A 55694-nucleotide genomic window follows, 5' to 3' on the forward strand; every position below is an offset into this window, starting at 1 on the left:
ACAAAATTGGCCGAATTCCTGCCATGGTCACCGACACTTCCCGAGAATTGCCGGGTTCTTGTTAAATCTAAATAAAGCATAAATCAAATCCCCATCTGAAAACAGGTGGGGATTATTTGACGCTTACTAATTTTGAGTGTCCAACAAGCATTGTCCTTTAAATTTATTTTGTCATTAGTGGTTTTACTTTACTATAAGAGGTATTATAAATCCCTATATAAAAGGAAAATGGCATACGTCGATTCGTATGCCATTTCTAATGTCAATTTTCCGTTATGTACCTCAAAACGGAACGGTTTAATGTTAAAACCTCTGCGTTTTGAGTTGTCAAAAAAATTGTGTGAATTGCCTGGTTATTTAACTTGTTAAATTGAGTTTTCTACTTCATAACCGAACTACTTAGGGATTCCTACTCTCCTATTGTTAGATAAATATTAGTGTGTTTCAACTTAGTTTTGCCCACTTAACTAAGGGGGGCAAGCGCATTTCTTAAAAGATAAGATGGTAAAAAAGTTTGTACCTAGTTTTAGAGTCTAGCTCCGGGTGCCATCGACTCTATGGTATAAGCCAATCCGTCCGGAAGGTTAAAGAACAACCTTCCAGCCGGCTTGTCTTATGCTTGTCGCCGATAGGCGGTCGCGCCTTTCGCTTTTCTTACTTTCTACCAAGTCCCATTGCATTTTCCATTTTCTTAACCATTTTACTAGCTACCTTTCTCGCTTTATCAGCACCTTCATCCAATATGGTGTCTAACTCTTCTGATTCAATAATGGAATAATATTTTTCTTGGATAGGAGTTAATGTAGTAATGACAACTTCGGCAAGGTCAGTTTTGAATTCTCCATAACCTTTTCCTTCATATAGTGATACGAGTTCATCAATTGATTTATTTCCTAGGACAGAGTATATCGAAAGTAGATTAGCTATTCCAGGTTTATTTTCCTTGTCATATTCAACGATTCCATCTGAATCAGTAACAGCACTTTTTATTTTCTTTTCGATTTGTTTAGGATCATCAAGAAGTGTGATATATGACTTTTTATTTGGGTCTGATTTACTCATTTTTTTAGTTGGTTCACTTAGAGACATAACTCTAGCACCATCTTGAGGTATACGAGGTTCTGGGATTGTAAAGATATCGTTATACTTCTTATTAAAGCGTTCTGCGATATCCCTTGTAAGCTCAATATGCTGCTTTTGATCTTCACCCACTGGAACAAGGTTTGTATTATATAGCAGAATATCGCCAGCCATTAATGGTGGATATGTTAGTAATCCAGCAACAACTGCATCTTTTCCTTGTGATTTGTCTTTAAATTGAGTCATTCTTTCTAACTCACCTATATAGGCAACACATTGTAACATCCATCCTGCTTGAGCATGTGCTGGTACTTCAGATTGGATAAATAATGTTGATTTTGTTGGGTCAATTCCTACTGCAAGATAGAGGGCTGCTAAACTGCGAATATTTTTTCTAAGCTCTAGTCGATCTTGAGGAACTGTTATTGAATGTTGATCAACAATACAAAAATAACAATTATAATCATGCTGTAAGTCTACAAATTGTTTCATTGCTCCGATATAATTTCCTAAAGTAACTGAACCACTCGGTTGAATTCCCGAAAAGATTGTCTTCATTTCATTTCATCTCCTTGACTTTTTTTTAAAACACAAAAAAACCATCAGTACCTAACATAGTAGTTAGGGACGAATGGTTACCGCGTTGCCACCCTAGTTATTTCGTTTCATAACGAAATCTCTTTGATCCATAAAACATGGAGCCTATATAACGTTAGGCTTACGTCCAAACCTACTGCATTTTTCAGTTTGGGTGCTCGAAAGTCCATTCCACATAAATTCTATATCTGTTTTCACCAGCCACAGACTCTCTTTGATAGAACAGGTATGTGTACTACTCTTTGTCAGTGCATTTTTATTTCAATTAATTTACAGATATTATATATAAAAACGTATTATAAATCAATCATTATCACTTCATTTGGCCCACTGCTTACAAAGACCTGTTGCGTACAGTTGCGTTAATAATAGAACACTAAACTTAACAACATGATTAATAGTAAACATAACCCTGAAAATAAAATAGGAGTAGTATTTTTTTGCGTAAAAATATCAGAAGGAAGTTTCATTTCTTCTAAGTCATCTACAGTAAAATTTTCTGTTTTGGAGTGATGCTTTGTGAATTTTCTAAAACTATATGTTATGGCATCGAAAAATCCAGCCTTAGTAACAAAGAGTAATAAATAAAAAAATATAAAGATACTTGCAAGCACGAATGAAATGTTTATAAAAGCAAGTAAAGAAAACTCTCGATATAAAATAAATGAAAGTAAAAATATTGAGAATGTTGATACAACAGTCAATATTAAAGTCTTTTTTATTAATTGGAGCATTTTATCACCAGTCCGTATGAGGATTTTATGTTTAGAGCAATATAATCATAAAATAACGATGCCTTTATTATAGTAAAGCTAAGATGGGCTGTAAAACGTTAAAATTTTCTTACAATAATTATATGTGAGAGGTGAATATTTTACTGATATAATTAAATGTGGGTAAGTTTACAATTAATATCCATTTCAGGTAATTGAATGTGTATTAATGTAAATGATTGTTAAAATAAAAAACTGATTTTATAGGACTTTAGAACTGTTTTTGGTCATTACGAACGTAATTTTAGGTATTTGGTGAGTGTGGAGTGAAAAAATCGATGCGTAATAGTTTGAAAACTTGTATAATATTTTTTGTGGGCAAAATTCCATGAAATTATTTTAATAAAATAGGGAGGAAACTTTACATGAAAAAAGCAAAAATTTTGCTATTATTAGCATTAACTTTAGTAGTAAGTAGCTTTTTAGCTGCATGTGGCACTGGCAATGACGATGCGGCACAAGGCGGATCTGATGATGCTGCTAAAGACGTACCACAAGTACTTAATATTTTAGAAACTGCTGAAATCCCAACAATGGATACAGTTATGGGTACAGATGCGGTTGCATTTAACGTAGCTAACCAAGTTTTTGAAGGTCTTTATAGACTTGATGAAAACAATAATGCAGTTGAAGGTATGGCTATTGACCATGAAGTAAGTGAAGATGGAACAGTTTATACATTTAACCTACGTGAAGATGCAAAATGGTCTAATGGTGATCCTGTAACTGCAGATGATTTCGTATTTGCATGGAGACGCGCAGTAACTCCAGCAACTGGATCAGAATATGGTCCATACATGATGAGTGGCGTAATCGCTAATGCAGCTCAGGTTGCTGCTGGCGAAGTTGCTCCTGAAGAATTAGGAGTTAAAGCAATTGATGCTACTACATTAGAAGTAACTTTAGAGCGCCCAGTTCCTTATTTCGATTCATTAATGACTTTCCCAACTTTTTATCCACAAAATGAAAAGTTTGTTACAGAGCAAGGTGAAAACTATGCTTTAGAAACTGAAAATCTGTTATACAATGGTCCTTTTGTTCTTTCAAACTGGGAGCATGAAGTAGGCTGGAAAATGGAAAAGAATGCAGACTACTGGGATGCAGATGTGGTTACACTTGAAGAAATTAACGTGAAAGTTGTTAAAGACCCTGCAACTTCTGTAAGCTTATATGATACTGGTAAAATTGATATATCTGGAGCACTATCTTCAGAATTCGTAGACAAATATAAAACTCATGAAGACTTCATGAGCTATGGTGAACCAACAATTTTCTGGTTCAAATATAATCAAACAAAGAACAAAGCATTAGCTAATGAAGATGTTCGTAGAGCATTATCAATGGCAATTGACAAGCAAGGTATGTCTGATGTTATCCTAAACAATGGTTCAATCCCTGCTAACTACGCAGTACCAAAAGACTTTGTGAAACACCCAGAAACAAAAGAAGATTTCCGAGCAGCTAATGGAGACTTCAACACATATAATGTGGAAGAAGCTCAAAAGTTCTGGAAACAAGGATTAGAAACACTTGGTTTAACTGAGGTAACAATTGAAATACTTGGTGGAGACACTGAAACAGCAGTTAAAATGCAGGAGTTCATCAAAAATCAACTTGAAACAAATCTTGAAGGGCTAACAATCGACCTTAAAAATGTACCATTTAAACAACGTTTAGATCTTGATACTGCAATGGACTATGACATTCAATTAGCTGGATGGGCTCCTGACTATTTAGATCCGATGACATTCGCTGATCTTTGGGTAACTGACGGCGGAAACAATAAAACGGGTTATTCAAACCCTGAGTACGACAGATTAATCAATGAAGCTAAAACGACTCTATCTGGAGATCCAGTTGCACGTTTTGAAGCAATGCAAGAAGCAGAACGTATTCTTCTTGAAGAAGATGCTGCTGTGGGACCATTATACCAACGCGGTACTTCACAACTAATGCAAGAGTACGTTAAGAATGTATACATTCACTCTTTTGGTCCAGATTATAGCTATAAATGGACTAAAATTGAAAAATAGCAAATTTTAAGCATTTAAAAAAGAGAATAAAGAGAGAGTATATTTGTGAATATACTCTCTTTTTACAATTGTGAAAAATGTCGAATTTTGATGAATTTTCACACTTTGCAATTAACTTTTTATACCCATATAGGAGGTGTAAGTATGACTAAATATCTTTTTCAACGTATCATCTACATGATAATAACACTATTACTAATCGCATCATTTACATTCTTCTTAATGAAGCTCATGCCTGGAACGCCATTTACAGCACAAGAAAAAATGTCTGAACAACAATTATTGATTGTTAAGGAAAAATATGGCTTAAATGATCCTGTACCAGTTCAATATGCGAAATATATGTTTAACCTTATCCAAGGTGATATGGGTGTATCCTTCCAATTTGATGGGCGTGGTGTAACAGAACTAATTTTAGATCGTATTGGTCCATCTGCTTATTTAGGATTACAAGCAATGGTGGTCGGAACAATAGTTGGTGTCTTATTTGGTATTGTGGCAGCACTCAAACAAAATACAATCTATGATTATGGTTCAACTGTTCTTGCGGTAGTTGGAAAATCAATCCCTTCATTTGTATTTGCAGGGTTATTACAATATTTTGTTGGTGTTAAATTAGGATGGTTCCCAGTTGCATTCTGGGAAGGATTTGAATACACAGTTTTACCGACAATTGCACTGGCCATGTTCCCATTAGCAATTACTGCTCGATTTATGAGAACAGAAATGATTGAAGTATTAAATTCAGACTATATATTATTAGCTAGAGCAAAAGGTGTTACTCCTTTTACAATTGCTTTTAAACATGCACTACGAAATGCCTTAATACCAATTATTACTGTCCTTGGTCCGTTAACTGTAAGTTTAATGACAGGATCACTTGTTGTCGAACGAATTTTTTCTATCCCTGGTTTAGGCGAACAGTTTGTCCGTTCGATTCAAACAAATGATTATCCAGTAATAATGGGAACTACGCTCTTCTTCGCTGCATTATTTATTTTTATCATTTTAATAGTGGATATTTTATATGGAATAATCGATCCGCGTATACGGCTTGCGGGAGGTAAAAAATAATGAGACAACATGAAGAAGCATTACCAAAAGAATTATTTAAGCCTGCAGATATTGATCTAAATAAAAGTGAGGAAATTTCAAAGCCAAGTTTAAATTACTGGCAGGATGCTTGGCGCCGCCTTCGTAAAAATAAAGCCGCCATTTTTGGCCTAGTGCTTTTATTTGTCATTACATTCTTGGCATTATTTGGGCCGATGATGAATAACTACGGTTTTGATGATCAACAATTATCTCGTGCCAAGTTACCTCCTAAGGTACCTGTCTTAGAAAATGTTAGTTGGTTAGGTCTCGATGGTACTGTAGCTGGGGCTAACGGAGCTCGAGTTGATATGTATGAACAAAAAGGAATTGATGACTATTTTTGGTTCGGTACAGACGGGCTTGGTAGAGACATATGGACACGTGCTTGGTCTGGAACTCGTATTTCCTTATATATTGCTTTATTAGCTGCATTCATTGATATGGTCATTGGTGTTGCATATGGAGGAATTTCTGCCTACTATGGTGGAAGAGTAGATAATATTATGCAACGTATAATTGAAGTTCTTGTAGGTATACCAAACTTGGTCATTGTTATTTTGATGATTCTTGTCTTAGAGCCAGGGATTATATCTATTACCGTGGCCTTAACCATTACTGGCTGGGTCGGAATGGCAAGGATTGTACGTGGCCAAATGTTAAAACTTAAAAATCAAGAGTTTGTGCTTGCTTCAAAAACGTTAGGGGCAAAAGATTCCAACATTATTTTAAAGCACTTAATTCCTAACGTAACTGGGGTAATCATTATTAATACGATGTTTACAATCCCAAGTGCTATTTTCTTTGAGGCGTTTTTAAGCTTTATTGGGTTAGGGTTACAAGCACCTACAGCTTCTCTTGGTACTTTAATAGAAGATGGTTATAAATCACTACAAATATTCCCGCATATCATGATTTTCCCGGCTATCATTATTAGTTTACTTATGATTGCGTTTAACTTAATGGCAGATGGACTGCGTGATGCATTAGATCCAAAAATGCGTGACTAAAAAAGGTAGGTGAATGTAATGGAAAAAGTTCTTGAAGTCAAAAACTTACATGTATCATTTGATACATTTGCTGGTGAAGTACAAGCTATTAGAGGTGTTGATTTTTCCTTAAATAAAGGAGAAACACTTGCGATTGTTGGCGAATCGGGCTCTGGAAAATCTGTTACTACGAAAACGATCATGAGATTACTTCCTGATACTATCGGTAGGATTAAAGAGGGAGAAATTCTTTTTGGAGGCCAGGATTTATCCAAGCTTTCTGAAAAACAAATGCAAAAAATCCGTGGTAAAGATATTTCGATGATTTTTCAAGATCCAATGACGTCTTTGAATCCAACGATGAAAATCGGAGTTCAGATTGCTGAAGGCTTAATTAAACATCAAAATTTAAGTAAAGGTGCAGCAAAAGAAAAAGTACTTGATTTGCTACGTCTTGTTGGTATTCCAAACCCAGAAATTCGCTATGACCAGTATCCACACCAGTTTTCAGGTGGTATGCGACAACGTGTTGTTATTGCGATTGCCTTAGCTTGTAATCCGAAGGTTTTAATAGCTGATGAGCCAACGACAGCACTTGATGTAACAATCCAGGCTCAAATTTTAGAATTAATGAAAGATATACAACAGAAAGTGGATACATCAATCATATTTATTACCCATGATCTAGGCGTAGTAGCTAATGTTGCAGACCGTGTTGCAGTAATGTATGGTGGAAAAATATGTGAAATCGGTACTGTTGATGAGGTATTCTATAATCCGCAGCACCCTTATACCTGGGGATTGATTAGTTCAATGCCTAGCCTAGATTCAAAAGGTGAGTTATACGCTATTCCAGGAACACCACCAAACCTGTTGTATCCACCCAAGGGTGACGCGTTTGCTCCTAGAAATGAATATGCTTTACAAATTGATATAGAGAAGCAGCCTCCAATGTTTAAGGTGTCTGAAACTCATTATGCAGCAACTTGGTTATTACACCCTGATGCACCTAAAGTAGAGCCGCCACTTGCTATTTCAGAGCGTCAAAAACGTTATTTATCTTCTTATGGTAAACCATCTCTTAAAAAGGGGGATAAATAAGATGGCAAATAAAGAAAAGTTACTAGAAATTAAAAACTTAAAACAGCATTTTAATATTGGTAAGCCTAATATGGTCAAAGCGGTAGACGGAATTAGCTTTGATATCTACAAAGGTGAGACATTAGGTCTAGTAGGTGAATCCGGGTGCGGTAAATCCACTACAGGTAGATCGATCATCAGATTATATGATGCAACAGATGGTGAAGTTCTATATGAAGGTGAAAATGTCCACGGAAAAAAGTCAAAGATAGAACTAAAGAAGTTTAACCGTAAAATGCAGATGATTTTTCAAGATCCTTATGCATCGTTAAACCCGCGAATGACTGTAGCTGATATTATTGCAGAAGGTATTGATATTCACGGGCTAGCTGAAAATAGTAAGGCACGTATGGCAAGGGTACATGAGCTACTTGAAACAGTAGGACTAAATAAAGATCATGCTACCCGATATCCACATGAATTTAGTGGTGGACAACGTCAACGAATTGGTATTGCCCGCGCATTAGCAGTAGAACCGGATTTCATTATCGCAGATGAACCTATATCCGCCCTTGATGTATCTATTCAGGCTCAGGTAGTCAATTTAATGAAAAAGCTTCAAAAAGAAAAAGGTTTAACTTATTTATTCATTGCGCATGATCTTTCGATGGTTAAGTATATAAGTGATCGCATTGGAGTCATGTATTTCGGAAAGATTGTTGAACTAGCAACAAGTGAGGAATTGTATAATAATCCTATCCATCCTTACACACAATCACTTTTATCAGCAATTCCACTTCCAGATCCTGAATCTGAACGTACACGTAAACGTACAACATATGAGCCAAGTCAGCATAATTACACAGGTGATGAAGTAGAACTAAGAGAAGTAAAACCAGGTCACTTCGTTTCATGTTCTGAAGCAGAATTTAAACAATATCAGGCATTGTATAGTAATTAACAAGAACGATTCCGATCATTTCGGGATCGTTTTTTTACCTAGTTTTGGTGTCTAGCTCCGGGGCGCCCAGAGCATTTCTTATACTATCAGACTTTATATGTTGATTCATTTAGACAGCACAATAGATCAAAAATCCTGGCATAAGATACAATGGAATCAGAGATTTCTAAATGAAGTCGGGTATCAAAAAAAATAACTCCGAAAAAAATAGAAAACCGTAATCAAAAGGTGAATCTGATGCCCGAAACTCCGAAAAAAATAAAAAAAGTAACCAAAAGAGCAATCTGATGCCCGAAATCGCGAAAAAAGCAAAAAACGGTAACCAAAAGAGCAATCTGATGCCCGAAATCCCGAAAAAAGCAAAAAACGGTAACCAAAAGAGCAATCTGATGCCCGAAATCGCGAAAAAAGCAAAAAACGGTAACCAAAAGAACCATCTGATGCCCGAAATCCCGAAAAAAGCAAAAAACGGTAACCAAAAGAACCATCTGATGCCCGAAATCGCGAAAATAATAAAAAACGGTAACCAAAAGAACAATCTGATGCCCGAAATCGCGAAAAAAGCAAAAAACGGTAACCAAAAGAGCAATCTGATGCCCGAAATCGCGAAAATAATAAAAAACGGTAACCAAAAGAGCAATCTGATGCCCGAAATCGCGAAAAAAGCAAAAAACGGTAACCAAAACAGCAATCTGATGCCCGAAATCCTGAAAAAAGCAAAAAACGGTAACCAAAACAGCAATCTGATGCCCGAAATCCTGAAAAAAGCAAAAAACGGTAACCAAAAGAGCAATCTGATGCCCGAAATCCTGAAAAAGCAAAAAACGGTAACCAAAAGAACTATCTGATGCCCGAAATCGCGAAAAAAGCAAAAAACGGTAACCAAAAGAACCATCTGATGCCCGAAATCCTGAAAAAAGCAAAAAACGGTAACCAAAAGAGCAATCTGATGCCCGAAATCGCGAAAATAATAAAAAACGGTAACCAAAAGAACAATCTGATGCCCGAAATCGCGAAAAAAGCAAAAAACGGTAACCAAAAGAGCAATCTGGTGCCCGAAATCGCGAAAAAAGCAAAAAACGGTAACCAAAAGAACCATCTGATGCCCGAAATCGCGAAAAAAATAAAAAACGGTAACCAAAAGAGCAATCTGATGCCCGAAATCCCAAAAAAAGTAAAAAACGGTAACCAAAAGAACCATCTGATGCCCGAAATCGCGAAAAAAATAAAAAACGGTAACCAAAAGCCGTTTTAATCGTCGTTCCTCAATACGGTCGCAATGCGCTTTTCTTATTATTTAGTGATTTATAAAATTGTAAGGTTGTGTATAACTTCGTGTCTCTGTCTATCTACGTCTAGCTCCTGGCGCCATCGGCTCTATGGTATAAGCCAATCCGTCCGGAAGGTTAAAGAACAACCTACCAGCCGGCTTGTCTTATGCATGTCGCCAAAAAGGCGGGCGCCCTGCGCTTTTGTTCTTTTTAGGAACTATTAACCTAAATACAACAAATTGGTTTCATTGTCAGTAAATTAATGGGTTGTTTTGTCATGTAAGCAACGTTTACAGAGAACAATACTAATATTAAGGAACTGTCTACAAATCTTTTTCAATGAAAGGATAATTGCAACAACTTGGTCATACTTTTGTATAAAGAAGGTTTAGGGGGGATTTTTTGATAGAGGTAAGTAAAATATGTAGAAACGTGTACGTCTTTGTCGGAAAATGACTTATAATTGAACACATATAAGTGTGGGGGGACGTGTTTTATGGGGAAAAAAACTGTTACCACAATCATGATGATAATCATCTTCATAATGTGTTTCGGATCAATTGGATTAGCCGAAGAAGCTGAAAGAACTGTTTATACTCACTCAGCTAAACAATCAACATTTGTTAAAAAGGAATTACCACGGGAGTTAATCCGCTTTACATTTGATTCTGGATTAACTTTTAAATATCCAGATGCAGTTAGAGGCGTATATGTTACAGGTCACACAGCAGGTGGAAGTAGGTTTGAAACACTCCTTAATCTCATGGATAATACTGATCTTAATGCTATGGTCATTGATATCAAAGATGATTACGGTTACTTAACATATAAACCTGATGCAGGGTCCCAATATGATGACATCGGCCAAAATTACATTAAGGACCCAGTGAAAATGCTTAAAGTATTAGAAGAAAAGCAAGTCTACCCAATTGCAAGAATTGTGGTTTTTAAAGATACAGTCCTGGCTAACAAAAAACCTGAACTTACATTCAAAGATGGAAATTCTATTTGGAAGAACGGTCGAGGAGAATCCTTTGTTAATCCTTTCTTAAAAGATGTGTGGGATTACAATGTGGGAATTGCAATTGAAGCTGCAAAACTAGGCTTCCAAGAAATTCAATTTGACTATGTGCGATTTCCAGAAGGATTTGAAAAACGAGACACAACTCTGGGGTATGGTATGGGTGAATACCAGGGTGAACAGGATAATGTACAAAAACGTGTTCAAGCTGTGACTGATTTTGTTGCATATGCAAAAGAGAAGCTTGAGCCTTATGGTGTAAAAGTATCTGTAGATATTTTTGGATATACTGCAACATTACCAGAGGCTCCCGGTATTGGACAAAATTTTACTAAAATCTCTGAGCATGTTGATGTAATATCGTCCATGATTTATCCAAGTCATTGGACATCATATTTTGGCATTGCAAAACCTGACGTAGAACCTTATCGATTGGCTACTGAATACGCAAAGGTTGAAAATAACAAGCTCAGTAAATTAGACAATCCTCCAATCTCAAGACCGTGGATTCAAGACTTTACAGCGTCTTGGTTAGGAAAAGGCAATTATAAAGTATATGGTAAGGCTGAAGTTGAAGCTCAAATCAAAGGCCTCAACGAACAAGGTATTAAGGAATTCCTACTTTGGAATGCTGGTAATTCATATACCGAGGGTGTCGACTACACACCGCTGAACTGAATAAAAAAGTCCCAACGTTTATCGTGGGACTTTTTTAAAAGATAAGAAAGTATAAAAGTTTGTACCTAGTTTTAGTGTCTAGCTCCGGGCGCCATCGGCTCTATGGTATAAGCCAATCCCTTCCCGAAGGCAAAAAACGCCTTCAGTCAGGGCTCGTCTTATGCTTGATATGCACAACTGTATGTAATGATGGCGATGTTCGCTACAATACGTGGCAATTTAATCGACGTTCCTCAAATCAATCGCCATGCGCTTATTCATTTTGATGTTTTTCCACCAACATTTTTCCAGCCAACTTGTGTTTTGGCAGAGTGATCAAAGCTAACTGTTTTCGTTTTCCCAGCTAATAATTTTTCACCGATTCCGTTTGTAAGTACACCCATTACTGCTGTTATTCCAATAACAAAAAGTGCAACAAGTGTAAAATCAATAATATAGCCAATCATATGAGGAGTCCTCCTAAACGGTAAGTTGATATTGTTAGATAGTCTTCTACTTCTATTCTATTCTATGTTTAGTTTGATTAAAAGAGGGAATATCTAATTTTAAAGGATGTTCATAAAAGACACAAAAAGTTCACAGGAATTATTTGTCTAAATAATATATAGTATTAAACTTGCAAAGGGGACTATTAATGGATTGGTATGAAAAGTTACATCAATATTTTCCTCCAGAGGAAATGAAATCGCAAGTTCATATGGAAACACTTCTTAAAGAAAAAGGGGATATTTATCATAAGGATGAAGGACCACATCATGTATTAATGTATGTAGAACTTGAAGACTTTATCTTTATCGATTATTTGTTTGTTTCAAAAGATGCAAGAGGACAAGGTTTAGGTCACAAACTCTTAGATAGATTAAAGAAAAAGAATAAATCGATTATTTTAGAAGTTGAACCAATTAATTATGAAGATACAGATACGGAGAAGAGGCTTAAATTTTATAAACGCGAAGGCTTTGAGCATGCCCAGTCAATTGGTTATCGACGTCGTTCACTTGCAACAAATGAAATTACTGAGATGGAAATATTATACTGGTCACCAACAAACGAACCAGAAGAAAGCATCTATGACGCCATGAAAAAGACTTATGAATTAATCCATACTTATAAGGATAAACAACTGTATGGGAAGTCCTATCAAAATGTAAAAGAAGTGCTAACCTTTGATGATGAAAAAGGGAATGAAAATATCTTATCAGACATCTGATATCTAATGAAAGTGAATTGTTTAGACAAATGAGATGTATTCATTCCTCCATTTTCACCTGCAGTTTGCGCCTTTTTAAGGAATAAATTTTGTATTATTCATTCTCAATTAGAGCATGAATTTGTCGGATCGCTTTTGTATAAATTTACTGCAAATTTATGAAAAAATATATCATTTATAGTTAATTTGTTGTATAATTAAAAAAGAGAAATTACTTATTTAAATTCATTTTAATTAAGAGTTCTAGCACCTTAAGATAAATAGGATTGTCACCGCATACCATTGCAATTAGACTCATCTTTTATTAAAGGGAGTGAAAAAGACTTATGGTTACATTATATACTTCACCAAGCTGTACATCTTGTCGAAAAGCAAAATCATGGTTAGAAGAGCATAGCATTTCATATAAAGAAAGAAATATTTTCTCTGAGCCTTTATCTATTGTGGAAATCAAAGAGATCTTACGCATGACAGAAGATGGGACAGATGAGATTATATCAACCAGATCAAAGATATTCCAAAAGCTTAATATTAATGTTGAATCTATGCCATTACAAGATTTATATGAATTAATTCAGAAGCATCCTGGTCTATTAAGACGACCTATTATCATTGACGAAAAGCGTTTACAAGTTGGCTATAATGAAGACGAAATTCGACGTTTTTTACCTAGAAAGGTTCGCACATTCCAGCTTAGAGAAGCTCAAAAATTAGTGAACTAATTTTTTAAAACATGCTTTCCAATTAGTACAGTGATGGTTCATTTGATTATAAAAAACTTCTACATGTATTTAACATGTAGAAGTTTTTATTTTATGCTTTTAATTTTTTATACTTCTGTAAAATTTGATATGATTTGTTAGGAAGCCACATAGTAGAACAATGAATATACTTATGAAGGGAGCTACATCAAATAATTGGCGATAGCTCTCATATAAGTAATGTAATCTTTCTTCAGAAATCATCATTTTACCGGCCGTGTAAGCTAGAATACCCGCACCAATATAGATGAAGACTGGGAATCTTTCCATCACAATGAGGATTAATTTACTTCCCCAGATTATGATTGGAATTGATATTATTAAACCTAAAATAACTAAGCGGAAATTCCCATGTGCGGCACCTGCAACTGCAATAACATTATCTATGCCCATTACTAAGTCGGCGATAACAATCGTTCTTACTGCAGATAGTAAAGAAATTCCTGCTTTAACGTTTGAGCTATCTCCGTCATGGTCAATGAGTAATTTATAAGCAAGTAATAATAGGAAAACTCCTCCTGCAAATTGTAGGAAGGGGATTTGTAATAAATAGACAGCGCCAATGGTTAGTAATACTCTTATAAGAACCGCTAGTAATGTACCTAAAATGATAGCCTTATTTCGTTTGTTTTCTGGGAGGTTTCTACATGCAAGTGCAATCACTATTGCGTTATCCCCGCCTAAAACGATATCAATTCCAATTATTAATAAGATCGACGTAATTAACTCTAGGTCCAACCTAAATCCTCCCTTATACAAAAACGTCATATTATCATGTATAGGTGTGGTTGGACAAAGTTATGACTAATACTATGTTTTAGTGCTTTATTTTAATGGTAAAGCACAATTTTACTGCAGATCATTTTTGGGCTTGAGGGCAAATAACTGTTTTTAAAAAAATCGGCTTTTTTATTTCCATTCTGAGGTCTTTTATCATAAAATAAGAGTACAAGATATAGATAGTTATGCTGCAAAGATTAGCTAATCTTATTTTTGGGTAAAGTGAAGGATAAAGAGTTACATCTACTCGGGGGTATAATTGTCCCTTCAAAAACAGGATCGAGAAGGGAGAGGTTTTAGGTTATGGAAATAGAACGAATTAATGAATATACAGTAAAATTTTATATTTCATATGTTGATATAGAAGAACGAGGCTTTGACCGAGAAGAAATCTGGTACAATCGGGAAAGAAGTGAAGAACTCTTTTGGGAGATGATGGATGAAGTACACCAAGAAGAAGAGTTCACAGTGGAGGGACCACTTTGGATACAGGTGCAGGCTCTTGAAAAAGGGCTAGAAATTCTTGTAACAAGGGCACAGGTATCAAAAGACGGCCATAAATATGAACTTCCAATTTCTGATGATAAGTTAAAGGATCTTCCAGTAGATGAAAAAATCGAATCACTTCTTGATGAGCATTTTAACTCAAAGCGTTCAATAAAGGATGATTCTGAGGAAACAGATGAAGATAGCCTACACTTTTTAATGCGATTCCAGGATTTTGAAGATGTTATTTCTCTTGCACATCGCACGAAACTAGAAGGCCTATCGAATCAACTATATTCCTTTGAAGGTCATTACTACCTATATGTTGAGTTCTTAGAAGGTGAATACACTGAAGAAGAGCTTGAAAATATGCTAAGCCTTGTGCTAGAGTACGGCCAGGAATCGCGTATTACAATTCATCGGGTTGAAGAATATGGCACAAACATACTAAAAGAAAGTGCGCTAACTGAAATTGCAAAGCATTTTCCCTTACACTAAAACGAGCCGATTTCAATTTTGAAATCGGTCTTTTTAATAAATAAGAAAGTATAAAAGTTTGTACATAGTTTTAGTGTCTAGCTCCGGGCGCCATCGGCTCTATGTTATAAGCCAATCCGTCCGGAAGGTTAAAGAACAACCTTCCAGCCGGCTCGTCTTATGCTTGACTTGCAAAGGATGTGCTGATGTCGATGTTCGCCACAGGACGTGGCGGGTTTTAATCGACGCGCCGATAGGCGAGGCGCCCTGCGCTTTTCTTAAAGATAAGAAACAACCATGGCTAAGCTTCCCATAGCCACCATCTACAATGAAAAAGGTATTTCATTTATTGAATATTGTAGTTCTATTTTGGATGTAGGAAGGTGATATCATTTGAAAAATACCTTTAGAGTTATCCTATTTATAGTGGCAATTTCATTCCTACTTTACATTACGAAAGGGCATTGGGAAGGGTGGCTACTAGGGGCTTTAAGTCTTTTATTTACACTTTCAGCTATTTTTATAGGCTTTGTTATTTTCTTAGAAAATAGACATCCCACTCAAACATTGACATGGATTGTTGTATTAGGAAGTTTCCCTTTACTTGGGTTTATTTTTTATCTAATGTTTGGGAGAAACTTTCGAAAAAAACGCATGTTCCAAAAAAAGGCCTCACTAGATGAGCAAACGTTTTTACAGGTAGAAGGTAGTTTTGATTATAATGAAGAAAAAATTGAGGAAATGGGAGAAAACCAAAAACAATTATTTCGTTTAGCTCATCGCATTGGAAAAACGCCTGTTTCCTTTGCATCTGAAACGAAGATTTTAACAAATGGTGATGAAACGTATTCAGCTATTTTTGATGCCTTAAAAAAGGCTCAACATCATATACATTTAGAATATTACATTGTCAGACATGATGCTGTTGGACAACAATTAAAAGATATTCTTATTGAAAGAGCAAAACATGGGGTGAGCGTTCGTTTTTTGTATGATGCTGTTGGAAGCTGGAAGTTATCGAAGCAATATAGGAATGAGTTAAAAAATGCTGGTGTTTTGATTGAACCCTTTTTCCCTGTAAAATTTCCGGTTTTTAATAACAAGGTTAACTTTCGTAACCATCGTAAGATAGCCGTAATTGATGGTTCTGTCGGATTTGTTGGTGGTTTAAATATTGGTGATGAATATCTTGGTAAGAATAAATATTTCGGTTTTTGGCGTGATACTCACTTGTTTATAAAAGGTGAAGCAGTAAGAGCGCTGCAGTTAATTTTTCTACAAGACTGGTACCATATGACAGGTCAAGCATTATTAACCCAAAGCTACCTTTCACCTCAGTTAGTCGAGGGTGAAAACTTTGGTGGAGTTCACTTAATAGCCGGAGGACCAGATAACGAATGGGAAGTTATAAAAAACTTATTCTTTTCAATGATTATCTCTGCAAAAAAATCAATATGGATTGCCTCGCCATATTTTATTCCTGATGAGGACATCCTCTCTGCATTAAAAATTGCAGCTTTAAGTGGTATTGATGTTAGCATTATAGTCCCTAAACGTCCTGATAAAAAAATTGTTTTTTATGCCTCGAGGTCATATTTTCCAGTTCTACTTGAGGCAGGAGCAAAAATTTTTGAATATGAAAAGGGTTTTATGCACAGCAAAATCATGATCATAGATGGTGAGTTAGCATCAATCGGTACTTCAAACATGGATATGAGAAGCTTTCACTTAAATTTTGAAATAAATGCTTTTCTCTATCGAACTAATAGTACAGAAACACTTGTTGCGGACTTTATAAATGATATAGGTCATTCCAAAAAAATCCAAAAGGATACATTTAATAAACGACCACTCTTGCAACGTTTATATGAATCAACAGCAAGATTACTCTCTCCACTATTGTAAAAGGACCAAGCAACTAACAGGTGTTCGGAGTTTATTTGGAACACTATTTTATTTTGAAAAAAATGTTCACAACTTTAAAAGGAGATTTACTTTTTTACCCGAATGTATACATTATCCCGGATTTATCGGGAGATAAGAGAAAGGCAGGGCGACAGGAGCTAGACACCAAAACTAGGTAGAACTTATATACTGTCTTGCCTTTAAACAAAATAAGGAGTGGATTAAAGGTGTTTGTAGCAAAAAAAGAAAATGGACAGTTTGTCTCATTGTTAGATAATTGGTCCAGGGAAGAATTAATAAAATTACGAACAGAACATTTTTATTGTACGGCCTGTCAGTTACCTGTTCATCTTAAGGTAGGAACTAACCGAATAAGTCATTTTGCACATAAGAAGGATGCAAGTTGTAGTGTAAAGACAGAACATGAATCTAGCTATCATATGGAGGGGAAAAAGCAGCTGTATAATTGGCTGCAACATCAAACAAAAGTACTTGAACTAGAACCATACATAAAGGCTATACAGCAAAGACCTGATATATTATTGGAGTTAGAAAATCAGAAAATAGCGATAGAGTTTCAATGCTCTCAATTGGACCCGGACCTTTTTAATAAAAGGACAAAGGCTTACCGGAGGAGTAATATTAACCCGATATGGATTTTGGGGGAAACATGGTTAAAACAAAAAGAAAATAAGCTTCTAACAATTTCCCCATTTCAATGGTTATTTACTTCCGTCGGACCTAGAGGTAACATGCCACAACGAATCCTTTATTTTAAACCTTCTAGTTCACAACTAGTATTGATTTCAAATCTTCTTCCTTTCACCACTACAGAAACGATCGCACAAATTAAATACCACTCATTAACAAAGATAACCTTAAAGGAAATTCTTCATTCTCAAGTTCCATTTCACTATGAATCTACACTAGCTTGGCTAAAGTTGAAGAAAAAATGGCGCTATCAAATTTCAACCTATCCGTCAAAGAAATTGAACCCTCTTTTTATCGAGCTTTATGAAAATAGAATCCCAAGAACGACTATTCCTGCAGTTGCAGGTTTACCCTTTAAATCATTGTATTTAATTGAAACACCTGCAGTAATTTGGCAATTATGGGTTTTACTCGATTCAATCATACCAATAAACATTGGGCAATCGTTTACCTTCAATGAAGTGTATAAACGATTTAATATGCGGATAATGCAAGGAAATATTAAAGTGCGTAAACTTCCCTTAATAGAAAAAGTGCATTACTCTTTTGCGCTAATGGATTATCTTCAATTATTAACAGGGCTTACTATTCTTAAACGAGTTGATAAACTTCATTTCGTTAAAATCAATGAGATTAAAATCCCCGAGTCATTAAACCAAGCTCAAAACCAAGACATAAGTGTAATGAACCTGTTGTATACTTCCTTATTAAATGGTAAAGCTTCCCTGGAATGAGAAGATATAGTTATGCAAAAGATAATGAAATTAATCCATTATGAAGGTGGTTGATCATGATTTGATAATTGGAAAAGCGCAGCGTAAGCGACACCGTAAATCATATTTTCTCTTCCTGCTGTAAGTGTTGGAATAGCAGCCTACGTAGTAAAAAATGAATGGAGTAAAAAAGACAAAGATTTTAAAAAAGAAAATAGTGTAGTAAATAATCATGAAATGTTTTATTACGATTATTAGTTTTTTAAATAAAATTATTCAAAAGAACATATCTATATTTTAAAATAAAAATAGCAAAAAAAAGGAATAACTAGCTTAAATATCGAATTGTAGAATGATGGCGTTTTTCGGCTATCGAAATAATTTAGGGGGGTAATAAAAAATGGCTGAACAAACAGCAGTAAAAAAACTACCAAATAGAAGCGAAATCCAAGTTGAAGATACTTGGCGCCTTGAAGATATTTTTGAAACAGACGAAGCATGGGAAAAAGAATTTCAAGAAGTAAAAGATATGATACCAAAGATTTCTGAATTTCAAGGAAAACTGAGTGATTCTGCGGATGGGTTATACGAAGCATTGTCATATCAAGATGACATTTCAATGCGTTTAGGTAAAATATATACATATGCACACATGCGTTATGATCAAGATACAACAAATTCATCTTATCAAGCTTTAAATGATCGTGCTGCTAATTTATATACTCAAGTTGGAAGTGCTTTATCATTTATCGTTCCAGAAATCCTAGCAGCCGATGAAGCCAACATTAAATCATTCTTAAATGAAAAAGAGGAATTAAAAGTATATGAACATGCTTTAGATGAAATTAATCGTCAGCGTCCCCATGTACTATCTGCAAAAGAAGAGGCATTACTTGCCCAGGTTTCTGAAGTAACTGCTGCTTCAAGTAATACGTTTGGTATGCTTAATAATGCAGATTTAACTTTCCCAACTTTAAAGGATGAAAATGGTGAAGAAGTAGAAATTACACACGGTCGCTATATTCGCTTTTTAGAAAGTGATGATGTTCGTGTTAGAAAAGAAGCTTTCAAAAAAGTCTACGAAACATATGGTAACTACAAAAATACATTTGGAAGCACGCTAAGTGGAGCTGTTAAGAAGGATAACTTCAATGCTCGCGTTCGTAATTATAGCTCTGCTCGTGAAGCGGCATTAAGTAACAATAATATTCCTGAATCAGTGTATGAAAATTTAGTTAATACAGTCAATGATAATCTCCATCTTTTACATAGATATGTACGCCTTAGAAAAAAACTTCTAGGGGTAGATGAGCTTCATATGTACGATCTTTACACACCATTAGTTAAGGATGTCAAAATGGAAGTAAAGTATGAAGAAGCAAAGGAATATCTAATTAAAGGCTTGGCACCACTAGGTGAGGATTATTTACACGTACTACAAGAAGGTTTAGATAATCGTTGGGTAGATGTACAAGAAAACAAAGGCAAACGTAGTGGAGCTTATTCATCTGGTACGTATGGAACAAACCCTTATATCCTTATGAACTGGCAGAATAATGTAAATAACTTATTTACATTAGCCCACGAATTTGGTCATTCAGTCCACAGTTATTACACGCGTAATAACCAGCCGTACCCTTATGGAAACTATTCTATTTTCGTAGCCGAAGTTGCTTCAACATGTAATGAGGCACTTCTTAACGATTACTTATTAAAAACTATTGATGATGAAAAAGAAAAATTATATTTACTAAATCATTACTTAGAGGGCTTCCGTGGGACAGTCTTCCGCCAAACAATGTTCGCTGAATTTGAACACTTAATCCATAAGAAAGCTCAAGAAGGTGAAGCGTTGACGCCTGATCTTCTGACTGAGACGTATTATAATCTTAACAAAAAATACTTCGGCGAAGATATTGTTATTGATAAAGAGATTGGACTAGAGTGGTCACGCATTCCACATTTCTACTACAATTACTATGTTTACCAATATGCTACAGGTTTTAGTGCTGCTACAGCGCTAAGTAAGCAAATTCTTGAAGAAGGCAAGCCAGCAGTAGATCGTTATATTAATAACTTCTTAAAAGCAGGAAGCTCAGATTATCCAATTGAAGTATTAAAACGTGCAGGTGTAGATATGACATCGTCGCAACCAATCGAGGAAGCATGCAAAGTATTTGAGCAAAAGCTAACAGAGATGGAAAATTTACTATCATAAAGGAAACTTCCCTCAGTGGGGGGGCTTTCATCCCTATTGAAACTTCTTTGAATTCTCTAAATTTCCGGAAGTGGGGGTCTTACTGCCCGTTAATGCGGGATAAAAGTGAAGGGTGCCTGTTTCATATAGGCACCCTTCACTTATTTAAAAACCCTTAAATTGTTTTCTAGTATTAAGATGAAAACAGGTATATAGAAGTGAACAAAAAAGAAGGGGAGCAGTAATGTAGAGGGGAATAAGATTCATTAGGCCAAAAATATTTAGTAAAAATGTTAAAAGAACCAAGACTAGTCCAATTATAACGGTTACTTTCAAATTTTTTTTCACTCCTCATAGCAATAATCAAAATAGACTTAGGATTTTGTCTACTATGATACTATTAAAGTTTGTTTGAAATTATGAAAAAAGAAGCCATATTTGATGGGAACTAAATAGAGTGTTACAACATTGTGAAATAATGTACAAACTGATTGAACTTTCCTTGAAAACTTGATATAGTTTTCTCATGAAGTTACTCACACAAACATATACCCCTATTGTTTAACCGTGATAATTTCTCCCATCCCCTTAAATGAAAAGGTGTAGCAACTGGATGCTACACCTTTTCTTTGACAAATATTTTGACTTTGTGTTGGTGTCTAGCTCCGGGTGCCCTACGCTTTTCTTATTCAAGACTTCTCCAAAAGCTCCCATACTTAACGGGGACATGCTCAACCTTTTGTTTGAGTAATAGCTTTTTCATTTCTCGTTCAACCTCGGATGCCGGTAGATTATAAACCACCGAAATTTCTTTTGTAGCTACAAATTTAAAGTAGTTTAGGAACTCTTCTAACGGTGGTGGGGCTGCAGGTTCAGGGTCATCACCAAGCATGTCTTGGATAATGTGGATGTACAAATCATAAGGATAGCAGCCTGTTATTTTAATTCCTTCGTCTTCTATATTCTCATTAAAGAAAACCAGTGTTGGTATTTCATTAACTTCCATTTCGGATGTTATTTTTAAATCACATTGAAATGCTTTAGCCGCACTATCAGATTGTAAGTCATTAACGAATTCATTTACCTCTAATCCTACAGTAGTAGCACATTCAATCAATACGTCTTCTTCACAAATATTTTGTTTTTCAAGAAATAAAACTTCTTGTAGTTTACGTAAAAAACGTATCCCAGCACGTTTACCTTGTAGTTCAGCTGCTTTAATAGCAATTGAGGCTGCATATGGAGTCGAAATAGGATTTTCAAACCATAAAGAACCATCACAAGACATTCCAGACCTACTTCCCGTACGCTCCCATACTTGAGCCATATTTTCGAGCTTTTGTTTCTTTCCCAGGTTCAATGTTGCTAATCTTCCACTAACAATATAACGAATGGTAAAGAATCTTCCATATTCAATCATTAATTTCTTGAGAATTGGTTCAAGTGCCCAGCAATCAGGACAAAAGGGATCGATAAACATATAGATTTCTAATGGTTTAGAATTTTGACAAGCTTGAGCCGAGAACCAGTTCGGATTTGATTTGGAACTCAAGATAATGCTCCTTTCCGGGCCTGTTCGTCTGGGGTATTAATCATATGCTGGGCAGTAAGGAATAATCGATGATAAAACTCAGCTCTAAGGTTTCCTTCAAGCCCTACTTCGTCCATTGCTTCATTCATGCACGATAGCCAAGCTTTTGCGCGCAAGGGAGTGATTTCAAAAGGTATATGTCTTGCTCTAAGCATTGGATGACCATGTTCTTCTGTATATAGGCTTGGCCCTCCTAAATATTGTGTCAAGAACTGTTTTTGTTTTCTAGCAGTTTCTGTTAAATCTTCGGGAAATAGCGGTGATAAGTCGGGATGTTGTCCAACTCGATTATAAAAAGCATCAACAAGCTTTGAAAGAGTTTCTTTTCCCCCAATTGCTTCGTAAGGTGAATCATTATAATCTGGCATGTTGATTACTCCTTTAAAAGTTTATATAGTATTATTCCACTGATGGTTATAGTAATTCTTACTGTCGTATAGCATCTAAAGGTGAAGCTTTAGTAATTGTTACCTGCAACTACATCTGGATAAGATGTTCAATTATTTAATACAAAATTTTTTTATGTACGTTTATTGTAGCAATGGAAATGACTTATCTCAAATAATGAGCACTTAAAACAAATGGAAATTTTTTCTGATGAAAATAAAAATAGCCATTGTAGCTTTCAAATGAAAGATTGCAATGGCTATTTTGCTAGGAAAAATAAGAGTTTGTTACTTTTTTGACATAGGACTGTGTTTCTTTAAATGGGGGAATTCCACCATATTTATCAACATTGCCTGGTCCTGCATTGTATGCAGCTAGGGCCAGGCTAAGGTCACCATCATATTTATCAAGCATATTACGCAGGTATTTTGTTCCACCTTCAATATTTTGTGCAGGATCGTAAATGTCTTGAACCCCTAGTGATTGTGCTGTCCTTGGCATTAACTGCATAAGACCAATTGCGCCCGCTTGACTTTTTACATTAGGGTTAAAGTTAGATTCGTGTTTAATGACAGATTTAATGAGGTTTGGGTCAATATTATATTTATCTGCAGCTTTCTCAATCAGTACTTCAATGTCAGTAGACACACTAAATTGGCCTATATTTTGAAGAGACGATAAGGTATTAAGTGGTTTACTGTTAGTACTAAGCCTTGAATTGTTATTTGATAGAGCTTCTTGTGAGCTAGTAAGCATTTGAGTATAGAGCTCTTTAAATAAAGTGTCCCCGTTTGTACCTTCAGTACCAGCACTAGAACTAGAATTAAAGTTTTTTAAAGCCTGAAGCTCCATTAACATTTTAAATTGATCAATTTTCATAAGTTAATCTCCATTTAGTAAGTTTTGTTTTCTAAGGTAAAATCTCATTATTTTATTTTCTGCGATTCTAATAGGGATATGATATGTTTTTAGTAGTTTGTTAAAAATGACTTGTCCCGCTTTTTCGTCTGATACTTCATATTCGATTTCGTAATCATCTGTATTTAAATAGTGGCTATGATCTAAAACAAGAAGACCATTTTCAAATACTAGTTCTGCCCTGTTTGTAGTTAAAGACCCAAAGTAAAAAATATTAGTAGGGTCGATGCCTTGTTGATGTATTAGAGTTGAAATATCTCCAGCTGGAAATACACCATTCGTTAGCAACAAGTTAGCTTGTTGTTGAGTAAGTGGTTGATGTGTTTCTAATAATCCTATACGAGCGGGTTGCTTAAGTGTCAATGTGTACCTTTCACCTTTTACTCTAATTCGAAGGGCAGAGCTACTAGCTTTTAATGAAAAGTCTAATGTATCAAAATAATGATTAACTTGTAGCTTAAAATCTCCAGATGTCAGTGAAAAAGCTTCAACGAGCCTATCGAACTCTTCTAAAGTAAGTATATTTTTAAACTCAATTTCGATTTCTTGATTCAAGACAAAACCCCCTTTCCACATTCACGAGGTGGTAGCAAAATTCATTCATCTTTTGTTATTATCTCTTGATTGTAAGGTTATTTCAATATCTTATCTTTGGAAGGACTAATATGGTAAAATAAAGTGAAACTTACAATCGGTAGTTTAGGCGGGGAATCAACTGCCACTTTAGATCCGACGAAGCGTAGGAAATGTAGGTAAGGCGTAGCGCATAAAATGTGCGCGCTCCAAGCGTTATAAGTTCAACTAACTATAAGTGGGAGATGCGGGAAAACCCCTAGAAAAAAACGATTACATACAAAGGTAAGAGCATGAAAGGAGAGACACATATGCAAAAGAGAATTGAAGTTAGTCAAACAATTGAAGTAACAAATGAAAAAGTAGAGTTACAAGCTGAAACCGCTGATTTTGAAATTTCCACACTGAAACCAAGTAGACAAATGCTAGTTGATTCTGATTCAGTAGCATTCATATATATTTTAGAAACTGACACAGAGTTTGTTTATGTAAGCCTGCAAGTTATTATTTGGCCAGCTTTAAAGACTGCACTAACTGAAGACCTTCCAGTATTTCTAAATATAAATGGAAACATGATTCAGCTTAAAGGAATTGTTGAAGAATTGCGTTATTTAATTAGTAATATTGAAGGTAATGCGAACTATGGTGACGAAATGGTAACAAAGGTTGAAGAGATATTTTTGTCTAAATGAGGTAAGTAAAGGTATTGGCATTATAAGATGGTGGTGGATTTAAATGAAGAAGCATTGGGAACTATTTTTAGCACCTTATGAGCAAGCAATTGATGAGTTAAAAGTCAAACTTAAGGGAATGCGTTCGCAATTTGAAATGCAAGGAGTCCATACTCCGATTGAATTTGTGACAGGAAGAGTAAAGCCAATAGCTAGTATACTTGATAAAGCAAACAAAAAGAATATACCACTAGACAGATTAGCCGATGAGATGCAGGATATTGCAGGTTTGAGGATGATGTGCCAATTTGTTGATGATATTAAAACCGTGGTTGAACTCATCCGGAACAGAAATGACTTTGAACTTGTCGAGGAGCGGGACTATATTACACATAAGAAAATTAGTGGTTATCGTTCCTATCATATTGTTATAAGTTACCCAGTCCAAACCATTAATGGTGAAAAAAAAATATTAGTTGAAATTCAAATTAGAACGTTAGCTATGAACTTTTGGGCAACGATAGAGCATTCTTTGAACTATAAGTATAGTGGCCACTTTCCACAGGCTATAGAAGATCGCTTACAACGAGCAGCAGAAGCAGCATTTCAGTTAGACGAGGAAATGTCCCAAATACGAGGAGAAATACAAGATGCACAAGTCAAATTCTCCCGAAAAACAGAAACAGACTCTGATTAAACTAATTTAGTCAAGCTAATCATTTGCGAAGTAGATAACGAATTGGTTGGGACGTTGAAACTCTGATTAAACTAAATCAGTCAAGTTAATCATTTGTCCAATTGAAATCTTGTATTAGCTTGATTTTTAAATAATATAGAGGATGGTGGAAAGATGAGATTTGCAATTACCTCAAAAGGTGATTCCACTTCAAATACATTAATGCAGAAAATGAGAACGTATTTATTAGATTTCGAGTTAATATATGATGAGGATCAACCAGATATTGTTATATCCGTTGGCGGTGATGGGACTTTACTTTATGCTTTCCACCGATACAAAAGTCGTTTAAATAAAACAGCCTTTGTTGGTGTGCATACTGGGCATTTAGGATTTTATGCAGATTGGGTTCCAGAAGAAATTGAAAAGCTTGTGATTGCTATTGCTAAAACACCTTACCAGGTTGTTGAATATCCTTTACTTGAAGTCATTATACGTTATATTGATGGGGGGAGGGAGGCAAGGTATTTAGCATTAAATGAATGTACGGTTAAGAGTGTTGATGGTTCTTTAGTAATGGATTTAGAAATAAAAGGACAATTATTTGAAACCTTCCGTGGAGATGGACTATGTATTTCCACACCATCGGGTAGTACGGCATATAATAAAGCCCTTGGTGGAGCGATTTTACATCCATCCTTAGAAGTAATCCAAGTTGCGGAAATGGCGTCAATTAATAACCGGGTGTTCAGAACAGTAGGATCTCCTTTAGTACTACCTAATCATCACACATGTCTGCTTAAGCCTGTCAATGATGTAGATTTTCATATTACAATTGATCACTTAATGTTGCTACATAAAGATGTAAAATCGATACAGTGTCGTGTTGCCAGTGAAAAAATTCGTTTCGCTCGCTTTAGACCCTTTCCATTTTGGAAGCGGGTTAGAGATTCATTTATTGCTGATTAAGAGAAATTAATTTTTGTTGGACTGTGAATTGGTACACTGTAAAAATAGAACGTTGTTTAGAAGGGGACCATTATCGTTGAAACAATTTACCCTAACCTGGAGAATCACCGAGAAAGCATCTAATGTGCTCCTTCGTGATTTCTTAAAGGATAATAAGGTATCAAAAGCTGCGCTAACAGATATAAAGTTTAGGGGGGGAAATATTCTAGTTAACGGATATCCAGTGACGGTTCGTTATGTACTTCAAGTAGATGATGTGCTAGTCATTCAATTTCCACCAGAAAAGCCGAGTAATGAGTTAATGCCGGAGAATATTCCGTTACAAATTGTTTATGAGGATGATTACATACTTGTTGTAAATAAACCTGCTTTTATGTCAACAATACCGTCCAGGGAACACAGAGCTGGAAGTCTTGCACATGCAATCTTACATTATTATAATCAGATTGGGCTACTTTCAACTATTCATGTCGTTAACCGACTTGACCGAGATACATCTGGATTATTAATCGTGGCAAAGCATCGTCATGTACATCATTTATTTTCAGAGCTTCAAAAAAGTGCGGATATAAAAAGAAGGTATGAGGCGGTTGTTCACGGATTACTTGAATATAATGTTGGAACGATAGATGCACCGATAGGCCGTAAGCAGGATAGCATAATTGAAAGAGAAGTAAGAAGTGATGGACAACATGCGATTACTCATTATACTGTTTTAGACTACCTTTCTGATAAAACCCATGTATCGTTACAGCTCGGAACAGGCCGAACACATCAAATACGAGTGCACTTAAGTTATCTAGGGCACCCATTACTTGGTGATACTTTATATGGTGGCAAAAGAGAAAGAATTAACAGACAGGCACTGCATTGCTGTGAGGTATGTTTTTTTCATCCAATCTTAGAAAAAGAGTTAAGCTTTACTGTTTCATTACCAGAGGACATAAAAACGCTATTGGGTGAAACATAAGAAAACAAGCGAACATCAAGTTTGTTCGCTTGTTACTCAAATGATCTAAATTTTTCTGGGACAAAAGGCATTGATGTAGCTGGGACAGAAACCGTTTCCATTTCAGGATAGCGTAAGGCTGTTAGGTTATTTCCAAATACAGCACCAGTATCGATGTTTATTGTATTATTAATAATTCTAGGTTCTTTTACTGGTGTATGACCATATACAATCCATGCCTTTCCATTGTACTGTTGGGCCCAGTCTTTTCGAACTGGAGAACCATCATCATGTTTTTCACCTGTAATATCTCCATATAGCACAAACGTTTTAACCTTCTTATCATCTCGTCCAATATAATCTTCTCGAATACCAGCATGAGCTATTACAACACCACCATTATCTAACTGATGGTAAAGAGGTGATTTATCATAAAGGGTCGTGAACTTATTACGTACCTTTTTTTGTTCCCTCGTTGATAATGCTTCATATTCAGCAGCAGTCGTTTCTAGTCCATGTGTAATTTGAACTTTACTCCCTTTTAAAAATCGATAAAATTTATTGCAATGGTTACCTGGTACATAATAGGCATCATGATGTTTGACAACTAGTTCATAAACAAGATTGATAACTTCTAATGATTTTGGCCCCCGGTCCGGTAGGTCACCAACAAAGGCTAATTTACGTCCGTTTGGATGAACAGGTATAGAATCGTTCCAAACATAGCCTAACCTATCAAGCAGTTCAAGCAGTTCATCATAGCAGCCGTGTATATCACCGATAATATCTAAATTCATACTTTTTTCCCACCTTTAGAGATCTGATCTAAACTAATTTTATTCTATAGTATCTATTGTTCCCAAATCCATTTGTGAACATTAAAAGCTACCCAAAATAATGGATAGCTTCGCATAAGGGATAGAAAGTATAAAAGAAACTTCTCACAGTGATGGTTTTCTTTCATCCCCTACTTTAGGGTTAGTGCGCTTTTCTTTTAGTCAAACATGTACTTCCTGGTTCGAGAGCGAACATTTAAGACAATTCCTATTGCGATCATGTAGGTTGCAAGTGAGCTTCCACCATAGCTAATAAATGGAAGTGGTAGACCAGTGATTGGTAATAATTGAATGGTCATTCCAATATTTTGAAACACCTGAAAAGTGATCATTCCGATAACACCAGCGCAAAGGTAGCTACCAAATGGATCATGACTTTCAAGTGCAGTATGAATCATACGATAGATCATTAGGAAGAACAATGAAATCACGATACTTGCACCTATAAATCCAAATTGCTCCGCAATAACGGCAAAAATGAAATCTGTGTGACCTTCAGGTAAGTAAACTTCAGAGTTTTGGAATCCTTTCCCTCTTAACTCACCAGACCCTATTGCCAGCAAGGACTGAAGTAATTGGAATCCCTGGGCGCTAGAATATTGTTCTGGAGCAAGCCAACCATAAAATCGATTCAATTGATAGTCTTCTTTCATTATATACTCTTTAAAAAAGTCAGGAAGTGCAAAGTAAATATAAACAACCACCGAAACAGCAAAGATACCAGCGAAGAGGAAGCCAAAAATAATTCTCCACTTTATTCCTGCTGCTAAGATAAGCGAGCCAATAATTGCGATAAACACCATTGTCATACCCATATCAGGTTGTTCCTTAAGTAAATATACGGGGGGTGCTGCAGTTAACATTATTTTTCCTAAAAGTATAAAGTCATCCTTTACAGTACTGACAGGGTATTTTTCACGGTGTTCGACGATTATCTTACTTAGAACAATGATCATAATTATTTTCACTAATTCTGAAGGTTGGAACGTACCAATACCTGGGAGTAAATACCAACTAGTTGCTCCCTTTCTTGTTTCAACAAGGCTACTTGGAAAATTGAGCTCTAATCCAAGTAATAATATCAACCCAAATCCATATAAATACCATGATATCATTTTAAATCTGTCAAAATCTAAAATCATTGTACCGATAATCGCGATAATTCCGACTACGTACCATTTAAGTTGTTGGGCAACAAAATTAATCCCTTTTATATTTGCTGGCAAATACGGTTGTGCGCTTTGAATCGCAATACTACTTACGATTGCCATTAAAAACAAAATAAAAAGTAATGTATAATCCAATTGATGCTGTGGGCCATGTTCTTTCTCCATTATTTAATCCCTTCTATATATCAAAGTATTAAGCTTTTGATTTTTTTAGATAGTCTCCCTTTATAATCTTAGCTGATTTTTCAATGATTGCAAATAAATCTACGAAATTTCCAGTAAATTTGTCTAAATCAAATTGGGCGACAACTTTCTCCGTTTTTGGTAGTATAGTGAGACGAGAATGAAGAGCATCCTAATTGCGAGTATAGTCGGAAATTAATATGAAGTGATTACTTTTTATGAAAGAGGAGGAAAAAGTATGGAGCACGGAGCTTCGGTAACCTCATTAGTCATCGTACTAATTGTTGCATTCTTAACCCCAATTCTTTTGCACCGTTTACGATTAAATGTAATTCCAGTTGTAGTTGCAGAGATCATTATGGGATTAGTAATTGGTAAAAGTGGTTTTGATATCGTGCATGAAGACATATGGTTAGAAACCTTATCAATGCTTGGATTTATATTTTTAATGTTTTTAAGTGGACTTGAAATTGATTTTACGGCATTTGCTGGTGGAAAGAAGAAAGAAAAGCTATCCAATGGTAAGCTTGCACCAAATACGTTTTTAATATCGACGATTATTTTTATAGGAATCTTTGGTTTATCGTTATTCCTATCTTATATGTTCGTATGGACAGGGTTTATTGATAACGTGTTTTTAATGACCTTAATCATTTCAACAATTTCACTCGGAGTTGTTGTTCCAACACTAAAAGATGCACAAATTATGAAAAAGAATATCGGACAAATTATTTTACTCGTTGCAGTAATTGCTGATCTTGTCACAATGATTTTACTTGCTGTGTTCGCTTCAATTTATGGAAACGGCGAAGGAAATATGTGGCTCCTCCTAATTTTGTTTGGAGCAGGGGTGTTGTTATACTTCCTTGGAAAGTACTTTAGAGATCAGTCATTTATAGAGACGATGTCTAAAGGAACAATACAAATAGGAACTCGTGCGATTTTCACCTTAATTATCGTATTAGTAGCTTTATCTGAATCATTAGGTGCAGAGAATATTTTAGGGGCGTTTCTTGCAGGGGTACTTGTTTCACTTTTATCACCAAATTCAGATATGGTTCATAAACTTGATTCATTTGGATATGGATTTTTAATCCCAATATTCTTTGTTATGGTAGGGGTTCAGCTTGATATATGGTCATTATTTGAGGATCCAAAAATATTGATCTTAATTCCCTTATTATTTATTGCCCTTATCTTTTCAAAAATGTTACCAATCCTTTATTTGAAAAAATATTATGATTGGAAAACGACCATTTCAGCGGGGTTTCTATTAACATCCACGCTTTCTCTGGTTATCGCAGCTGCAACGATTGGTGAAAGAATGGGAATTATAGATGCAAGGATGTCTGGGGCACTTATCCTTGTCGCAGTAATAACTAGTATTGTTACACCGATTGGGTTTAAAAAGCTATTTCCGCGACATCAAACTGAAGAACCACAGATTAAGGTAGGTTTCATTGGTGCAAATCAAATGACACTACCTGTAACACGTGAGTTGAAATCAAATTTATATGAGACGACCATGTATCATATTACTCAAGAAAAAATTGAAGAGAAAATTGCAGACTCTTTATTCAATATAGTTGAACTAGGGGATTACTCTATCGAAACATTAAAGGCAAACAATGTATTTGATGTAGATGTTTTAGTCATTACAACTGGAGATGAGATTGTTAACGCGGAGATTGCGGTGTTTGCAAAAGGAAACGGAGTTGAACGTGTTATTGCACGTGTTGAATCCCCTGACCTGGATGAGGCCTTAAAAGGACACAATGTTGAAGTATTCTCTGTATTTTTATCGACTAAAACTTTATTACGTGCCTTAATTGAATCTCCTAGTGTCATAAACATTTTAACTAACCAAGAAACATCGCTTTACCAGGTAAATATGAACAATAACAAATATAATGGTGTGTTACTACGTAATTTTCCGTTTACAGGTGATGTTATATTTGTCCGAATTTTTAGAGGGAAAGATTCGATTGTTCCACATGGTGATACTGAACTTCAAATGGGAGACAAGTTAATTATCACTGGATCTCGTGAATATGTAGATGAGCTTAAAATTGAAATGGAATTTTACAGCAGTAGTAGTTAATCCATATGAAAAACCCGATGATTTATTCGTAATCATCGGGTTCGTGTTTTAAAACGAAGAAGTTAGGCAAAATTGGTAATGATATATATTTTAATGGAAACTTATGATATAATTATGACTAGGTACTAATAACTTGTAATAAATAATAGGGGGATTTTACTAATGACATTGTCCTTAAAAGACCGTACATATGTAGTAATGGGAGTCGCTAATAAGCGTAGTATCGCATGGGGGATTGCTCGTTCATTACATGATGCAGGAGCAAGACTCATTTTTACATATGCAGGTGAGCGATTAGAGAAAAGCGTTCGCGATTTGGCAGAGTCACTTGAGGCAAACTCAATTGTTCTACCTTGTGATGTAACAAATGACGAAGATATTAAGATATGTTTCGAAACAATAAAAAAAGAAGTAGGAACAATTCATGGGCTAGCTCATTGTATTGCATTCGCTAATAAAGAGGAATTAGAAGGCGATTATATGAATACAACGCGTGATGGCTTTTTATTAGCACATAATATTAGTTCTTATTCCTTAACAGCTGTTGCAAAAGAAGCTAAGGATCTTATGACTGAAGGTGGAAGCATTGTTACATTAACATACCTTGGCGGGGAGCGTGTCCTGCCAAATTATAATGTAATGGGTGTTGCGAAAGCATCACTTGAAGCAAGTGTAAAATACTTAGCGAGTGATTTAGGTAAACACGGGATTCGGGTAAATTCAATTTCTGCAGGCCCAATTCGTACGCTATCTGCTAAAGGAATAAGTGATTTTAACTTAATTCTTAAGACGATCGAAGAAAAGGCTCCACTTCGTCGTGCAACGACCCAAGAAGAAGTTGGCGACACAGCAGTATTCTTATTTAGCCATTTATCAAGAGGAATTACAGGGGAAAACATACATGTTGACTCTGGTTATCATATTTTAGGATAGCAGAGACTGAGGACAGCCACATTGTAATCGTGGCTGTTTTTATTTACCTAGTTTTGGTGTCTAGCTCCAGGCGCACTGAGCTTTTCTTATACTATCAGACTTTATATGTTGATCCTTTTAGACTTTAAAACAGCATAATAGATCAAAAATCCTGGAATAAGATACTTTGCTATCTGTGATTTCTAAATGGAGTCGGGTATCAAAAAAATATAACTCCAAAAGAACACTCTGATGCCCGAAATCGCGAAAAAAAAAACGGTAATCAAAAGGGCAATCTGATGCCCGAAATCTTGGAAAAAGTAAAAAACGGTAATCAAAAGGGCAATCTGATGCCCGAAATCTCGAAAAAAATAGAAAACGGTAATCAGAAGGGCAATCTGATGCCCGAAATCTCGAAAAAAATAAAAAACGGTAACCAAAAGGGCAATCTGATGCCCGAAATCACGAAAAAAATAGAAAACGGTAACCAAAAGGGCAATCTGATGCCCGAAATCTCGAAAAAAATAGAAAACGGTAATCAGAAGGGCGATCTGATGCCCGAAATCTTGGAAAAAGTAAAAAACGGTAACCAAAAGGGCAGTCTGATGCCCGAAATCGCGAAAAAAATAAAAAACGGTAACCAAAAGGGCAATCTGATGCCCGAAATCGCGAAAAAAATAAAAAACGGTAACCAAAAGGGCAATCTGATGCCCGAAATCTCGAAAAAAATAAAAAACGGTAACCAAAAGGGCAATCTGATGCCCGAAATCTCGAAAAAAATAAAAAACGGTAACCAAAAGGGCAATCTGATGCCCGAAATCTCGAAAAAAATAGAAAACGGTAACCAAAAGAGCAATCTGATGCCCGTAATCACGAAAAAAATAAAAAACGGTAACCAAAAGGGCAATCTGATGCCCGAAATCGCGAAAAAAATACAAAACGGTAACCAAAAGAGCAATCTGATGCCCGTAATCACGAAAAAAATAAAAAACGGTAACCAGAAGGGCAATCTGATGCCCGAAATCGAGAAAAAAATAAAAAACGGTAACCAAAAGAGCAATCTGATGCCCGAAATCACGAAAAAAATAGAAAACGGTAATCAGAAGGGCAATCTGATGCCCGAAATCGAGAAAAAAATAAAAAACGGTAACCAAAAGAGCAATCTGATGCCCGAAATCTCGAAAAAAATAAAAAACGGTAACCAAAAGGGCAATCTGATGCCCGAAATCACGAAAAAAATAGAAAACGGTAACCAAAAGGGCAATCTGATGCCCGAAATCGAGAAAAAAATAAAAAACGGTAACCAAAAGGGCAGTCTGATGCCCGAAATCGCGAAAAAAATAAAAAACGGTAACCAAAAGGGCAATCTGATGCCCGAAACTCCGAAAAAAACCGAAAACCGGTAATCAAAAGACGTATTTATCGACGTTCCTCAATACGGGCGCCCTGCGCTTTTATTAGTAAGAAAGCATTTCTTTCTAATAAAACATGGCAACGCATTTGATTCACTATAATATTCAAAACACTTCTACATAATATGTATTAACAAAAGACTTGAAAATATATAGTCTCTTAAATTCTAATATTTTTGAGGCATATATCATCCTGAGTACATATTTATAGTAGGAGGTGAGAGCTTTGGGTGAACCGCATAGCTGTTACCTTTTTAAAATATCTTAAACAAGTATACAATCTTTAACTTTTTCAACACTGATGTTGTTTACTATAGGCACATAACTAGTTGCAAGGGCATACACTGATTAACGGATAACAATTTAAAAGAAATAGGAGGTTTATAAATGAGTGAAAGACAAAATCAATCATTACAGAGAAAACCTTTAATGTATATAACTCAGCCAAATTTACAAGGTGTAACTATAAACATGCAAAAAAGTGTTGTTGCCAAACCCAATATAGAACATCGATATGCTGAGTCAAAGTTCAAAACTATTAAGGCTGTATCAATAGATGAAGTTCCAAAAAGCGAAACTCAACGAAAACAAAGTGATAAGCGTGAGGAAGCAGTAAATAGTGTGGTTGAAAATACAACAATTGAAGATATTCAGAAAATACATGAATCCAATGGAAATTCCATCAAGCGTAAACCATTAAAAGAAATGACAGTAGAAGAGAAAATTCATTTTATCATTAACAAACCGCACTATATACCTAAGGTGCTATGTATTGTAAAGACAAAATCTAAAACGTATCTTGGTACTATTGTTAAACATGCAGAGGGAATTGTTACCTTACATCAGCAATCCAGCCTTACCCCACTAACCCTTCCTGTTGCAGAAATTAAATCTATAAAAATGAGTGGATTTTAATTAAAAATAAAGGTCAGTAGAAGATTCTACCGACCTTTATTTAATGCGAAATTAAACGCCTCTTAAATAGATGTCATCTAAACATTGGATAGCACAGAAGCATCTTAAGTCTACAGTAATACAAGAGTTTGTTACTCTTAAATTATCTTGAGGACATGCCATAATGTCACAGTAGTCATCTTGTGGCTCAAGAACACGTAATACAGCACAGCAATCATTTACACTTTCAACACGGAAGAATGGCGATTTGCATGCTTCGAAATCAGTGTTTATACCATGATGATTATGATTATGATGATTATCTCCATCGTGGTCACATTCTGTATCTAATGATTTGAAGAATGCTTTAAATGGTTTACCGTCTTCAGTGAAAAGGATAAACGGGCGCGTGTTTGCACGTGGCTGCTGATTAAATACATCCCCAAGTACAGGATTTAAGCAGTTTGTAGGACAACTAACATCTTCAACAACGTCTTGCAGGTCATCGATAAATTCGACAATGTCACAAACGCAGTCTCCTTGGAAGACACCCCCTACATCGTCTCTTATATCATCATTTCGGTCATTTCTCTTTTTTCCACAACCCAATGAACTCACTCCTTCTTTTAAATTTCTATTACACTATTAGAGTATTGTATGCCCCCTCAATCTGTTACGAGTGAACGCCCTATTTTTAAAAAAATGGGCAATAATAGGGCAGGAATTAAGAGCAATGCATTATCACTTAAGCAAAAATTTGTATATGCGGATACCAATTTAAGCCAGGTGTGCATAACATATTAGCGATTATCTATATTAGGAGGTTAATATGATGTCTAAACGAAAGCAGAAAGAAATCCATGTTGATAAGCTGATCGTAAAAACGAATGAAGTCATTATTATTGATGCGAAAAAAAGAGGTCATAGTGAACCGTGGTTGCCTAGAACACAAGAAGAATTGAAAGTTGATGTCGACGTGGATGCTGTTGCGGGTGATGATGTCGGCGTAGATGTTGATGTAGATTCAAAATCGGATGCAAAAGGTCGTCGTCCTTTTTCGTGGATTTAAGGTAATAGGTATGAATTGATCATTAACAACAACAAAGCAGAGAATTTAACGACTCTGCTTTGTATGTTGAAAATTTGACAAGCTAATTAAAAGATACAAGCTGTAATTGTTTCGACAGCTTGTTGTTCTTCCTTATTTACTTCCTGGTTGTCTTTGTCTTTGTCTTTGTCTTTGTATGTGAATGTTTATTTTTTTCCTTTTAGTTGTTCGATGCATATGCTTTGGGTCCGTATTAGTCAAAGGGTGTTCATTGACTTCCGATTTCCTTTCTTACTCCCGCAAAGGATACCCTTTTTTCACGGTAACAATTAGAGGCTACAAGCGATGCTAATTATTATTCATTTTCAACTCCTTTTTCGAGTGAGAAAAGGACGATTTTGTTGACTTCTATGAAAAGATAAGAAAGTATAAAAATTTGAACCTAGTTTTAGTGTCTAGCTCAGGGCGCCATCGGACCTGAGGTCATAAGCCAATCCGTCCGGAAGGTAAAGAACAACCTTCCAGCCGGCTTGTCTTATGCATGTCGCCGATAGGCGGGCGCCCTGCGCTTTTCTTGAAAAGATAAGAAAGGGAGTATAAAAGTTTGTACCTAGTTTTAGTGTCTAGCTCCGGGCGCCATCGGACCTGAGGTCATAAGCCAATCCCTTCCCGAAGGCAAAAAACGCCTTCAGTCAGGGCTCGTCTTATGCTTGTCGCCGAAAGGCGGGCGCGCCTTGCGCTTTTCTTAAATAGCAATATTATTTTCCTCTTATATATTTTTTAAATGTAAAGGATCTCCTCAGTTTAGAGAATATGATGCAAAGCATTAAAATAGATTTAAGCTATTTTTGCGATAGACTCCTGACTAGTAAATTGGTCACTTCCAATTATTGAGTTTAAATCGTGAAAAAGGGGGATAGGAAAATGCTTTTAAGCTGGCTTGAGCTAGTGTTATTTATAATGGCGAGTTTCCGTCTTACGAGACTATTAATTTACGATAAAATTACTGTCTTTATTCGGAGGCCATTTCACGAGGAGGTTGAGGAGGCCCTACCAGATGGTACAACCGCAACCTACATCATAATTAAGGGTACTGGTCTCAAATATTGGATTGGAGAACTATTAAGCTGCCATTGGTGTACTGGTATTTGGAGTTCTGCGGTATTGTATATCTCGTGGATGTATTGGCCGATTGGGACAGAACCACTAATTATCATACTTGCCATTGCAGGTTTGGCTTCCACCATAGAAATAATTGTTGGTAGACTAATAGATTAGTTTGAAAAATAGGTACAGAATGCCCTAACAGAAGCTAAAGAAATGAATAAACTATAGTAGTCTACATTAAATGGAGGAATAATAATGAGTAATCGATTGGAAAAGGCTTCCTCTGCTAACAGTTCTAAATCACACAAGACAGTGTCCTCTGCTAGTACTAAAAAGAAAAGAAGAGGCTGTGGCTGTGGGAAAAAGAGAAAATAAAAAAACAGGCTAAACTTATTAGCCTGTTTTTTTATGACAGAAAAGCTCGTCATATTATAGGGGAAACGCTTAATTTACTTTGAATGAAAACCATTTAATTTGTTGAGACATAAAATATGGTAAATAAATGTTGAGGGATGAATGAATTTGAAAAGTGTAAGAGAAGCAGTTGGGAAATCGAGGGACAGGTTGAATTTGACAGCGGTAACAAAAAGAACTACGGGGTATGTAAATCACACAATACCGATCATTATTTTTACTAATAAAGGAGTGCCGTTTCAGTTTTTTGGAGGAAGTGGATTTTATGCACCTTTTAAGACGCCATTTTTCATTGTTCGATTAGTTGATTATGAAAGAGGTATAGTTACGTTACAGTTATTAAAACCGTTATCAAGTATCGCTAACGAAATGGAAGATCCTTTTAAGCTAATATGTAGTACAAAGACATTATTAATAACAAACGAGTGCGTTGAAATGAAACTTGCATGTATATGTGGTTATCAAATTATCGACTGTTCTGTAATCAATCGTATAACAGATGATAAGGATGAAGCTTATGACGATAAAAAATATAAAACGCAATCTGCCACAGGTAAGCAAGAAATGATATCTGATTATAGATTACCTACTAAACAAACCGATAAGAGTTTGTCACACGAATCTGCTCCATTAAATTATTTGAATCAAGATGACGAACAGTCTAATGATCATGGAAGTGTAAGTCATTTGGAGCCTGTTTTTGATCCACAGAATGAAAAGGTAACAAGCATTAATGATATAGAAGTTGAAAGTGAAACTAAAGAAAAGAAGTTTGATTCTAAAATAGAGCAAAACATTAAAATAAGTAATAATAATGGTACAGCTATCATTTCCGAAAGCGGAAATTCTATAGTTGATATTGATATTTAAAAAAATGTACTCTTGTCTTCCGTCAATCGTCCTAGCCAATCCTATCTTTTACAATATATTAAGAGTAGTAAGAGAAGAGGAGGTGACCGAGAATGAGTTGGAGAGATTTAGAGCAAAAATTTGAAGATCTTGCAAATGCTATGGCACTAGCAATACAAGAACAATGGCAAAAAGCTGAAGCCGATTCAGAATCAAAGGCCAAAGCAAAGTCTAAGTCAGAAAGTAAATCCAAATCAGAATCAGAATCAGAAGCTGAAGCTGAAGCTGAAAACGATTCTAGAATTTGGATTGATGTTAAAGGCGGAAATTCATATATCTTCAACAGTGGAAATTCTAAAGTTGAAGTGAAAGTTGATGCTAGAGCTGAGAACGAAGCTGAGTTAGAATCTGATTTTGAGTCAACAAATGATGCAGAAAATAGAGCTGACCAAGAGACTGAGCAGGAACAAGAAAACGAACAAACACAAGAGCAGGAACAGGAACAAGAGCAAGAACAAGAACAAGAGCAAGAGCAAGAGCAAGAGCAAGAGCAAGAGCAAGAGCAAGAGCAAGAGCAAGAGCAAGAACAAGAACAAGAGCAAGCACAAGCAGCAATTAGCACTTCTGATTCTACTTCAGTAGCTGTTGCAGAAAACACAAACACTAACACTAACACTAGCACAAACACTAACAACAACACCAACCTTAATATTTAATATAAAAAGGGAAAACGCTCGTCATAGAGCGTTTTTAACTTGCTAAGAGATATATGATTTAATAGAATTAAAAGTTTAGGCCAAGCAATTTATCTTAATATAAAAATCGGACTGTTTTATTAAAAATTAGTCTGTAGCCCTTACACTTGATATTACTTTACGTATAAATATAAAAGCAAGATCGGGAGGGGGGTTCACAATGGGTGAACAAGAAAAAGAATTACTTTTTAAAATCGAAAAAATAATTGATGAAAAAATATCCAACTATTTAAATCATATAACTAAAGAATCGACCACCGAAATAAACAATGAAAACGGAACGGCATCAATATTAAAAAGTGGTAACAGCATAGTATATATTGATAATTCTGGAATTGCTTATGCAATGCTTCTCTTTTATTACCAAATGATGTCAGAAAAAGAGAAAATGGGTATAAACATTGATGACCTGCTTAGCAAAATTGAAGAAAGAATGTCAAAAAACCGAAAAGGCTTTGAGGAATTCCTATCGTCAATTAATGACAAAGAAAAATGATAATGCATTCTTTAATTAAGCACAATTAAGTAAAAAGTAGCATGTTTAAAACTTGACGGTTCCTTATTTAATAGGAGCTGTTTTTGAGTTTGAAACAATTAATCATAGTTTTACTAAATAAAACATCTCCTAGAAAGAATCCGTTTATGTGAGTATTTACCTGGTTTTTGTGTCTAGCTTCGGGCGCCCCTACGCTTTGCTTAATTCCTCAACAACAATTTGGCCAACCTGTCGACCAAGTCGAAGTCCTTCTTCATTATCTATTGGGAAATGAACACCAGCATATAATCTAGAGTCAGCACATTCTTGAAACATTTTCCTTAATTTTTTTGCTTCACCTGGGAAAAAATATCCTAAAACTACTTCAGAACATCCTCCTACTGTTGCATGACCAGACGGATAAGTTGGATGTCTAGGGGTAGAAAGAATGGTCACAAGGCTCTGATCTAACTGGTTTGGTCGTGCTACTAGCCAATCAAATTTTAATTTCCAAGTAAGTACAAAGGTATCATTGATAGCTGCAAGAACTACTGCTAAAATATGTGCTGCCATGGGTGCGGGAACTTTATAGGTATCAATTAATTGATCCATTATAGGTAAAAATTGTTTTGTTGGTACACCTGTCCCCCAGTATTTTGCAATATCAATTTGATGAGGAGTTAACTTCAATAATGTGTTATTGACTAAACTAAGCTGAGAATCCCAATCAATTTTAGAAGGGTGACGAATGTCAAAAGTTATTTTACGACCATCCTTATAAAAAGTTTGGCCATGTTTATCGATTTTAATGTAGTGAGTTACCCAAGACCCGACCATTATTTTTTCAGCAGAATAAGATGACTTTTTCCACTTTTTATAGTTATTCACCATAAAGCAGCTATCTCCTTTTTATTACTATCAAATACATTCTATGAGTAGACTGAATTTTTGATATGAAAGAAAATGAAATGGGCTAAATTGGAAAACATAAATAATGTAATATAAAACATTCTAATATTGTAAAACAATATTTTAACAAGAAGGGGATACTAATGACTGTTGTAGCTCAAGTTGCACAAACACTTGCAGGATTAAAAGCTGCTCAAGCAAGCTTTGAAACCTTTGCACTTCAAACAGATAATGAACAAGCAAAACAAATGTATCAGCAAGCTTCTCAGCAAACGCAAGCGATTGTTGATATGTTAGATCCACGGGTGAATGAAATTAAGCAAGAAGAACCACAATACAATCAATAAGTAGCTAAAAAGGGGGATGGTGAATGTTGCCACCCTTTTTTGGAAGATTTTATAGGGAATGGATGATTTAATCATGAAAAAAAAGTGGCAATTGTCCCTAATTATACTACTATTGGGCTTAGCAGCTTGTGCTGATTTAGATACTCAGTCTTTTAAAAATATGAAGACAGATGACCTCCACGTTAATCAAACAACTGCTATAAGTGCAGAGGAACAAATAAAACAAATGAAAGAAGTAACTGAGGTAGTTGCAATTAATAATGAAAAGCAGCTATTACTTGCGTTTAGGGTAAAGCAATTCGAAAAATTTCGCTTAAATAAGGTTGAAAAAAAGGTTAAGGATGAACTAAAGAAAGCGTACTCTGATTATGAACCTACTGTATCAAGTGATTTAAAGATTTTTCTTGAGACAAATAAAATAAAAAAAGACATCTTTAATCGAAATCTTAAAAAAGAAAAGGTTGAGGAAGAATTAGAAAGAGTGAAAAAGTTAAGTGAAGAACAAACTTAAATTAAATGCGGACTAGGTGATGCAAGATGTCAAATAAAAACAGAAAAAATCTAACACCAACCCAACAAGAATACCATCAATTTCAATTAAAAAGAGAAACAAAGCGTCCGGTTTTTAAGAATTGTCTCAACGCATTCCTTGTCGGGGGACTAATTTGTGTAATAGGACAGGCTGTTCAATTGTTCTTTATTTATAATTTTAACTTTACTGAGAAAACAGCTGGAAATCCAACTGTTGCGACAATGGTATTTTTTGCAATGCTATTAACAGGATTTGGAGTTTATGACCGAATTGCACAATTTGCAGGGGCGGGTAGTGCAGTACCGGTTACTGGGTTCGGTAATGCTGTCATTTCAGCAGCAATTGAACATCGTACGGAGGGATTTGTTCTTGGAGTAGGTTCTAATATGTTCAAGCTTGCTGGTTCTGTTATTTTATTTGGAACTTTCTCTGCGTTTGTCGTCGCTTTAATCAAGACCATTTTATTAAAATGGGGAGGATTTTAAGAATGCTTCAAGGACATGGAACGTGGGTATTTGAAAATAAACCTGTAATTATTTCAACTGGAACAGTTGGGGGCCCCTTTGAAGCCAATGGTAAAATTCCTGATGATTTTGATTTACTGCATGAAGATTTATGGCTTGGTGAAGACTCTTACGAAAAGGCTCATAAGGTTTTATTTGAAGAAGCTTATTATAAAGCCATAGAAAAAGCAAACCTTGAAAAAGAAAAGATCCAGTTTATATTAGCTGGTGATCTCATAAACCAAATAACTCCTTCTAGCTTTGCCGCTAGAACATTGGGAACACCTTATTTTGGACTTTTTGGAGCATGTTCGACTTCAATGGAAGGATTAGCATTAGGGTCTTTTATCATTAATCATGGTGGAGCAAATTATATATTAACCGGTGCTGGCAGTCACAATGCAGCCGTTGAAAAGCAGTTTAGGTACCCAACAGAATATGGTGGACAAAAACCTCCGACAGCACAGTGGACAGTAACTGGAGCAGGTGCTGCTGTGTTAAGTCAAAAAGGGGATGGACCTAAAGTAACGTCAGCGACAATAGGTAAGGTCATTGATATGGGTTTATCAGATCCGTTTAATATGGGTGGAGCAATGGCACCAGCGGCTGTTGATACAATTGAAGCCCATTTTAGGGACAGGCAACTTGATCCTTCCTATTATGACTTAATTGTAACAGGTGATTTAGGTCATGTTGGTCGTGAGGTTTCACTTGATTTAATGAGAAAACATGGGTTAAACATCAATGAATCCAGGTATTGGGACTGTGGATTAATTATCTATAAAGAAGCTCAACCGGTATTAGCAGGGGGAAGTGGAGCGGGTTGTTCAGCTACTGTTGTTTACGGGCATTTATTAAATCGAATGAAAAAAGGTGAATTTAAACGAATTCTAGTCGTTGCAACTGGCGCATTATTATCACCATTATCATTTCAGCAAAAAGAGTCAATTCCTTGTATTGCGCATGCTGTATCAATTGAGTATGGGGGGGAAGAGTAATGTTTCAAACCTTTTTTTGGGCATTTGTTGTCGGTGGCTTAATATGCGTGATAGGACAAATTATGTTTGATGTATTTAAATTAACACCTGCACACACTTTAAGCTCACTAGTTGTTGCAGGTGCTATCCTAGATGGATTTAACCTATATGAGCCCCTAATGGCCTTTGCTGGGGCCGGGGCAACCATACCAATCACAAGCTTTGGTAATTCCCTTGTTCATGGTGCTATGCAAGAAGGTGAAAAGCATGGGATTGTTGGTGTATTAACAGGAATGTTTGAAGTAACAAGTTCTGGTATTTCAGCGGCGATTATTTTTGGTTTTATTGGTGCATTATTTTTTAAACCAAAAGGTTAAGGAGGAATTATTGTGACTGTAGCCTCTCAAGTAAAACAAAGTTTGGCAAGTACTAAAAGTATGCATGCAAGCTTCCAATCGTTGGCACTAACAGCATCTGATGAGGATGCAAAACGTATATTTCATGAAGTAATGATGATGACAGACGAAGTTATAAAGGATTTAGCGATAAGAGTTGGTGAATTGGAACGAGAAGAACCACAGTACAAAGGATTTTAAATACACACCTAAGTTAGGGGGTGACTGATATGCCTGGTTGGATTGAAGTCACAATTCGTTCAGTATCTATCATTGCTGGATTATTTTTTATCACTAAGCTTCTAGGAAAAAAACAGTTGTCCAAGCTATCATTTTTTGAATATATTGCTGGAATAACAATTGGAGATATTGCTGGGACCTTATCAATGGACCTGGAATTAAATCTTACGAATGGAATTACTAGTATTTTAATCTGGTCTTTATTCCCAATTGCTTTTTCATATTTCTCATTAAAAAATAAGTCTTTTAGAGACTTTGCAGAAGGAACATCGACTGTTTTTATAAAAAACGGAAAAATTATGGAAGATAATCTAAAAAAGGAGAAATATTCTATAGATGAGTTACTGGAACAACTCCGAAAAAAACAAGTATTCCAAGCTTCTGATGTAGAGTTTGCTACGTTGGAAACGAATGGGGATATAAATATCCTTTTAAAAAGAGAAAAACAACCACTCACCGTTGGAGATATCTTCAAAAACGCTCCGTCGGTAAAAGAACCTCAAACAGTAGTAATGGACGGTAGAATTTTAGATGAACCATTATCGACAAGAGGACTGAACCGTGGGTGGTTGAAGGAAGAATTAGATAAAATTGGTGTAACAATTGAGAATGTCTTCTTAGGTCAGGTTGATAGCTACGGACAATTAACCGTCGATCTATACGATGACAAAATTCAAGTCCCACAACCAGTAGCGAATAAACTGCTAATGGCTTCGATTTTAAAAAACGAGGCGGATTTAGAAGCCTTTGCCTTACAAACTGGGTCACAAAGTGCTAAAGAAATGTACACAAAAAATGCTGAAGTAATGAGAAAAATTAGTAAAAAAGTAGCCCCTTTATTAAAAAGCTGAAGAAGAACTGGTTATTTGCTGGTTCTTTTTTTTTTCGTTTACATATCCTAGTATGAAGGGAAATCAATTTTTGATTTTTTTGGAGTTGATTAGATTGAAGAAATTTAATATCGAAATTGAACGTTTCATAAAACAATATTATCAGAAACACGATGAAGAAAAAGCAAAATCTGAAAAAATAATTGCTCAGACAGATGAAGACTTAGGAAAACTCGCAAAACAAAGTAAAAGCTTCGAAAAGGACCTAGAAGCAAGAATAGAAAAGGTAGATAAATGGTTAGCGGATAAGCAAAAGCAATTGGAGAACTATTTTGAGTAGTAACAAAATCCACTATCGCCCAGTGCACTTGTCCACACGGTAATCATTCCTTGACATATGATAGTAAGGAAGGTTACTAGACATATATTATTCGACACCTTCCGTGAAGATGTCGAACGGAACTTTGGATTCGACACCTTCTGTGAAGATGCCGAACGGGACTTTGAATTCGACACCTTCCGTGAAGATGTCGAACGGGACTTTGGATTCGACACCTTCCACGAAGATGTCGAACGGAACTTTGAATTCGACACCTTCCACGAAGATGTCGAATGGGACTTTTCACATCTTTAGGTTAAGGTTCATAGGATATAACACAATGTAAGGAGGCTATGATATATGGATAATAATTTATTTAAAAACATTGAACAGAAAACTGGAGTCAATATGAATGATGTATTTCAATTAGCGAATTCAATTCAAAATGCAAACTTTAAGGATGAAAAAACAGTTCGTTCGATAATTCAAAGGGTGTCCCAGATTGCTAATAAACCAGTTAATAAACAAACAGAGGATAAAATTGTTAATTCGATAATAAACGGGAACCAATCATTGGATTTTGGTACCATTGCAAAAATGCTAAATAAAAAATAATCAAAAACGCCTCAAGTGTATGAGGCGTTTTTGGGGGGCAGACGATTGAGGTCTGCCCCTATTAATATAAAGGTTTTATTAAACGTGATGGATGAGCATTTTTTCCTCGCCTTGTTTCTGGAACAGATATGTGTAATGTTTGCTGCGCCCTGGTCATGGCGACATACATAAGGCGTCTTTCTTCTGCCAATGGAGCAAGATCACCATTGCGGTTTGCATCTAGCGCATAATCATGAGGAATACTGCCATCAACAGCGCTGAGAATATAGACGTGTTTATATTCAAGCCCCTTTGAACGGTGGATAGTTGAAAGCACAATCGCATTTGTATAGTGCTTACTTAATCGTTTCATTTCCTCAGTCATTGCAGTCATATGGTCTACATGCTCTAAAAACTCTTGAATTGTCGCAAATTTTTTGGCAACGACCTTTAAATCACGCACATCGTCCGATCCTTTTTCGATAACATTACCTTCATTTCCACGTTTTTTTACAAAATCATCAAATCCCATTTCTTTTTCAATCATCTCTAGGGCTGTCATTGGCTTTAGTTTAGATAATTGTTTAAACAACGGTACAATCTTTTTTAATTTTCTTTGCTGAAAAGGTTGGACATTTGTAATCATTTTTAGTGCTTCAACTAATGTACAATCTTCGAGAATACTAGAGGCCTTTAATTCATTAAGTGCCGACTTTTTTAAAAAAAACGCTATTAATAAATCAGACATTGCCTCGGAATGATTAGGATCTAAGGATAAACGAAGATAGGCAAGTAATGATCGTACTATTCTTCTTTTATAAAAGGATTCAGATTCCTGTTCAATTACAAAAGGAAGGTTACTACTAGCTAATCTTTCAAATAATGCTCTTGAAGTCGTATGAGTACGATAAAGAATAGCAAAATCCGACGGTGAAGCACCTTGTTCAATACGTTCTTTAAGATCTGTTACAATCATTGTCGCCTCTTCCTCTTCATCATAAGGGAAGAAGAAAGTAGGAAGTAGGCCATTGTCAAATTGGGCATGCATCTCTTTGAAACGCCTTTGTTTTCCCCAGCTAATAAGCTTATTAGCTGAGGAAACGATACTATGTGTGGACCGATAGTTTTCATTTAGTGTAACAACCTTAGTGTCTGAAAAGTCTTGATCAAATTGCAAGATATAGGAAGGGTCACTACCACGGAATCCGTAAATCGATTGATCATCATCGCCAACAACGCATAAATTTTTAGTGTGGGCTGACAACATTTTCATTACTTCATATTGTAGTTTATTTATGTCTTGAAATTCATCAATTAAGAAGTAGTGAAGTCGTTTCTGATATCGAGAAAGCAATTCAGGTTGTTTTATAAACAACTGATAACATCCAACCAGCATATCGTCAAAATCAAAATAGCCATTTATATCCTTACTTTTTTCGTAATGTTTGTACATGATAAGTACACGTTCTTCCCATTGGTCCTTTGGTTTCACAAGGTCTGGTGGTGTCAATGTGTTTTTCCAATATCCAATCTGTTGGAGCGCCTGATCAAACGCAAAGTCTCTTTCATCAATCGATAATTCTTTAGCGGCCTCTTTAATTATTTGCTCTTTTTGCCAATCCCATTTTAAAAGTTTTGAGCTTTGCCATCTTTGTGGTTCGTGAAACATGATGATTTTATAAAAAATACTGTGAAATGTACCAATCACAATAGCTTGAAGCTGCTGTGGTGAAAGCTGCTCGGCGTTGGCTAGTCGTTCTTTCATTTCTTTTGCCGCTTTTGATGTAAACGTAACTAACATAATGGAGCTAGGATCTATTCCATGGTCAGTAATCATAGTAGTGGTCCGCGTTGTTAACACTCTTGTCTTCCCACTACCTGCTCCAGCCAATACTAATAATGGCCCTTCAATCGTTGAAACAGCTTGTAATTGGTTTGAGTCTAAGGATCTGTTAGCCTTTTCTTCTGCTTTCTTTTCAAAGGGCCTTGAAGGTCGAATGAATTTAATCGGCTTCCAAGCAGGAGTTTTTATATCTGTAGTCGTAGTAGTAATTGTACGTGATTTTGGTATACGAAACCCATTTTGTTCAATGTACTCAGAATCATAATCCATTTTACTATTAGGAGTAATTGATAACTGCGTAACATAAGATTCACACTCTTTTTTATCCGTAAGTCCAAGATGATAAAAATGAGGTTTTTGTTGAATTCCTAAATATAGCTTAACCTGTGCTCCACAACAAGCACATGTAACTTTTCCACTAAGGCTTGCTTCAAATATTAGTTGAAACTGCTCTCTGGGCAATAAATCTATTTGAACAAGTGTATTATTATAGTTTGCCTTATCCATGAAGGAACGCTCCTTCTCTATTTAAAAGTCAATTTATACTATAACAAAACATACAATAGAGAAAAAGACTTTAAAAGATGTTTAACTTAGAGTATAGGCGGGAAAATAATGGATAGGAGTTGTAAGTATATGGGCTATATTGCGCCTGTTAATCATGAACAGTACACTCAATATGCGAACAGAACCATTCATAGAAAATATAATTATATGAAATTGGCGCCTGTACAGCGCTCTTTTTTATCCTCCCATACTAATAGACCGAATGAAATTGTACTAGAGTCCAGAAAAGAAACTGCAAACATGACAAAAGAAGTTGATAGGGTTTTAACAGAACTAACAGGAAAAGGTCTGTTCGTTAACGAATTAATATAATCGATATAACAAAAGGGAGAAATAAGATGAATTTAATACAAATCACAGAAACATGTTTTTATTTTCAGGGTGTTGTTAACATTGGCTATGTGAACCATGGTGACGAAGGCTTATTAATTGATGCTGGAATAGACAAAACAACAATGAAAAAAATCATTAAAAAGCTTGAAGAACATCAATATCCTATTACTCATTTATATATTACGCATGCACATACAGACCATTTTGGTGGTGCGTCATATTTACAGACAACAAAACAAGTGCATACAATGGCACCAGAGCTAGAAGAAGCAATTCTTCGTTATCCTATTCTCGAGCCTATTTATTTGTTTCAGGGGAATACACCTTTACAAGAAATGCGAAATAAATTTTTAGAAGGAGAGGCAATTGCGGTTAATGAAGTACTTACTGAGGGTACTTATACTATTGATGGCTTTACGTTCTCAATAATTGGTTTTCCTGGACATAGTGAAAATCAAATGGGAATCTTGATTGATGATATTCTTTATTGTGGTGATGCCTATTTTGGAATGGAACAATTACATAAGCATAAAATTCCATATATCGTTGATGCTGAACAAACATTACAATCACTAGAGAAATTGAAAACAATACAATGTAGTGGTGCAGTGCCAGGGCATGGTGTTTATGAAACGAAATTTATTGAAACAGTTAATCAAAATATAACGTATCATTCAGAGATTCTTGACAGTATTCATGTCATTTTCGATGTACGAGAAGGAGCACTTAGCCATGAAAAATTAATCCGGGCAATGTGTGATAGATGGAAAGTAACGATAACACATGTTTCTGCTTGGCTGTTATATCGTACGGCAATAACAGCCTATTTAACAAAGCTCGTTAAGGATCAAAACGTAACAATTCGGATTCAAGATAACACTCTTACGTTTGATAAAAATAATCAAAAAATAGAAGAAGGTTAATATGTTTGGATAAACAGACCTTCTCCTTCTAGCCACTCAGCATACATAATATCTTTTACGTTAGTTGTACCAAATGAACTGATTTGATTTTGTAGCCATACCTCGTCAAAGCCGCTTTCCATTAAATTGTCATATATAATTTCGCCATCACTTACCATTGTAACGGGGAGAAATACTGGTTGCTCGGGCATTTTATGATCTTGTCGTGAAGGAGGGTCGAATTTTGCTTTATTTAGCACACTTAATGAACCGTCCGTTTCTAAAATCGCGTATTCAACTTGACGTATCGAGAAAGTTCCCTTAGCCCGTAGTAAGTGTTGCAATTGATTAATATCTAATTTACTCCTTTTAAGCATATTCCTATCGATTTTCCCTTTATGAATCACAATGGTAGGTTGGCCTTCAATAAACCCCCTGGTCCTCTTGAATTTTTGGGATATATATTCAAGCAGTAATACGAGGACTCCCCATATAGAAAGTGCAAATAGTATTTGCCATACAGTTGTTTTTTTTTCAAAGACTGCACTCCCAACAATCTCGCCCAGAAGAAGAGCTGAAATAAAGTCAAAGGTAGTAATCTGTGAAATTTGCGTTTTTCCTAATATTTTAGTTAAGAAAAATAATGCGAAAAATCCGACCGTTAGTTCTAGTGCAATACTTCCATAATCCATTACCTCACCCCAGTATTAGGATGAACAACATTTAATGAAAATATTAATTTACAACAAAAAAACAAGGGGGAGCCCTTGTTTTGGAATTTTTATATTTCTTTCACCATTGCCACATGTGGGATTCCAGCATCCATAAAGATATCAGAAACAGTAGTGTACCCAATGTTTTTATAAAACTTTTCTGCATGTGTTTGTGCGTTAAGCTTTAGTTTGGAAATACCTTCACTACGTGCAATTTGCTCCATTTTTTCCATAATGACTTTACCAGCACCTTTGTTTCGAGCCGATTCTAGGACACATATACGTTCTACTTTACCAATTCCATCAATCGTACGAAAACGTCCATTCCCAATGGGTTCTTGGTTATCGTAAAGAACTACATGAATGGATTCATTTTCATATTGATCAAACTCTTCTTCTTCAGGAACCTGTTGTTCATCAATAAAAACGATTCTTCTTATTGTATAAGCATCATTCATTTGTTCATCTGTTTTTGCAATTATGGCTTCCATTCTAATTAGCAATCCTTTCCCAAACGGAATGTTTCATAGACTGTCCAAGATCCATTCTCAAGCTGATAAAGCAGGTGGAAACGGTCTACTTCTTCTTCATAATTGAAGTTTTCCATTTTGAGTTGTCCAAGTACATCTGAATGCTCGTCATCAGAGAGTTTTTGCCCGATTGTAATATGTGGTACAAAAGAGTACTCGAGCGTATCCCCAAATGTTCCACTATGAAGATAGTGATGAAGTTCATTTAGCTCATCAGTTGGATCAACCTTAAAATAAATCACATTGTTTACAGGTGAAAAGGAACTAACCTTGTACACACGAAGTGTAACAGGCATTACTTTTGCTGAAATCTCATGCAATTGTGAAGAAATCTCTTTTATTTGATCATCAGAAGCTTCAAAAGCATTTTTTAATGTTAAATGTGGTGGAATGAGCGCGTAATTTGGGTCATAGCGTTTTCTATAAGAATTCGCTAAATCTTGTAACTTTTTTGATGGGAATAATACAATACCGTATTTCATCAATAACCCCTCCTTGAGTTTTAAATTATATATATAGCTTTAGTACTTTACAATACAGAGTGTAATCCTATTATAGCAAATTTTCGAAATAGATTATATATTAGCTTCTGTGCCTAGTGAAAATTAAATCTTTAACATCAACTGCAATGCTCTATGTAAATCCGGCTGCCAATAGGTCCACGTATGATTACCCTGAAACTCATCATAAAAGTACGGAAAACTTTTACGGTCTATTAAAGAGTGTAACTCCCGGTTTGGAGTTAGAAAATCTTTAACCTTTCCTCTTGTTGTTTCAACTGTTGTTTCCTCAGTTCCAATTACATGATAGATATTCAATAAATGAGGTTCATTAAATTCCATGACTGCACCCATGACAAAATCATTCACGTAAGGTGATTGAAGGACCACTTTTCCAAACGTATGTGGATAGGACAGAGCTGTCATAAGTGAGACTGTTCCACCTAGTGAGTCTCCAATAAGGCATCTTCCCATTCCCATTTGATACGTAGGAAATTCTTGATCAATATAAGGCACTAATTCCTCTGCTAAAAAGCGTTGATATTTAGCTTGCTTCACACCATCAGGATGGTATGTTTCTCTACGATCTTCGACATCCTTATAAGGAATACCTACTATGATTGTATTGTCTATTTCGTTATTTTGCATAAGCTTTTCTATAACTCGAGCAATTCTTCCTAAAGTGAAATAATCCCGTCCATCTTGGGCTATAAGAACCGTATATTTATATAGTGGAGAGTAAGTACTCGGAAGATAAATTAATAAGTCTACATCTTCTCCAAGTGAGCGACTATGAATTGTTACCTCTTTCATGGTTCCTTGCCTCGTTGTTTCCATGTAAAATCCCCCATTACTTCTATCGTTTACATCTTTTAAAAATTTAAGCGTAGTTAAAACATAATAATACAAATCGATTATACAATAAATTTTAAAAATAAACAGAGCTCAAAATTTTGATAATGAGTTGGTGCAGGACGTGGCATGTTTTGTCGATGTTCCCCGAGCGAAATGTTCTGGATGTTTACAAAGGTATTTTTTTCTTTTTGTATTAAACAGTTGACATAAACAACATACAATATATAATAAAGTTTATTAATCCGATTAAACACATAAGAATTGTATTGAAAGTTGGTGATTGAATGTTTCTATCTATTAATGATGTGAATAAAGAATATGTTAATCAGGATGTTGTTAATCAAGTCCTATCCAATATAAATGTATCAATAAATGAAGGAGAGTTTGTCTCAATATTAGGTCCTTCTGGGTGTGGAAAGTCAACGCTCTTATCAATGGTTGCAGGATTAAATAAACCGACAAGTGGAGAAATTCTTCTACAAGGAAATCCGATAATAAAACCCGGAAAAGATCGCGGGATGGTTTTCCAACAGCCGGCCTTGTTTCCATGGATGTCTGTCGAAGAAAATGTGATGTTCCCAATTCGCAAAGAATTGAATAATACGAAAGCAAAAGAGATTGCCAATCAATTCCTAAAGATGGTCCAACTTAGTAACTATACACAGCATTCACCACATGAGTTATCTGGAGGGATGCAACAAAGAGTAGCGATTGCTAGAGCTTTAGCGATGAATCCAGCTGTTTTACTTATGGATGAACCATTTGGTGCATTGGATGAGCAGACCAGATCACGTCTTCATGTGGAATTAGAGAAAATTTGGCTTGAAACGAAAAAGACCATTTTGTTTGTCACTCACAGCATCCAAGAATCTATTAAGCTATCAGACCGAATTCTTGTAATGGGCACAAGACCTGGGGTGATCTTAGAGGACATAAAGGTAGAACTACCTAGACCAAGAAATGATGTGCGTGAACAATCAATAGAATTAGAAAAAAGAATCTTAGCATTGTTGGAGAAGGAAATTGAAAAAGTAGTTAAAGAGGAGTTAGCGTATGCATCCAGCAGTTAAACGAATTATCTTTTTTTCAAGTATACTTATTATTTGGGAATTTGCTGTCAAGATTAGCGGAGTGTCCGAGTCTGTAATGCCCGCACCAACAGATGTATTTCGTGAACTTGCTAGAGGTTTTGCTGACAAAACACTTATATATGATATCATTGCCAGTTTCAAACGATTATTTGTAGGCTTGCTAATCGGAGTTTCGATAGGAGTTGGGTTAGGTATTCTATTAGCAAAGTCGAAAACAGCGGATGAAACATTAGGTACCCTCGTATTAGCGCTTCAAAGTGTACCTAGTATTGTTTGGTTACCAATTGCGATTATGTGGTTTGGTTTAAATGAAATATCTGTTATTTTTATTATCGTTCTCGGAGCAACCTTTGTAATGACAATTAATATGCGAGTGGGTATTAAAAATGTACCTCCTCTTTATATAAAGGCAGCACAAACAATGGGTTCAACCGGTATTGATTTGTTTGTAAAGGTTATTTTTCCAGCATCAATACCATATGCAGTAACTGGTTTAAAGCTAGCATGGGCGTTTGGCTGGCGTGCACTTATGGCCGGTGAACTATTAAGTACAGGTCCAGGGTTAGGATATACACTTCGATTTGCATCTGATTTTGGAAATATGGCATTAGTTATAGGTGTCATGATCATCATTGGTACAGTCGGATCGGTTATGGATTTATTTGTTTTCCAAAGAATTGAGAAAAATGTAATGCGTAGATGGGGATTAGAAAACTAGAAAATGGAGGATGACGTGAATGAAAAAACTATTTACTTTAGCTGCATTTGTATTTTTACTTGTGTTAGCAGGTTGTGGAACGAGCGAAGGGGCATCAGGATCAAAAGATAGTAAAAAAGTAATTATTGGGTACTTCCCGAATATCGATCATGCGCCAGCCATGGTAGCACGCGAAAAAGGGTACTTTGAAAGTCAATTAGGTGAGGATGTAACGATTGAATACAAAACTTTCCCAGATGGTGGTGCATTCATGACTGCCTTAAAAACAGGAGAGATTCATGCCGGACTTGTAGGGCCTGGACCAGTAATGAATAATTTTACAAACGGTGCTGACGTTAAAATTATTGCCGGTGCATCTTCTGGTGGTACTCACATTCTTGCAAGTAAAGAAAGTGGAATTGAATCTGTAGATGATTTCGATGGTCAGACATTTATTACACCTGGTGTAGGTTGTACCCATGACGTACAAATGGAAACTTTCTTAAAAAATCTAGGAATAACATCCGCTCGTATTGGCGGAACACTTAAGCATGTAACAGGAAACCCAGCACAGTACAAAGGGATGTTTGAATCAGGTAAAGTACAAATAGCTGCTGTTCCAGAGCCGTGGGCTTCACTATTAGTGAAAGAAGCAGGTGCGAAAATTATTGTAGATAGCACAGAGATTTCATTTGGTGAAACATTACCAAATACAATTCTAGTTACAAATAGTAAATTTATCGAAGAAGATAAAGATGTGATCCAACAAATTGTAAATGCAAACAAGGAAGCTGTCGATTTTATTAACGCCAACCCTGAAGAATCAAAGACAATCATGATGGATAGCATCAAAGAAATTACAAACCAAGAACTTGATGCAGATGTAGTTGATATGGCTTGGGGAAAAATCAGATTTACAACTGAAGTAAACCAAGAAGTAATCCAAGAGTTTGCTAATGCTTCATTCGATTTAAAATTCCTAAAAGAAAAACCAGATTTCGCTAATTTAATTGATACTCAATTTATTGACTAATGAAGAGACCCGCACTTAAGGGGCAGTAAAACCCCACTGAGGGAAGTTTTCTTTATTACAAACGCCGAGTGATGACATGATAAACCGTTCCGTTTTTAAGGTGCAAAACGGTAAATTGACATTAGAAATGGCATACGAATCGACGTATGCCATTTTCCTTGTGCGCCCTGCATGGGTGAATACTCGGTGGTGAAAGTCCACTACAGGCTTGGCAGTAGGAACTGTTAGCGAAAGACAAGGTGGCTATCGTGAGGTAGTGGCTGAAGGAAGTCGGACGCAAACTCCTGAACTGACGAACAGAAACTAGATATAAGGCTGAATTAGGTCGGATAAGGTTGCAAGACAAACTGAAGTCCAATACTGCTCGAAACCTATACAGTAAATCTAGCAGTTACATGGGAGGAAAGTATTCACTCTTACCAGGGGAGGTCTTACGAGGGCACAGTGCAAGTTAAGTGATAACGAACCAGTGCAATCTTCATGGTGACATGAGGATGAATCGTAAGAAGTCAGCCGAGGTCATAGTAGCGTTCGCTGACAGGACGTGAAGGACTGAACAATAATAATTTTGAGGATACAAGGAGGTGTGGAAATTGCGACAACCGCAGAAAACAGGGAAACCTGGCTACCGTCAGAGAGATAATGTGGAACATGAAGAGTATAACGGAGTGCATAGTAATTTCCATGGTGAACTGAACAATCAAAATGGTGTAAATCTGTATGAGAGAATTCTTACAAGGAATAATCTCAATCAAGCCTACCTCCAAGTTGTCAGAAATAAGGGAGCCGCAGGCGTAGACGGTATGACTTACGACCAGTTACTCCCGCACTTGAAGGAGCACAGGGAAGAGTTACTAACGAAATTACATGACGGAACTTATAGCCCACAACCCGTGTTGCGGGTTGAAATTCCAAAACCTAACGGTGGTGTAAGAAAATTAGGGATTCCAACTGTTATCGACCGGATGATTCAGCAAGCAATCAATCAAGTCTTACAACCAATATTTGACCCTACGTTCTCCGATAATAGCTTTGGGTTTCGTCCGAAGCGTAGTGCACACCAGGCTATCATACAAGCGAAGTCGTACTACGAGCAAGGGTACAGATACGTTGTAGATATGGATATGAAAGCTTATTTTGACACAGTGAACCACGATAAACTCATGTACTACATCGAGGAAAAGGTAAAAGATAAGCGTGTTTTACATCTTATCCGCCAATACCTCAAAAGCGGTATTATGGTAAACGGTTTAGTTCAAGCATCCAAAGAAGGAACTCCA

At 35.8% G+C, this 55694-nt stretch carries 59 protein-coding genes and 1 other annotated feature; of the genes, 42 read left to right on the forward strand and 17 right to left on the reverse strand.

The window, feature by feature from the left end; genetic code table 11:
• Positions 1–654: 654 nt before the first annotated feature.
• Positions 655–1638, reverse strand: a complete 984-nt coding sequence (gene trpS / locus PY093_RS14645) for a tryptophan--tRNA ligase (protein ID WP_275646604.1) — start codon at positions 1636–1638, stop codon at positions 655–657.
• Between the two features lie 62 nt (positions 1639–1700).
• Positions 1701–1935 (reverse strand) — a binding site (T-box leader).
• Positions 1936–2039: 104 nt separating this feature from the next.
• The gene (locus tag PY093_RS21460; RefSeq protein WP_481769305.1) at positions 2040–2411 is read right to left on the reverse strand and encodes a DUF3899 domain-containing protein; all 372 of its coding nucleotides are present in this window, start codon (positions 2409–2411) and stop codon (positions 2040–2042) included.
• Between the two features lie 404 nt (positions 2412–2815).
• On the opposite strand from PY093_RS21460, the gene PY093_RS14650 reads away from it, so the two are divergent.
• The 8 genes from PY093_RS14650 to PY093_RS14685 all read left to right on the forward strand — a co-directional run bounded on the left by PY093_RS14650 (position 2816) and on the right by PY093_RS14685 (position 11575).
• Positions 2816–4483 carry a peptide ABC transporter substrate-binding protein gene (locus PY093_RS14650; protein WP_275646605.1) on the forward strand — a complete coding sequence of 556 codons (1668 nt, stop codon included), beginning with the start codon at positions 2816–2818 and terminating at the stop codon, positions 4481–4483.
• A 144-nt stretch (positions 4484–4627) separates the two neighbouring features.
• A complete protein-coding gene (opp3b, locus tag PY093_RS14655; RefSeq protein ID WP_275646606.1) occupies positions 4628–5557 on the forward strand; it encodes an oligopeptide ABC transporter permease in 930 nt (309 codons plus the stop codon).
• The gene (gene opp3C / locus PY093_RS14660) at positions 5557–6585 is read left to right on the forward strand and encodes an oligopeptide ABC transporter permease (RefSeq protein ID WP_275646607.1); all 1029 of its coding nucleotides are present in this window, start codon (positions 5557–5559) and stop codon (positions 6583–6585) included. The genes opp3b and opp3C overlap by 1 nt, the downstream gene beginning before the upstream one ends.
• Positions 6586–6603: 18 nt before the next feature.
• Entirely contained in the window at positions 6604–7665 is a 1062-nt protein-coding gene (locus tag PY093_RS14665) for an ABC transporter ATP-binding protein (protein ID WP_275646608.1), read from the forward strand.
• A gap of 1 nt (position 7666) precedes the next feature.
• Positions 7667–8605, forward strand: coding sequence for an ABC transporter ATP-binding protein (locus tag PY093_RS14670; protein ID WP_275646609.1), 939 nt, complete (start codon positions 7667–7669; stop codon positions 8603–8605).
• A gap of 287 nt (positions 8606–8892) precedes the next feature.
• Positions 8893–9453, forward strand: coding sequence for a hypothetical protein (locus tag PY093_RS14675; protein ID WP_275646610.1), 561 nt, complete (start codon positions 8893–8895; stop codon positions 9451–9453).
• The gene (locus tag PY093_RS14680) at positions 9453–9860 is read left to right on the forward strand and encodes a hypothetical protein (protein ID WP_275646611.1); all 408 of its coding nucleotides are present in this window, start codon (positions 9453–9455) and stop codon (positions 9858–9860) included. The genes PY093_RS14675 and PY093_RS14680 overlap by 1 nt, the downstream gene beginning before the upstream one ends.
• A gap of 512 nt (positions 9861–10372) precedes the next feature.
• On the forward strand, positions 10373–11575 hold the full coding sequence (locus PY093_RS14685; protein WP_275646612.1) for a putative glycoside hydrolase: 1203 nt from the start codon (positions 10373–10375) through the stop codon (positions 11573–11575).
• A 257-nt stretch (positions 11576–11832) separates the two neighbouring features.
• Here the strand turns inward: PY093_RS14685 and PY093_RS14690 are convergent, their stop codons facing one another.
• The gene (locus tag PY093_RS14690) at positions 11833–12021 is read right to left on the reverse strand and encodes a hypothetical protein (protein WP_275646613.1); all 189 of its coding nucleotides are present in this window, start codon (positions 12019–12021) and stop codon (positions 11833–11835) included.
• A 188-nt stretch (positions 12022–12209) separates the two neighbouring features.
• On the opposite strand from PY093_RS14690, the gene PY093_RS14695 reads away from it, so the two are divergent.
• Entirely contained in the window at positions 12210–12785 is a 576-nt protein-coding gene (locus PY093_RS14695; RefSeq protein ID WP_275646614.1) for a GNAT family N-acetyltransferase, read from the forward strand.
• Between the two features lie 326 nt (positions 12786–13111).
• Positions 13112–13507, forward strand: a complete 396-nt coding sequence (gene spxA, locus PY093_RS14700) for a transcriptional regulator SpxA (protein ID WP_275646615.1) — start codon at positions 13112–13114, stop codon at positions 13505–13507.
• A gap of 99 nt (positions 13508–13606) precedes the next feature.
• Here the strand turns inward: spxA and PY093_RS14705 are convergent, their stop codons facing one another.
• The gene (locus PY093_RS14705) at positions 13607–14284 is read right to left on the reverse strand and encodes a TerC family protein (protein ID WP_275646616.1); all 678 of its coding nucleotides are present in this window, start codon (positions 14282–14284) and stop codon (positions 13607–13609) included.
• Positions 14285–14629: 345 nt separating this feature from the next.
• Between PY093_RS14705 and mecA the strand changes: the two genes are divergently transcribed.
• The 4 genes from mecA (at position 14630) to pepF (ending at position 20836) form a co-directional block, all read left to right on the forward strand.
• Positions 14630–15310, forward strand: coding sequence for an adaptor protein MecA (gene mecA, locus PY093_RS14710; RefSeq protein WP_275646617.1), 681 nt, complete (start codon positions 14630–14632; stop codon positions 15308–15310).
• 372 nt (positions 15311–15682) lie between these two features.
• Complete coding sequence (gene cls / locus PY093_RS14715) at positions 15683–17194, forward strand: cardiolipin synthase (protein WP_275646618.1); 1512 nt, start codon at positions 15683–15685, stop codon at positions 17192–17194.
• Between the two features lie 227 nt (positions 17195–17421).
• Positions 17422–18639, forward strand: coding sequence for a competence protein CoiA (locus PY093_RS14720; RefSeq protein WP_275646619.1), 1218 nt, complete (start codon positions 17422–17424; stop codon positions 18637–18639).
• Between the two features lie 379 nt (positions 18640–19018).
• Entirely contained in the window at positions 19019–20836 is a 1818-nt protein-coding gene (gene pepF / locus PY093_RS14725; RefSeq protein ID WP_275646620.1) for an oligoendopeptidase F, read from the forward strand.
• 664 nt (positions 20837–21500) lie between these two features.
• Here the strand turns inward: pepF and PY093_RS14735 are convergent.
• From PY093_RS14735 to PY093_RS14750, 4 genes are all read right to left on the reverse strand, one after another.
• Positions 21501–22367 (reverse strand): ClpXP adapter SpxH family protein, encoded by an 867-nt coding sequence (locus PY093_RS14735; RefSeq protein WP_275646622.1) that lies wholly within the window; start codon positions 22365–22367, stop codon positions 21501–21503.
• Positions 22364–22774, reverse strand: a complete 411-nt coding sequence (locus PY093_RS14740; RefSeq protein ID WP_275646623.1) for a globin domain-containing protein — start codon at positions 22772–22774, stop codon at positions 22364–22366. The genes PY093_RS14735 and PY093_RS14740 overlap by 4 nt, the downstream gene beginning before the upstream one ends.
• A gap of 286 nt (positions 22775–23060) precedes the next feature.
• Positions 23061–23672 (reverse strand): lytic transglycosylase domain-containing protein, encoded by a 612-nt coding sequence (locus tag PY093_RS14745; protein ID WP_275646624.1) that lies wholly within the window; start codon positions 23670–23672, stop codon positions 23061–23063.
• 3 nt (positions 23673–23675) lie between these two features.
• Positions 23676–24266 carry a CYTH domain-containing protein gene (locus tag PY093_RS14750; protein WP_275646625.1) on the reverse strand — a complete coding sequence of 197 codons (591 nt, stop codon included), beginning with the start codon at positions 24264–24266 and terminating at the stop codon, positions 23676–23678.
• 329 nt (positions 24267–24595) lie between these two features.
• On the opposite strand from PY093_RS14750, the gene PY093_RS14755 reads away from it, so the two are divergent.
• From PY093_RS14755 to PY093_RS14770, 4 genes are all read left to right on the forward strand, one after another.
• The gene (locus PY093_RS14755; protein ID WP_275646626.1) at positions 24596–24976 is read left to right on the forward strand and encodes a UPF0738 family protein; all 381 of its coding nucleotides are present in this window, start codon (positions 24596–24598) and stop codon (positions 24974–24976) included.
• 43 nt (positions 24977–25019) lie between these two features.
• Positions 25020–25652, forward strand: coding sequence for a GTP diphosphokinase (gene yjbM / locus PY093_RS14760; RefSeq protein WP_275646627.1), 633 nt, complete (start codon positions 25020–25022; stop codon positions 25650–25652).
• Positions 25653–25805: 153 nt separating this feature from the next.
• Positions 25806–26600, forward strand: coding sequence for an NAD kinase (locus tag PY093_RS14765; protein WP_275646628.1), 795 nt, complete (start codon positions 25806–25808; stop codon positions 26598–26600).
• Between the two features lie 76 nt (positions 26601–26676).
• Positions 26677–27570 (forward strand): RluA family pseudouridine synthase, encoded by an 894-nt coding sequence (locus tag PY093_RS14770; RefSeq protein WP_275646629.1) that lies wholly within the window; start codon positions 26677–26679, stop codon positions 27568–27570.
• Positions 27571–27602: 32 nt separating this feature from the next.
• Here the strand turns inward: PY093_RS14770 and prpE are convergent, their stop codons facing one another.
• The gene (prpE, locus tag PY093_RS14775; RefSeq protein ID WP_275646630.1) at positions 27603–28346 is read right to left on the reverse strand and encodes a bis(5'-nucleosyl)-tetraphosphatase PrpE; all 744 of its coding nucleotides are present in this window, start codon (positions 28344–28346) and stop codon (positions 27603–27605) included.
• Between the two features lie 197 nt (positions 28347–28543).
• The gene (locus PY093_RS14780; protein WP_275646631.1) at positions 28544–29719 is read right to left on the reverse strand and encodes an FtsW/RodA/SpoVE family cell cycle protein; all 1176 of its coding nucleotides are present in this window, start codon (positions 29717–29719) and stop codon (positions 28544–28546) included.
• A gap of 256 nt (positions 29720–29975) precedes the next feature.
• Between PY093_RS14780 and PY093_RS14785 the strand changes: the two genes are divergently transcribed.
• From PY093_RS14785 to PY093_RS14800, 4 genes are all read left to right on the forward strand, one after another.
• Positions 29976–31838 (forward strand): monovalent cation:proton antiporter family protein, encoded by a 1863-nt coding sequence (locus PY093_RS14785; RefSeq protein WP_275646632.1) that lies wholly within the window; start codon positions 29976–29978, stop codon positions 31836–31838.
• Positions 31839–32000: 162 nt separating this feature from the next.
• A complete protein-coding gene (gene fabI / locus PY093_RS14790; RefSeq protein WP_275646633.1) occupies positions 32001–32771 on the forward strand; it encodes an enoyl-ACP reductase FabI in 771 nt (256 codons plus the stop codon).
• 278 nt (positions 32772–33049) lie between these two features.
• A complete protein-coding gene (locus tag PY093_RS14795) occupies positions 33050–34156 on the forward strand; it encodes a hypothetical protein (RefSeq protein ID WP_275646634.1) in 1107 nt (368 codons plus the stop codon).
• Between the two features lie 393 nt (positions 34157–34549).
• Positions 34550–35077, forward strand: a complete 528-nt coding sequence (locus tag PY093_RS14800) for a CotO family spore coat protein (protein WP_275646635.1) — start codon at positions 34550–34552, stop codon at positions 35075–35077.
• 51 nt (positions 35078–35128) lie between these two features.
• Here the strand turns inward: PY093_RS14800 and PY093_RS14805 are convergent, their stop codons facing one another.
• Positions 35129–35665, reverse strand: coding sequence for a CotY/CotZ family spore coat protein (locus tag PY093_RS14805; RefSeq protein ID WP_481769306.1), 537 nt, complete (start codon positions 35663–35665; stop codon positions 35129–35131).
• Between the two features lie 223 nt (positions 35666–35888).
• On the opposite strand from PY093_RS14805, the gene PY093_RS14810 reads away from it, so the two are divergent.
• From PY093_RS14810 to PY093_RS14830, 5 genes are all read left to right on the forward strand, one after another.
• Positions 35889–36125, forward strand: a complete 237-nt coding sequence (locus PY093_RS14810; protein ID WP_275646636.1) for a hypothetical protein — start codon at positions 35889–35891, stop codon at positions 36123–36125.
• A 903-nt stretch (positions 36126–37028) separates the two neighbouring features.
• Positions 37029–37382 (forward strand): DUF1360 domain-containing protein, encoded by a 354-nt coding sequence (locus PY093_RS14815; RefSeq protein ID WP_275646637.1) that lies wholly within the window; start codon positions 37029–37031, stop codon positions 37380–37382.
• 351 nt (positions 37383–37733) lie between these two features.
• Positions 37734–38495: a CotY/CotZ family spore coat protein gene (locus tag PY093_RS14820; protein ID WP_275646638.1), complete on the forward strand. Its 762-nt coding sequence runs from the start codon at positions 37734–37736 to the stop codon at positions 38493–38495.
• A gap of 92 nt (positions 38496–38587) precedes the next feature.
• Positions 38588–39190 (forward strand): hypothetical protein, encoded by a 603-nt coding sequence (locus tag PY093_RS14825; RefSeq protein WP_275646639.1) that lies wholly within the window; start codon positions 38588–38590, stop codon positions 39188–39190.
• 199 nt (positions 39191–39389) lie between these two features.
• Positions 39390–39725 (forward strand): hypothetical protein, encoded by a 336-nt coding sequence (locus tag PY093_RS14830; protein WP_275646640.1) that lies wholly within the window; start codon positions 39390–39392, stop codon positions 39723–39725.
• 189 nt (positions 39726–39914) lie between these two features.
• On the opposite strand, the gene PY093_RS14835 is transcribed toward PY093_RS14830, so the two are convergent.
• Positions 39915–40595, reverse strand: coding sequence for a vanadium-dependent haloperoxidase (locus PY093_RS14835; protein ID WP_275646641.1), 681 nt, complete (start codon positions 40593–40595; stop codon positions 39915–39917).
• 161 nt (positions 40596–40756) lie between these two features.
• Between PY093_RS14835 and PY093_RS14840 the strand changes: the two genes are divergently transcribed.
• The 9 genes from PY093_RS14840 (at position 40757) to spoVIF (ending at position 45371) form a co-directional block, all read left to right on the forward strand.
• The gene (locus PY093_RS14840) at positions 40757–40960 is read left to right on the forward strand and encodes a DUF1657 domain-containing protein (RefSeq protein ID WP_275646642.1); all 204 of its coding nucleotides are present in this window, start codon (positions 40757–40759) and stop codon (positions 40958–40960) included.
• Between the two features lie 73 nt (positions 40961–41033).
• Complete coding sequence (locus PY093_RS14845; RefSeq protein ID WP_275646643.1) at positions 41034–41471, forward strand: hypothetical protein; 438 nt, start codon at positions 41034–41036, stop codon at positions 41469–41471.
• 26 nt (positions 41472–41497) lie between these two features.
• On the forward strand, positions 41498–41977 hold the full coding sequence (spoVAC, locus tag PY093_RS14850) for a stage V sporulation protein AC (RefSeq protein WP_275646644.1): 480 nt from the start codon (positions 41498–41500) through the stop codon (positions 41975–41977).
• A gap of 2 nt (positions 41978–41979) precedes the next feature.
• On the forward strand, positions 41980–42993 hold the full coding sequence (gene spoVAD / locus PY093_RS14855; RefSeq protein ID WP_275646645.1) for a stage V sporulation protein AD: 1014 nt from the start codon (positions 41980–41982) through the stop codon (positions 42991–42993).
• Positions 42993–43349 (forward strand): stage V sporulation protein AE, encoded by a 357-nt coding sequence (gene spoVAE / locus PY093_RS14860; RefSeq protein ID WP_275646646.1) that lies wholly within the window; start codon positions 42993–42995, stop codon positions 43347–43349. Before spoVAD ends, spoVAE begins: the two co-directional genes overlap by 1 nt.
• A gap of 12 nt (positions 43350–43361) precedes the next feature.
• Complete coding sequence (locus PY093_RS14865) at positions 43362–43568, forward strand: DUF1657 domain-containing protein (RefSeq protein ID WP_275646647.1); 207 nt, start codon at positions 43362–43364, stop codon at positions 43566–43568.
• Positions 43569–43597: 29 nt separating this feature from the next.
• Positions 43598–44458, forward strand: coding sequence for a DUF421 domain-containing protein (locus tag PY093_RS14870; RefSeq protein WP_275646648.1), 861 nt, complete (start codon positions 43598–43600; stop codon positions 44456–44458).
• Between the two features lie 94 nt (positions 44459–44552).
• The gene (locus PY093_RS14875; RefSeq protein WP_275646649.1) at positions 44553–44777 is read left to right on the forward strand and encodes a hypothetical protein; all 225 of its coding nucleotides are present in this window, start codon (positions 44553–44555) and stop codon (positions 44775–44777) included.
• Between the two features lie 339 nt (positions 44778–45116).
• A complete protein-coding gene (gene spoVIF / locus PY093_RS14880; RefSeq protein WP_275646650.1) occupies positions 45117–45371 on the forward strand; it encodes a sporulation-specific transcription regulator SpoVIF in 255 nt (84 codons plus the stop codon).
• A 61-nt stretch (positions 45372–45432) separates the two neighbouring features.
• Here the strand turns inward: spoVIF and PY093_RS14885 are convergent, their stop codons facing one another.
• Complete coding sequence (locus tag PY093_RS14885) at positions 45433–47700, reverse strand: ATP-dependent helicase (RefSeq protein WP_275646651.1); 2268 nt, start codon at positions 47698–47700, stop codon at positions 45433–45435.
• Between the two features lie 129 nt (positions 47701–47829).
• Here PY093_RS14885 and PY093_RS14890 point away from each other — a divergent pair, with 129 nt between their 5' ends.
• Positions 47830–48072 carry a hypothetical protein gene (locus PY093_RS14890; protein WP_275646652.1) on the forward strand — a complete coding sequence of 81 codons (243 nt, stop codon included), beginning with the start codon at positions 47830–47832 and terminating at the stop codon, positions 48070–48072.
• Positions 48073–48098: 26 nt separating this feature from the next.
• Positions 48099–49016: an MBL fold metallo-hydrolase gene (locus PY093_RS14895; protein ID WP_275646653.1), complete on the forward strand. Its 918-nt coding sequence runs from the start codon at positions 48099–48101 to the stop codon at positions 49014–49016.
• Here PY093_RS14895 and PY093_RS14900 read toward each other — a convergent pair.
• The 4 genes from PY093_RS14900 to PY093_RS14915 all read right to left on the reverse strand — a co-directional run bounded on the left by PY093_RS14900 (position 49013) and on the right by PY093_RS14915 (position 51575).
• Entirely contained in the window at positions 49013–49687 is a 675-nt protein-coding gene (locus tag PY093_RS14900) for a DUF421 domain-containing protein (RefSeq protein WP_275646654.1), read from the reverse strand. The two genes, PY093_RS14895 and PY093_RS14900, sit on opposite strands and share 4 nt — an antisense overlap.
• Before the next feature lie 89 nt (positions 49688–49776).
• The gene (locus tag PY093_RS14905; RefSeq protein ID WP_275646655.1) at positions 49777–50199 is read right to left on the reverse strand and encodes a GNAT family N-acetyltransferase; all 423 of its coding nucleotides are present in this window, start codon (positions 50197–50199) and stop codon (positions 49777–49779) included.
• 5 nt (positions 50200–50204) lie between these two features.
• The gene (locus PY093_RS14910) at positions 50205–50720 is read right to left on the reverse strand and encodes a YjcG family protein (RefSeq protein ID WP_275646656.1); all 516 of its coding nucleotides are present in this window, start codon (positions 50718–50720) and stop codon (positions 50205–50207) included.
• 123 nt (positions 50721–50843) lie between these two features.
• Positions 50844–51575 carry an alpha/beta hydrolase gene (locus tag PY093_RS14915; protein WP_275646657.1) on the reverse strand — a complete coding sequence of 244 codons (732 nt, stop codon included), beginning with the start codon at positions 51573–51575 and terminating at the stop codon, positions 50844–50846.
• A gap of 302 nt (positions 51576–51877) precedes the next feature.
• On the opposite strand from PY093_RS14915, the gene PY093_RS14920 reads away from it, so the two are divergent.
• The 4 genes from PY093_RS14920 to PY093_RS14935 form a co-directional block, all read left to right on the forward strand.
• Positions 51878–52663 (forward strand): ABC transporter ATP-binding protein, encoded by a 786-nt coding sequence (locus tag PY093_RS14920; RefSeq protein ID WP_275646658.1) that lies wholly within the window; start codon positions 51878–51880, stop codon positions 52661–52663.
• A complete protein-coding gene (locus tag PY093_RS14925) occupies positions 52647–53402 on the forward strand; it encodes an ABC transporter permease (protein WP_275646659.1) in 756 nt (251 codons plus the stop codon). Before PY093_RS14920 ends, PY093_RS14925 begins: the two co-directional genes overlap by 17 nt.
• Before the next feature lie 19 nt (positions 53403–53421).
• Positions 53422–54414 carry an ABC transporter substrate-binding protein gene (locus tag PY093_RS14930; RefSeq protein ID WP_275646660.1) on the forward strand — a complete coding sequence of 331 codons (993 nt, stop codon included), beginning with the start codon at positions 53422–53424 and terminating at the stop codon, positions 54412–54414.
• Positions 54415–55007: 593 nt separating this feature from the next.
• The coding region (locus tag PY093_RS14935; RefSeq protein WP_275643805.1) for a reverse transcriptase domain-containing protein at positions 55008–55694 on the forward strand (687 nt) is incomplete at its 3' end.

This window comes from Cytobacillus sp. S13-E01, from assembly GCF_029193815.1.
Classification (GTDB): Bacteria; Bacillota; Bacilli; order Bacillales; family Bacillaceae_L; genus Bacillus_BV.

What these genes read in the sequence shown, in the direction of transcription:
- PY093_RS14670 (WP_275646609.1), top strand. Translation starts at nt 7,667, where the DNA reads ATGGCAAATAAAGAAAAGTTACTAGAAATTAAAAACTTAAAACAGCAT.
- spoVAD (WP_275646645.1), top strand. Translation starts at nt 41,980, where the DNA reads ATGCTTCAAGGACATGGAACGTGGGTATTTGAAAATAAACCTGTAATT.
- PY093_RS14920 (WP_275646658.1), top strand. Translation starts at nt 51,878, where the DNA reads ATGTTTCTATCTATTAATGATGTGAATAAAGAATATGTTAATCAGGAT.
- pepF (WP_275646620.1), top strand. Translation starts at nt 19,019, where the DNA reads ATGGCTGAACAAACAGCAGTAAAAAAACTACCAAATAGAAGCGAAATC.
- PY093_RS21460 (WP_481769305.1), bottom strand. Translation starts at nt 2,411, where the DNA reads ATGCTCCAATTAATAAAAAAGACTTTAATATTGACTGTTGTATCAACA.
- spoVIF (WP_275646650.1), top strand. Translation starts at nt 45,117, where the DNA reads ATGGATAATAATTTATTTAAAAACATTGAACAGAAAACTGGAGTCAAT.
- PY093_RS14800 (WP_275646635.1), top strand. Translation starts at nt 34,550, where the DNA reads ATGAGTGAAAGACAAAATCAATCATTACAGAGAAAACCTTTAATGTAT.
- opp3C (WP_275646607.1), top strand. Translation starts at nt 5,557, where the DNA reads ATGAGACAACATGAAGAAGCATTACCAAAAGAATTATTTAAGCCTGCA.
- PY093_RS14830 (WP_275646640.1), top strand. Translation starts at nt 39,390, where the DNA reads ATGGGTGAACAAGAAAAAGAATTACTTTTTAAAATCGAAAAAATAATT.
- PY093_RS14755 (WP_275646626.1), top strand. Translation starts at nt 24,596, where the DNA reads ATGCAAAAGAGAATTGAAGTTAGTCAAACAATTGAAGTAACAAATGAA.
- PY093_RS14930 (WP_275646660.1), top strand. Translation starts at nt 53,422, where the DNA reads ATGAAAAAACTATTTACTTTAGCTGCATTTGTATTTTTACTTGTGTTA.
- PY093_RS14695 (WP_275646614.1), top strand. Translation starts at nt 12,210, where the DNA reads ATGGATTGGTATGAAAAGTTACATCAATATTTTCCTCCAGAGGAAATG.
- PY093_RS14925 (WP_275646659.1), top strand. Translation starts at nt 52,647, where the DNA reads ATGCATCCAGCAGTTAAACGAATTATCTTTTTTTCAAGTATACTTATT.
- PY093_RS14665 (WP_275646608.1), top strand. Translation starts at nt 6,604, where the DNA reads ATGGAAAAAGTTCTTGAAGTCAAAAACTTACATGTATCATTTGATACA.
- PY093_RS14690 (WP_275646613.1), bottom strand. Translation starts at nt 12,021, where the DNA reads ATGATTGGCTATATTATTGATTTTACACTTGTTGCACTTTTTGTTATT.
- PY093_RS14835 (WP_275646641.1), bottom strand. Translation starts at nt 40,595, where the DNA reads ATGGTGAATAACTATAAAAAGTGGAAAAAGTCATCTTATTCTGCTGAA.
- PY093_RS14810 (WP_275646636.1), top strand. Translation starts at nt 35,889, where the DNA reads ATGTCTAAACGAAAGCAGAAAGAAATCCATGTTGATAAGCTGATCGTA.
- PY093_RS14900 (WP_275646654.1), bottom strand. Translation starts at nt 49,687, where the DNA reads ATGGATTATGGAAGTATTGCACTAGAACTAACGGTCGGATTTTTCGCA.
- PY093_RS14795 (WP_275646634.1), top strand. Translation starts at nt 33,050, where the DNA reads ATGCCCGAAATCTTGGAAAAAGTAAAAAACGGTAATCAAAAGGGCAAT.
- PY093_RS14785 (WP_275646632.1), top strand. Translation starts at nt 29,976, where the DNA reads ATGGAGCACGGAGCTTCGGTAACCTCATTAGTCATCGTACTAATTGTT.
- opp3b (WP_275646606.1), top strand. Translation starts at nt 4,628, where the DNA reads ATGACTAAATATCTTTTTCAACGTATCATCTACATGATAATAACACTA.
- PY093_RS14765 (WP_275646628.1), top strand. Translation starts at nt 25,806, where the DNA reads ATGAGATTTGCAATTACCTCAAAAGGTGATTCCACTTCAAATACATTA.
- PY093_RS14680 (WP_275646611.1), top strand. Translation starts at nt 9,453, where the DNA reads ATGCCCGAAATCGCGAAAAAAGCAAAAAACGGTAACCAAAAGAACCAT.
- yjbM (WP_275646627.1), top strand. Translation starts at nt 25,020, where the DNA reads ATGAAGAAGCATTGGGAACTATTTTTAGCACCTTATGAGCAAGCAATT.
- trpS (WP_275646604.1), bottom strand. Translation starts at nt 1,638, where the DNA reads ATGAAGACAATCTTTTCGGGAATTCAACCGAGTGGTTCAGTTACTTTA.
- PY093_RS14685 (WP_275646612.1), top strand. Translation starts at nt 10,373, where the DNA reads ATGGGGAAAAAAACTGTTACCACAATCATGATGATAATCATCTTCATA.
- PY093_RS14885 (WP_275646651.1), bottom strand. Translation starts at nt 47,700, where the DNA reads ATGGATAAGGCAAACTATAATAATACACTTGTTCAAATAGATTTATTG.
- PY093_RS14815 (WP_275646637.1), top strand. Translation starts at nt 37,029, where the DNA reads ATGCTTTTAAGCTGGCTTGAGCTAGTGTTATTTATAATGGCGAGTTTC.
- PY093_RS14890 (WP_275646652.1), top strand. Translation starts at nt 47,830, where the DNA reads ATGGGCTATATTGCGCCTGTTAATCATGAACAGTACACTCAATATGCG.
- PY093_RS14825 (WP_275646639.1), top strand. Translation starts at nt 38,588, where the DNA reads ATGAGTTGGAGAGATTTAGAGCAAAAATTTGAAGATCTTGCAAATGCT.
- PY093_RS14905 (WP_275646655.1), bottom strand. Translation starts at nt 50,199, where the DNA reads ATGGAAGCCATAATTGCAAAAACAGATGAACAAATGAATGATGCTTAT.
- PY093_RS14870 (WP_275646648.1), top strand. Translation starts at nt 43,598, where the DNA reads ATGCCTGGTTGGATTGAAGTCACAATTCGTTCAGTATCTATCATTGCT.
- prpE (WP_275646630.1), bottom strand. Translation starts at nt 28,346, where the DNA reads ATGAATTTAGATATTATCGGTGATATACACGGCTGCTATGATGAACTG.
- mecA (WP_275646617.1), top strand. Translation starts at nt 14,630, where the DNA reads ATGGAAATAGAACGAATTAATGAATATACAGTAAAATTTTATATTTCA.
- PY093_RS14675 (WP_275646610.1), top strand. Translation starts at nt 8,893, where the DNA reads ATGCCCGAAATCGCGAAAAAAGCAAAAAACGGTAACCAAAAGAGCAAT.
- PY093_RS14780 (WP_275646631.1), bottom strand. Translation starts at nt 29,719, where the DNA reads ATGGAGAAAGAACATGGCCCACAGCATCAATTGGATTATACATTACTT.
- PY093_RS14910 (WP_275646656.1), bottom strand. Translation starts at nt 50,720, where the DNA reads ATGAAATACGGTATTGTATTATTCCCATCAAAAAAGTTACAAGATTTA.
- PY093_RS14845 (WP_275646643.1), top strand. Translation starts at nt 41,034, where the DNA reads ATGAAAAAAAAGTGGCAATTGTCCCTAATTATACTACTATTGGGCTTA.
- PY093_RS14895 (WP_275646653.1), top strand. Translation starts at nt 48,099, where the DNA reads ATGAATTTAATACAAATCACAGAAACATGTTTTTATTTTCAGGGTGTT.
- PY093_RS14650 (WP_275646605.1), top strand. Translation starts at nt 2,816, where the DNA reads ATGAAAAAAGCAAAAATTTTGCTATTATTAGCATTAACTTTAGTAGTA.
- spxA (WP_275646615.1), top strand. Translation starts at nt 13,112, where the DNA reads ATGGTTACATTATATACTTCACCAAGCTGTACATCTTGTCGAAAAGCA.
- PY093_RS14745 (WP_275646624.1), bottom strand. Translation starts at nt 23,672, where the DNA reads ATGAAAATTGATCAATTTAAAATGTTAATGGAGCTTCAGGCTTTAAAA.
- PY093_RS14840 (WP_275646642.1), top strand. Translation starts at nt 40,757, where the DNA reads ATGACTGTTGTAGCTCAAGTTGCACAAACACTTGCAGGATTAAAAGCT.
- PY093_RS14740 (WP_275646623.1), bottom strand. Translation starts at nt 22,774, where the DNA reads ATGCCAGATTATAATGATTCACCTTACGAAGCAATTGGGGGAAAAGAA.
- spoVAE (WP_275646646.1), top strand. Translation starts at nt 42,993, where the DNA reads ATGTTTCAAACCTTTTTTTGGGCATTTGTTGTCGGTGGCTTAATATGC.
- spoVAC (WP_275646644.1), top strand. Translation starts at nt 41,498, where the DNA reads ATGTCAAATAAAAACAGAAAAAATCTAACACCAACCCAACAAGAATAC.
- PY093_RS14915 (WP_275646657.1), bottom strand. Translation starts at nt 51,575, where the DNA reads ATGGAAACAACGAGGCAAGGAACCATGAAAGAGGTAACAATTCATAGT.
- fabI (WP_275646633.1), top strand. Translation starts at nt 32,001, where the DNA reads ATGACATTGTCCTTAAAAGACCGTACATATGTAGTAATGGGAGTCGCT.